Below are 55,773 nucleotides of genomic sequence, written 5' to 3'. Positions count from 1 at the left end.
GCTCCTCGTCTTCTTGGAGCTCGACCCAGCTGCCCACACGTAGGCTGTCCACTTGCAAAAGGGCTTCATCGTCCTCCGGCAACACCACTTCCGGTTCGTCCGATCGGGTCTGCCCGGGAGCCAGCAGGATGATTTCCTCAACTACTTCGACCATGGCTGAAGCGGCTTCGGCCTCCTCGGCTGGCGGCAATACCAGCAGTGGCAGCGGCTCATCGTTTTCGTCCGGCTTGGCAGCATCTTCGACCGGCGCCGCAACGGTCTCGCCTGGAGAGTGCTTGAAACGCTGAAGAGCCTGGACGTGCAGCGCTTCCAGTTTGTTGAAGAATTCGCTGGTAGAGAAGGGGTCAAAGGCGGCACTGGTCATACCCTCTCGCAGGGCCTTGAGCAGCCCCGGCACCAGCTCCAGAAGACGCAGGCGTGCTTCCGGATCTTCGTGTGGCGCCACGCTCCAGATCAGATCATCCATGGTCTGCAGAGCCGCTTGCCACTCCGGGGAGTCCATACCGTGCTTGAGGCAGGTAAGCATCAGCACCTTGCTCCAGGCGTCCTGCAGCAGGCGTACTACCACCTCCGGCAGGGTCTTGCCCAGCAGGCGCTCATTGAGGGCCTGTTCTACCTGGAGGCGGGCCAGCTCGGCCCGCGCCCTGCCTTCCTCGGCATCGCGGGTGCGCTGTTCGAGCAGCTCGCTGCGACGTCGTTCGTCACCGGTGAAGGCTATAAAGTCGGTTAGAAGCTCGGAGAAGATTGCTGGATCGTCGACAAAGTCGCTGAGTAGACGCTGCACCACCTGCTCGATCTTCTGATACAGGGAGTCGCGCTGCATATCGTCCTGGTCAACCCAGCCGAGCGCTGCCGAGGCTATCTCGTTAAGCAGGCGGCGGGCCGGATGGCTGCCACGGCTGAAGAAGGTCTTGTCCAGTACCGCGACCTTGAGCATGGGAATCTGCAGGCGCCCGATCAGGGCCTTGAGCGAGTCTGGCAGCGTGCGGTCATCGAGAATGAACTCGAACAGCATTGACACCAGGTTGATTACATCCTCGTCGACTTCGCCAACGATGCGGGCCTTGCCACTCTTGGCGCTGACCCGGGCCAGCAGTTGTTCCAGTTGTTCGCGAAGGTCAAAGTCGGCCACTTCGACCGGCTCCTGAGTGCGCTGCTGGAGATGCGACAGCAAACGCATCAGGTCATTGCTGCTGATAGGCAGTGCATCGGTTCTCTGAGCATGTCGCGGCATGAGGCTGCCACGCACCTGTGCCAGCAGTGACTGCAGCGCGCCGAACACCTCCTGCACGCTCTGTTGTGAGTCGTCGGTGAGAGTATCCTCGGCTTCGGCTGATACGGTGGAGCCATTGTTTATCGGGCGTTGAGGGCGACGTGGCGGTGTGGATTTGAGCTCAGGCAGGATGCCGGCATCGATCAGGGTTTGGTTCGCCTCGGCGTAGAGGTTGTCGCAACCGGTCAGTACGTATTTCTCGAACAGTTTGAGAATGATCAGCTTGACCCGGATTTCGACACCCAGGTTGCTGCAGGCGCAGAGGAAGTACTCGCTGAGCAGGGCCGGACCGAGTGGATTGCGCTTGTCGTCCAGCTTCTGGCTGATCAGAGCATTGAAGCGCGTGGTGAGTTGCCCCAGTGCCTTGGCATCGCGGCTCATTACTCGGGCGACCATGGCGTCCAGCGCCACGGTTACCTCCAGTTCGTCGTTCTGTACCAGCGTCAGGCTGTCGAAGGAGACCACATCCAGATCCGGCTGCCTGCCGGTATCGTATTGATTGAGGTTGGCAAAAGCCTCGAATAGCTGCTGCAGGAAGCCGCGCTCAATGCTCTTGCGCTTGAGGCGCAAGTCTCGCATCGCCTCGAAAAACGCGTTCTGCTCGGCGTTGCTGGTGGCCCGATCCGCCATCTCGAACAGCGTGTCGTCGGCGTTTTCGAAAAGCCCTTGGAAGTTCTGCTTCAGCTGCTGTGCCGCCTGGTCGCGTACCTGAGCAAGCGCCGCAGGCAGTCTGGCAGCCGGCGAAGTAGGAGATTCTAGAACGGTGGCTTTGGTTAGCGGCACCACGTTCGCATCGGTTTTCATTCCACTCTCCCGCAGACGACCCGATCCCGAGTTCTCTAGTCTGCACAGCATCAACCGAGTGTCTTCCGTAACGTCAAAGGAATGGCGTCAATAAATTTAAAGTGAAGCCATTATAGGGAGCTTGCGCGCCATACCAAGTCAATTTTTTCTTGCAGACTTGATCTGCATCACAGATGGCCTCATGCCGCTATGGGCAGCCGCATTCAGGCCGCCTTCGGCAGAGCGCTGCATTCATCCATTCCGCCCTCTATAATCCTTCCCCCGCCCAAACCGGAGCCGACCATGCCCAATCTGACTCTCGCCGAACTCGGCAGTGAAATCGAAGCCAATGTTCGCCGTGCGCTGGCCGAGGATATCGGTAGTGGGGACATTACAGCCCAGCTGATTCCTGTCGAGCGACTGGCCAGCGCTCGGGTTATCACCCGGGAAGCTGCTGTCGTTTGCGGAACTGCCTGGGTCGATGCGGTATTTCGGCAGATCGATCCGCGCGTAGCCGTGCACTGGCGGGTGCACGATGGCGAGCGAGTGCAGCCGGATCAGATTCTCTTCAGTCTGGAAGGGCCAGCACGTGCGCTGCTCAGTGGTGAACGCAGTGCATTGAACTTTTTGCAGACGCTTTCTGCTGTCGCTACGCGTTGCCGTCATTATGCGGATCTGGTCGAAGGCACCGGAGTGCGTCTGCTGGATACGCGCAAGACCCTGCCGGGGCTACGTCTGGCGCAGAAGTACGCGGTCACCTGCGGCGGCTGTCACAATCACCGTATCGGCCTTTATGACGCATTCCTGATCAAGGAGAACCATATCGCAGCCTGTGGGGGGATCGCCCAGGCTGTCGAGACGGCTCGGCGCATCGCACCTGGCAAACCGGTGGAGGTGGAGGTGGAAAGTCTGGACGAGCTACACCAGGCGCTGGCGGCAGGGGCCGATATCGTCATGCTTGACGAGCTGTCGCTGGTGGATATGCGCGAAGCCGTAAGACTTACCGCCGGCCGCGCCCTACTGGAAGCATCCGGCGGCATTGATGACAGCAGCTTGCGTGCGGTGGCCGAGACAGGAGTGGACTACATTTCCCTGGGCACGCTGACCAAGGACATCAAGGCGGTGGATCTGTCGATGCGTCTGGCGCTGTAATCAAACTGCCGTGGAGCCCGGTCTGTAGCCGGGCTCCGCTCAGTGCTGCACCGAACGTGTGGCGCTCTCGAGGATGTTGAAGAACACGGTTTCCAGAGAAACGGCCGGCTTGATCGTCAATAGATGACCGCCAACCTGATTCAGTTGCGCGATAAACGCCGGCAGATCCGCCTGCAGCACCTCACACTCGAACTCGCCCTCGCGCAGTACACGCAGCGGTTCACCAATGGGTTGTGCGGCGTGATAGCGCACCAGCATATCGTCGGCACGCTCGGCGGCCAGCTCGCGCGGCGAACGCACGGTCAGCAACTCGCCTTTATTGATAAAGCCGAAACGGTCAGCGATGCGTTCGACATCGTGCAGTACGTGGGAGGTGAAAAAGATGGCGCCGCCCTGCTGCTTGAACTCGGTGAGAATCTCCACTACGTCCTTGCGCCCGACCGGATCCAGGCCCGAGAGCGGTTCGTCGAGAATCAGCAGTTTGGGCTGAACGGCCATGGCGTGGGCCAGTGCCACCCGCTGGACATTGCCCTTGGACAGCTCGCGAATGCGCCGCTTGGCATTTATGTGAACCGAAAAACGCTCCAACCAGTGCATGCACCAGGCATCGGCGTCCGAGCGACGGATGCCGTACATGGACAGGCCCATGCGCAGGATTTCCAGCGGCGTGAACTGCTCATAAAGGGCCGGCGACTCCGGGACGTAAGCCAGCGGCTGGCGCGCCTCGGCACGATGCGCATCCACACCATAGATGCTTACTTCGCCTTGGTAGTCATTGATGATATCCAGCATCACCTTGATGGTGGTGGACTTGCCAGCGCCATTGGGGCCGACGAAGCCGAAGACCTCACCCTCCGTGAGGGTAAAACTGACATCACGCAGCGCACGGACTTCCCGGCCCTTGCTGCGGAAGGTGTGACTTACGTTTTTGAACTCCAGCACATCGCTCACTGCTGACTCTCCATGCCTTCGATCTTCAGCGTCTTCATGTCGATATGACCATCCTGCAGTTCATAGCCTAAGCCAAGAGGGTCTTCGGGGATTGCTGTCAACTCACCCGTCTCGACAAGCTGACTAATGTCGTGGAGGTTACCGTGCTTTTTCTCGTATCGGCGCTGGGCTTCTCGAAGTTGAATGAGACCGTGCAAACGAGTGACACGTCTGCTTAGCATTTCTTGAAGCAGGGGGTCGGTTGCTGAATCGCGTTGCTGGGTCAGATAGTTCAATGCCAGATGTTCATCGGAAAACTGTTCGGCCCGAAGAGTAATCGCGAGTCTACGTAGAGCGGCTGAGTTTACTGGCCACCGCTCTGCTGCCAGTTCGAATGCCTGTATGGCCTCATCTTTTTCGCGGTCAAAGAACACTTTGTTGACCCCGTAAAAGAAGGGCGCCACGCCATCCCAGAAGCGACATTGAATCGCTGACTTCAATACTTTGTTGCCCTCGGATACTGCTCCTCCCCAGGTAAGAAGCGCGTTGGCCAGATAATAGTTGTCTTCGTGGCAGGGATTGAGCTTGCTGACTTCGTGTTGAGCCCGCGTCAGATAGGCAGTGTCAGTACCAGATTCATCAATTCCCGTAGAAGCTAGGCGAATTGCCTCCAGGTTGGCAGCGAGGTAATTGTCGCCGCCGTATAGAAACAGAAGGATCGGAGCGCTTACTACTACTCGGTCCTCTTTATTTCGCAGTTCTGGCTGAGTGTCCGGAGGCTGCTTCAGTTGCGTGCTCAGGGAAAAGCACGAGAAGAAAATCAGCGCAAGAACTAGAAAACAGTGGCGAGGGAGCATGTCAGGAAAAACGTTTGTGTCTGATGGCCCAGAGAGCCAGCGCTATAAAACCGAATGCATAGCTACCGGCAGAGGTCATCAGCCACATCCAGTCATTGGGAAAAAAGTACCATTGCCCATACAGGGATAGGCCGCGTATATCCAGGCTTGCCAGGTTGGGGAGCAGATAGCCAAGCACGCCTAGACTGTCCCGATAGCTTTCGGCATTGCTGACCAGATAGGCGTTCTGGGTAAGAAGCTCCGAGACGGCAGCATACGAACGGGCGATCAGCGTGAAGCCCAGTACGCCGATCAGAACAAAGCTAGGTGTTGAAGCGATAACTGCGAGAAAACCGGCGAGAGAGGCGAGAACGAGAAAATCCATTGCAATGAAGGCAATGACGCAGAGATAACCGACCCCCAGGTTTGCAGCTGTTCCCTGGGGTTGCATGGATTCCAGGGCGGCTACAGTTCCCGCCAGAGTGATGGCCATCACGCATAGCAGTAGCAGCCCCAGAAAAATCAGGGTGAGAAATCGGTTGAGGAAGAAGCGCTCGCGTGAAACGGGGTAACTCATAGAGTTGAGGAAGTAGCGACGGTCGAACTCTCTGGACAGCAGTTCTTGCGTCATGAAGATCATGACGAGTGGAAGCAGGATTCGAATGACGGAAAGGCCGACATCTAGGCCGACAGTGGCTGATTGTCGTCCGCTGAACTGGGCTGCCAGCAGGGTTGCGGTAATCAGTATTGCCAGGGAGCCAAGCAGAAACCCGGGGTAGCGTGCACGAATGGCAAGACGAAAAGCAGAGAAGAAACCTAGCATGGTGCCGGTTATCCGATCCTGAGAGATGATCAGCGTCTGAACGCAAGGGTCAGTATCGCTGTAGCGGCCTTGGCATCGGCCTGGGCAGAGGCGTCGCTGGCACGCCCTTTGTAATCGTTGAAAAGGGGAATAGCTATTGCGGTCAGTATGCCCACAATTGCTATAACGATCATCAATTCGATGAGGGTGAAACCTTTCGCGAAAACACGTGATGCCGACTTTTTCATGACCTGAAGCTCATGGATAGACTGCAGACGGCAAAGAAGCGGGGCACAGCAGACGCCACGCCCCGCTGGTGCCGCTTAGTTGGTCACAAGGGAGTTGACCGGGGTAGCGGAGTCGCAGATTGCGGTCAGGCTGCTTGCAGCCACGCTGCCACCGGCGGTCGAGGCCAGGTAGCCCTTGCCGAGGCTGTTGGACTGGAAGGTCACGCCTTCGTAGTTGGTGGTAGGGCAGCTGTCGTCGTTCATGACGATGGTGTCGTCAGCGCCGTTCTCACCGGGGATGATGTCGACCACGGCACAGGCAATGGTCGCCTGCTTGCGGCTGCCGCCCTTGTGGCAGGTGGCAACGCGGATGGTGTTGTTGGCTACGTTGCAATTGTATGCGCCGTAGACGTTGCTCGATAGGTTGATGGTTACTGCCTCACTCAGCAGGGCACAGCCCTGGTTGCCGGGCTGAATGGGGGTGCCGGACGAAATCGGGGTAGCAAAGGCAGAAGTACTGAAGATGCCAGCTACTGCGATGAAGGAAGCTACGATTTTTTTCATGGGTTCTACTCCGGATTAGAGCTGAGAAGCGGCCAGGACGCTGACGGCATTCTTGGCGTCGGCAGTAGCTACGGTGTCGTTGGACTTGGCACGGTATTCATTGAACTGTGGCAGGGCGATGGCAGCCAGGATGCCGATGATGGCTACTACGATCATCAGCTCAATCAGGGTGAAACCCTTTTGCTTTTTCAGAGACTTCATGGATTAGCTCCTGTTGTGGTTAAGGTCGGGGACCTGGTTTCGTTCTAAGCAGGTAGCGTGCCAAGTATGTTTTTCAGGCTGTCTGATGGTCTGAGACAGTGACTCTCGTCTTGCTTATCTGGTACAGGCCACCCGTAAACATCTTGAATCTTGATAGATGGAAGCGTTTGTTGAGAGGGAGAAAGGGCCTGCAAAGTCAGCAACTGACACTTTTGGTCACCCAGTTATAACCTGCTTGGGGCAGGGCATGGCTTTGGGCTATAAGAGTGGTTCAGTCATCCGTTTGATACCTGCCACCAATGAACGACACCGTGATCGCAACGGGCCTGGCCCGTCAACTTGTCAACGCCGAACTCCTCGATGAGCGTACGGCCAGTCAGGCTCAGGCCCAGGCAGCCCGCAACAAGATTCCCCTGGTGTCGTACCTGGTACAGAACCGGCTGGTAGGTAGTCGGGCTCTGGCGGAGGTGGCGGCCGAGCAGTTCGGGATGCCCTATTTTGATCTCGGGGCCATGGACAGGGAGAGCCAGCCTCGCGAGATTCTCAGCGAGAAGATCTGTCGTCAGCACCGGGTTCTGCCGCTGTACAAGCGTGGCAACAAGCTGTTTATCGCCTTGTCCGATCCGACCAATCACCAGGCGCTGACTGACGTCCAGTTCAGTGCCGGCCTGAGCACCGAGGCATTGCTGGTTGAAGATGACAAGCTCGGCGAGGCCATCGAGCGTTTCTTCGATACTGGCAGCAGCGGCATGGAGGAGCTGGCCGATGTCGATCTGGATGGCCTGGATGTAGAGGCTGTCGGTGACGAGAAGGAGGAGGCGGCCGGCGGTGATGCAGACGATGCTCCGGTGGTGCGCTTTATCAACAAGATGCTGCTCGATGCCATCAAGGGTGGTTCCTCCGATTTGCACTTCGAGCCTTACGAAAAGATATACCGCGTGCGCTTTCGTACCGATGGCGTGTTGCACGAAGTGGCGCGTCCGCCGATTCAGCTTGCCAGCCGGTTGGCTGCTCGCCTCAAGGTAATGGCGCAGCTGGATATTTCCGAGCGCCGCAAACCACAGGATGGCCGGATCAAGATGAAGGTCTCGAAAAACAAGGCCATCGACTTCCGTGTCAACACGTTGCCCACGCTGTGGGGCGAGAAGATCGTGATGCGGATCCTCGATCCGAGCAGTGCCCAGATGGGCATTGACGCGTTGGGTTATGAAGAGGACCAGAAGGCGCTTTACATGGAGGCGCTCAAGCAGCCTCAGGGCATGATTCTGGTGACTGGGCCGACCGGTTCCGGCAAGACGGTATCGCTCTACACCGGCCTGAATATCCTTAATACCCCGGGCATCAACATCTCCACGGCGGAAGATCCGGTGGAGATCAACCTGGAGGGGATCAACCAGGTCAACGTCAATCCGAGGCATGGGATGGACTTCGCGCAGGCACTACGCGCTTTCCTGCGGCAGGATCCGGACGTAATCATGGTGGGCGAGATCCGCGACCTGGAAACCGCCGAGATCGCCGTCAAGGCAGCGCAGACCGGGCACATGGTGATGTCCACTCTGCACACCAACAGTGCCGCTGAAACCCTGACTCGCCTGCGTAACATGGGCGTGCCGGCCTTCAATATCGCAACTTCGGTCAACCTGATCATTGCCCAGCGACTGGCGCGCAAGCTCTGCAGTTGCAAGAAGGAAGTGGTGGTGCCCGCCGAGGTGCTGATCAAGGAAGGTTTTCCGGAGAACAAGCTGGGTACCTTCAAGCTTTATGGCCCCAATGGTTGTGAACACTGCAAGGGCGGTTACAAGGGAAGGGTGGGGATTTATGAAGTAGTTAAAATCACGCCGGCGATGCAACGCATTATCATGGAGGAAGGCAACTCCATCGAAATCGCTGCACAAGCGAGAGCCGACGGTTTCAACGATCTTCGTACTTCCGGGTTGATCAAGGCGATGCAGGGCATCACCAGCCTGGAGGAAGTCAACCGAGTGACCAAGGACTAATCCATGGCGGAAAAAGCACTGAAAACCAGCGTATTCGCCTGGGAAGGCACTGATCGCAAGGGAGGCAAAGTAAAGGGGGAAATCAGCGGTCAGTCTCCCGCGCTGGTCAAGGCGCAGCTACGCAAGCAGGGCATCAACCCCATCAAGGTGCGTAAAAAAGCCGTTTCGCTGTTTGGCAGCGGCAAGAAGATCAAGCCGATGGACATCGCCCTGTTCACCCGGCAGATGGCAACCATGATGAAGGCCGGGGTACCGTTGCTGCAGTCCTTTGACATCATTGCCGAGGGCTTCGACAACCCGAACATGCGCAAGCTGATCGATGAGATCAAGCAGGAAGTTGCGGCAGGCAACAGCTTCGCTTCGTCGCTGCGCAAGAAGCCGATGTACTTCGATGATCTGTATTGCAACCTGGTCGAGTCCGGCGAGCAGTCCGGTGCCCTGGAAACTCTGCTGGATCGCATCGCCACCTACAAGGAAAAGACCGAGTCGCTCAAGGCCAAGATCAGGAAAGCCATGACCTATCCGATGGCGGTTATCGTGGTGGCGGTGATTGTTACCGCAATCCTTTTGATCGAGGTGGTGCCAGAGTTTGAGAGCATTTTTCATGGGTTCGGTGCTCAATTGCCCGCTTTTACTCAGATCGTGGTGAATCTTTCCCGTGGGTTGCAGCGCTGGTGGTGGCTGATTTTGTTCGGTCTCGTCGGCGGAGTATTCATTTTTGGCCAGGCCTATAAGCGCTCGGAGAAGTTTCGAAATTTCCTTGACAGAACTCTGCTTAAGACACCGATCATTGGAGACATCCTCTACAAAGCAGTAGTGGCGCGTTTTGCCCGAACCCTGGCGACGACTTTTGCCGCAGGTGTGCCATTGATCGATGCACTGGATTCGGTGGCCGGGGCTACGGGCAACGTGGTGTTCCGCAATGCTGTCAACAAGATCAAGGTTGATGTGTCTTCCGGCGTTCAGTTGAACTTCTCAATGCGCCAGGCAGACATCTTCCCCAGTATGGCTGTGCAGATGACGGCCATCGGCGAAGAATCCGGCTCGCTGGACGAGATGCTGGACAAGACTGCCAGCTATTATGAAGAGGAAGTGGATAACGCGGTGGACAACCTGACCACGCTGATGGAACCCATGATTATGGCCGTGCTCGGCGTGTTGGTCGGTGGTCTGATTATCGCCATGTACCTGCCGATCTTCCAGATTGGTATGGTAGTCGGTTAGGGTATGCCGTTTCAGTTTCTGGCCGACAATGCGTCAGCCTTTGTTTTGCTCTGCGCGTTGCTCGGACTGCTGGTTGGCAGCTTTCTCAATGTCGTGATCTATCGCCTGCCAATCATGTTGCAGCGTGACTGGCGGGTGCAGGCGCGAGAGGTGCTCGACCTGCCCGCCGAGCCGCAGCGTGCAACCTTCAATCTGCTCTTGCCCAATTCGTCCTGCCCACACTGCGGGCATGAGATCCGGTCTTGGGAAAACATCCCGCTGATTAGCTATCTGCTCCTGCGTGGCCGCTGCGCCGGCTGCCGGGTGCCCATCAGCAAGCGCTATCCGCTGGTGGAACTGACCAGTGGTCTGCTTGCTGCTTATATCGCCTGGCATTTCGGCTTTGGCTGGCAGGCTGGGGCCATGCTGCTGTTGGTCTGGGGCTTGTTGGCCATGAGTATGATCGATGCCGATCATCAGCTCCTGCCGGACGCGCTGGTGCTGCCCTTGCTGTGGCTGGGGTTGATCGTCAACCATTTTGGCCTGTTCACCAGCCTGGATTCGGCCTTGTGGGGAGCGATCGCCGGTTACCTGAGCCTGTGGTCTGTCTACTGGCTGTTCCGCCTGATCACTGGCAAGGAAGGTATGGGGCATGGCGACTTCAAGCTGTTGGCCATGCTGGGTGCCTGGGGAGGCTGGCAGATCCTGCCGCTGACTGTCCTGCTTTCCTCGCTGGTGGGGGCGGTACTGGGAATGATCCTGCTGCGCCTGCGCGGTAGTGACACAGGTACACCCATTCCCTTCGGGCCGTATCTGGCGATAGCCGGTCTGATTGCCCTGCTCTGGGGAGATGTGATCACCGGCAGTTATCTCCGTATCGCCGGTTTCTGAGGGCGCGGGGTTCGGCCGTCAGCGCCTGCCCCTCTGTCCTGCCAATACGGTTTTCCGTTTTTTGATGAAGTGGAAAGGCGGAAGAGTCTTGGGCTTTTGTCTGTTTTCATACTCAAGCGAAGGCCATCGCCTGAATAGCCCAGCTTCTGGCATGGTGCGGGAGTATGCCAGCGATTCTTCAGTTGTCGCGCTCGGTCTCATCTGGTGGGATGAGGGAGCGCTCCAGCTCCAGCAGTCGCTGCTTGCGCTGCAAGCCCCAGCGGTAGCCGCCAGGGCCTCCGTCGCTGGCGATCACCCGGTGGCATGGTAGCAACAGGGCAATGGTATTGCTGGCGCAGGCCCGGGCGATGGCGCGTGGATGGCTATGCAGCTGTTTGGCCAGTTCTCCATAGCTCCGGGTGGTGCCATGGGGGATGCGTTGCAGCGCTTGCCAGACACGCTCCTGGAAGGCTGTGCCACGAATGTCCAGAGGCAGGTGTACAGCGCGCTCCGGTTCCCGCAGTTGGGCCAGCACTTGCGTTAGCCAGGGCTGCAGGCCCTGAGTGTCCTCGACCAGTTTGGCAGCGGCAAAACGCTGCTGCAGTTCCTCGTAGAGTGCTTCAGGCTCTTCACCCAGTAGCAGAGCGCATATTCCCTTGCTACTGGCGGCCAGCAACAGCCAGCCCAGTGTGCTGAGGCTTATGGCATAGCGCAGGCGCTCCCCGGCTCCGCGTAGACGACGGCGAGCGGGCGCCATGCCGGAGCTGTCTTCATAAATGGCGCGGGTACCGGAATAACCGGCAGCCAGTGCCGCATCGAGCACGCTGGTAGCTTGTGGCAAGTGCTGCTCCAGGCGTCGCCGGCGTTCGGCGGCAGCCCAGGCGCGGGGTGTCAGTCCAGTTCGGGCTTTGAAAGCGCGTGCCAGATGGGAAGGCGACAGACCAATGTGTGCGGCCAGTTGCGCCAGGGTTTGCTGCGGTTGCTGTCTTAGCCGTTCGCAGGCTGCGGCGATCAGTTCGTCGAGCTGTTGTGCCGGACTGCGGGTATGCGGTGAACAACGTCGGCATGGGCGGAAACCGGCGGACTCGGCACTTGCCGCATCGGCGTGAAAACTGACGTTGTCGCGACGTGGGCGTCGGGCTGGGCAACTGGGCCGACAGTAGATGCCTGTGCTCTGTACGGCAAAGACGAAGCGCCCGTCGTATCCGGCGTCGCGAGCGCAGACAGCCTGCCAGCAGTGTTCCGGATCGAGCATCGGGGGCCTCGGCAAGAGTGGTCGTCGCAGGTGATTGTCGGCTTGGATGGCCGCGCTGCCAATCCGTATCGCACTTTCAAATACCAGAGTGGGGCCGAGCGGGCAGAAGTGCCGGACAGCGTCTTTACTCTCTTCATGAAGCCCCGGGGAGAGGGGCCAGGGCCTGCTCACTGCGCGCTCGAGCGCTGTGGGGGGCGTGGACAACGGCAGCCGAGGGTGAGTGTGATGCAGGATATGCTCGACAGGCCGGAACGGGAGCTGATCCTGGTGGTGGACGAATCGCAGGAGGCACGGCAGAAGCTTGGCCTGCTGCTGATGGAACACTATCAAATCCGCCTGACGTCAGAGCGAGAGGCCTTGGCCAAGGCCCGGGAAATGCCGCTGCCTGATCTGATCCTGCTGGGACTGTATAGCGACTACTATCTCTGCCGCCTGCTCAAAAGTGATCCTCTGCTGCGCGATATACCGCTGATTCTGGTGACTGCCAGCAATGACACGGCCGACGAACAGTTGGGGTTTGACCTGGGAGCAGCCGACTACATCGTCAAGCCGGCTAGTGCTCCCATTGTGCTGGCCCGGGTTCGCGCACAGTTGCAGCTCAAGGGGGCTGCCGACTACCTGCGCGATAAGAACGAATACCTGGAGCTTGAGATCCGGCGTCGTACCCGTGACATCCAGAACCTGCAGGACGTGACCATAGAGGCCATGGCCAGCCTGGCGCTGATGCGGGACAACCCCTGTAGTCGCCGGCTACGGCGTATCGAGCGCTACATGATTCGTCTGGTGGTGGCCTTTGCCCGCCAGCAGCCAGCCCTGTCACAAGCGCTGACGGCCGAGCGCATCACCCAGCTGGGCAAGTCCGCGAAACTGTACATGATCGACCGCCTGACCCTGCCGGATCGTATTCTACTGCGCCACGCTGAGCCGGATGAGACCGACCTTCGCCTGCTCCGGGAAGGGGTATTGGCTGGTCGTGACGCCCTGGAGCGGGCTGAGCGCCGGCTTGGTGGGGCGATCGACTTTCTTTCCGATGCCCGTGACATCGTCTACGGGCAGCATGAGCGTTGGGATGGCAAGGGCTATCCGCAGGGCCTGCATGGTGAGCAGATCCCGCTGTCGGCACGGCTGATGGCGCTGGTGGCAGCGTTTGAGGATTTGACCTGCCCGCATCCGTATCTGCCACAGGTGGCGCCTGAGCAGGCGGTGAAGCAGATCTGTGCCGACAGTGGTACGCGTTTCGACCCGATGGTGGTGCTGGCTTTCGTTGAAGCAGCACCGGCCTTTATCCGCATCGCCCGTGTGCTGGCTGACGCCGCCGCCGCCATGGACTGCGAATTGCAGCGGCTGGAAGATGCGCTGGCCGAAAGCATAGATCTGGCCGGGCCGCTGCCGGACTAAACCGGAGGCGGCCCGGAGGTCAGTTGCTGTGGCGCTCGACGTGGTGGCAGGCCACCTGTCGGGCGTCGATCAGGCGCAGCTCGGGGCGCTCGCTACGACAGCGCTCGTCGGCATGCGGGCAGCGCTTGTGGAAGGCGCAGCCGGAGGGTGGATCCAGCGGGTTGGGCAATTCACCGGCGATCTTCAGGCGCGGGCGGCTTGGGTCCGGATGAATGGCGGGAGTGGCTGAGAGCAGGGCGCGGGTATAGGGATGCAGCGGCTGGCTGTAGAGCGCCTCGGCCGGGCCGATCTCGACCGAGCGGCCCAGGTACATCACCAGCACCTCGTCGGCCACGTGGCGCACGACAGCCAGGTTGTGCGAGATGAACACGTATCCGGTATCGAACTGTTCCTGCAGATCCATAAACAGATTGAGCACCTGGGCCTGTATCGACACATCCAGCGCCGAGGTCGGCTCGTCAGCCACCAGCACCTTCGGGTTGAGCATCATGGCGCGTGCCAGGGCGATGCGCTGGCGCTGCCCGCCGGAGAACATGTGCGGGTAGCGCTGGTAGTGCTCGGGGCGCAGGCCCACCTGTTGCATCATCGCCTGCACCTGCTCGCGGCGTTCGGCGCGACTGAGGTTGGTGTTGATCAGTAGCGGCTCGGCCAGCTGGTCGCCGATCTTCTGCCGCGGGTTGAGCGAGGCATAGGGGTTCTGGAACACCATCTGCACATCGCGGCGCAACTGCTGGCACTCGGCCTTGCTGGCGCCGTTTACCTCGCGGCCACCGATGCGCAGGCTGCCGGAACTGGGTTGTTCGATCAGGGTCAGGGCCCGGGCCAGGGTGGACTTGCCGCAGCCGGACTCGCCGACCACCGCCAGGGTCTTGCCGGCCTGCAGGCTGAAGGATACGCCGTTGAGCGCCTGCACCGTGGCGGCGGGCTTGAACGGCCCGCGCGAGACGCTGTAGTGACGGGTCAGTTCGCTGGCTTCGAGAACACTGCTCATCGGGCCACCTCCAGGGGAAAGAAGCAGCGCGCGGCGCCGCGGGAATGTTCATCCAGTGTCGGGCGCTGCTGGTGGCAGCGCTCTTGCGCGTAGGGGCAGCGCGGTGACAGCAGGCAGCCCTGCGGGCGGTCGTAGCGGCCGGGGACGATGCCGGGCAGGGTGGCCAGGCGGCTGGCGCCTGCACTGTGCTCGGGAATGGCCTTGAGCAGGGCTTCGGTGTAAGGGTGGGTCGGGGCGTCGAACAACGTCGGCACGCGGCCCAGCTCCACCGCCTGGCCGGCATACATCACGCAGACGCGTTGGGCGGTTTCGGCCACCACGGCCAGGTCGTGGGTGATCAGCACCAGGGCCATGCCCTGGTCGCGCTGCAGATCCAGCAGCAGATCCATGATCTGCGCCTGGATGGTTACGTCCAGCGCCGTAGTCGGCTCATCGGCGATCAGCAGTTTGGGCTCGGCGGCGATGGCCATGGCAATCGCCACGCGCTGGCTCATGCCACCGGAGAGCTGGTGCGGATAGGCCTCCAGACGGCTGGCGGCGCCCGGGATCTCCACCCGCTGCAGCAGTTCCAGCGCCCGCTTGCGGGCTTCCCGGCCTTTCAGGCCGAGGTGCTGGCGGAGCACTTCCTCGATCTGGAAACCCACGGTATAGCTGGGGTTGAGCGCGGTCATCGGATCCTGGAAGACCATGGCCAGATCCTTGCCGACAATGTGCCGACGCTGCTTGCCCTTGAGCCTGAGCATGTCGTGGCCGTCGAAGCACAGGCTGTCGGCACGGACGATGCCCGGTGCGTCGATCAGGCCCATCAGGGCCATCATGGTCACCGACTTGCCGGAACCGGATTCGCCGACAATGGCCAGTACTTCGCCCTTGTCCACGGAAAGGTCGAGGCCGTCGACCACCGGCACGGCATCCTCGCTGCCGAAGCGCACGGACAGATTGCGGATCTCCAGCAGGCTCATGAACGGCTCTCCGTGAACGAGGATGGCATCCGCGAAAGGTTTGGCGAGAAGGCGCGGTGGATCATGCCCGCTGCGCCGATCCCTCTCCCGTGCAGGGGAGAGGAGATAATTTGCATGTTCATGACGGACTCCTTAGTGCGCATTCTTCAGTTTCGGGTCGAGCGCATCGCGCAGGCCGTCGCCCATCAGGTTGATGGCCAGCACGCTGAGCAGGATGGCCAGGCCGGGCAGCGAGACCACCCACCAGGCGCGCTCGATGTAGTCGCGGGCCGAGGCCAGCATGGTGCCCCACTCAGGCGTTGGTGGTTGTACGCCGAGGCCGAGGAAGCCCAACGCGGCAGCGTCGAGAATGGCCGAGGAGAAACTCAGGGTGGCCTGCACGATCAGCGGCGCCAGGCAGTTGGGCAGCACGGTGACGAACATCAGCCGCGGTAGTCCGGCGCCGGCCAGGCGGGCGGCGGTGACGTAGTCGCGGTTCAGCTCACCCATCACCGCGGCGCGGGTCAGGCGCACGTAGGACGGCAGCGAGACGATGGCGATAGCGAAGATGGTGTTGATCAGCCCCGGGCCGAGGATGGCGACGATGGCCACCGCCAGCAGGAGCGAGGGCAGGGCCAGCATGATGTCCATCAGGCGCATGATGCCGGGACCGAGCAGGCGCGGGAAAAAACCGGCAAGCAGACCCAGCAGAATGCCCGGAATCAGCGACAGCATCACCGAGGCCAGGCCGATCAGCAGCGACAGCCGCGCACCGAAGATCAGTCGGGACAGCAGGTCGCGCCCCAGTTCATCGGTGCCGAGCAGGAACGGCCACTGTCCACCTTCCAGCCAGACCGGCGGGGTGAGCAGGAATTCGCGGTACTGCTCGCTGGGATCATGTGGCGCGATCCACGGTGCGAACAGCGCGCAGAGCACCATCAGCAGCATGAAGAGGAGGCCGCACAAGGCGCCCTTGTTGTGGCTGAAGGCTTGCCAGAATTCCTTGAATGGAGAAGGGTAGAGCAGGCTCTGGTCGAGGGTGGTGGAGGTGCTCATGGGCGCACCTCTTGTAGGGTGGAGGACGCTTCACCCGTCCACCGACGGTTTTTCACGGTGGATGAAATGAGCGTCATCCACCCTACGCAAACTATGGGGCTGTGCATGGTGCGCTCCTTATTTCTGATGGCGAATGCGTGGATTGACCAGTCCATAGAGAATGTCCACGGTGAAGTTGACCAGAATCACCAGACAGGCAATCAGCAGGATGCCGTTCTGCACCACCGGGTAGTCGCGCGCGCCGATGGCTTCGATCAGCCACTTGCCGATGCCCGGCCAGGAGAAGATGGTTTCGGTCAGCACCGCGCCGGCCAGCAGGGTGCCCACTTGCAGGCCGAACACGGTCAGCACCGGGATCAAGGCATTGCGCAGGCCATGCACGAAGACCACGCGCGTCGGCGACAGGCCCTTGGCGCGTGCGGTGCGGATGTAGTCCTCGCGCAGCACTTCGAGCATGGCCGAGCGGGTCATCCGCGCGATCACCGCCAGCGGAATGGTGCCGAGCACGATGGCCGGCAGGATCAGATGGCGCAGGGCATCGACGAAGGCACCTTGCTCTTCGGAAAGCAGGGTGTCGATGAGCATGAAGCCGGTGACCGGTGGAATGTCGTAGAGCAGGTCGATGCGTCCGGACACCGGCGTCCAGCCCAGGCCCACCGAGAAGAACATGATCAGCAGCAGGCCCCACCAGAAGATCGGCATCGAATAGCCGGTCAGTGAGATGCCCATCACCCCGTGGTCAAACAGCGAGCCGCGCTTGAGTGCAGCGATTACCCCGGCGATCACGCCCAGGGTGCCGGCGAACAGCAAGGCAGCCAGTGCCAGTTCGACGGTAGCCGGGAACAGGGTGAGAAACTCTTTCCACACGCTTTCACGCGAGCGCAGTGACTCGCCCAGGTTGCCGCTGGCGAGCTGACCGATGTAGTCCAGGTACTGGGCGTACAGCGGTTTGTTCAGCCCCAGACGCTCCATGGCCTGGGCGTGCATCTCCGGGTCTACCCGACGTTCACCCATCATCACCTCCACCGGATCGCCCGGAATCAGGCGGATCAGTGCGAAGGTCAGTAGGGTGACGCCGAAGAAGGTGGGGATCAGAAGCCCCAGTCGGCGTGCGATGAAACTGAGCATATGGGCGAATCACTCCTTGTCTTTTGTTGTGCCGGCCAGCGTCCTGGCCGCTCCCCGCAGTTTAGGCTGTGTGGGTAAAGGCAAGCGGCTCCAGGCCGGTTGCCTTGCGTCTCTGGCAGGTGGGATTGGCCTCGTCCGGTCTTGGGTGCCGGATGGAGGGGGAGAGGCCGGTTGCCCGGCCTCCTTCACTCAGCGCTCATTGGCAACGCCGTAAAAACTGTTGCGTCCGAAGGGACTGATCTGGAAGCCCTTCACGCTGGCACGCATCGGCTGGTAGACCGTGGAGTGGGCGATCGGGGTGATCGGCACCTGCTGTTGCAGGACACGCTGGGCCTGCTTGTACAGCTCGGTGCGTTGCTCCACGTCGGAGGTGGCCTTGGCGGCTTTTACCAGCTTGTCGTAATCGCTGTCACACCACTTGGAGAAGTTGTTGCCATCCACCGAGTCGCAGCCGTAGAGGGTGCCCAGCCAGTTGTCCGGATCACCGTTGTCGCCGGTCCAGCCAATCAGCATGGCGTCGTGCTCGCCGGCATGGGCACGCTTGATGTACTCGCCCCATTCATAGCTGACGATGCGTGCCTTGATGCCTACCTTGGCCCAGTCGGCCTGGAGCATTTCGGCCATCAGCTTGGCGTTGGGGTTGTAGGGGCGCTGCACCGGCATGGCCCAGAGGGTGATTTCGGTACCTTCGGCAACACCGGCGGCCTTGAGCAGTTCCCGGGACTTCTCCGGGTTGAACTCGCGATCCTTGATGGTTTCGTCGTAGGACCATTGGGTCGGCGGCATGCCGTTGACCGCCAGTTGGCCGGCACCCTGGTAGACGGCATCGATGATGGCCTGCTTGTTCACCGCCATGTCCAGTGCTTGGCGTACCTCGAGTTTGTCGAAGGGGGCGCGGGTGACGTTGTAGGCGATGTAGCCGAGGTTGAAGCCCGGCTCGCTCGGCACCTGCAGGTTCGGATCCTTTTGCAGGGTCTCGATGTCGGCGGGGCGCGGGTTGAGGGTGATATGGCACTCGCCGGCCTTGAGCTTCTGGGTGCGCACCGAGGCATCGGTGTTGATGGAAAAGATCAGGTTGTCGATCTTCACATCTTCGGGATTCCAGTAATCCTTGTTGCCGCTAAAGCGGATCTGCGCATCTTTCTGGTAGCGCTTGAGCACGAACGGGCCTGTGCCGATGGGCTTCTGGTTGATATCGGAAGCCTTACCGGACTTGAGCAACTGCTCGGCATATTCGGCGGAGTGAATCGCGGCAAAGTTCATCGACAGGTTCTGGATGAAGGCGGCATCCACTTCGTTCAGGGTGAAGGCCACGGTCAACTCGTCGAGCTTCTCCACCTTGGCGATGTTCTTGTCCAGGCCCATGTCGGTGAAGTAGGGGAATTCGGTGGGGTAGGCCTTGCGGAAGGGATGCTCCTTGTCGAGCATGCGCTGGAAGGTGAACAGCACGTCGTCGGCATTGAAGTCGCGGCTCGGCTTGAAGTAGTCGGTGCTATGGAACTTCACGCCCGGGCGCAGGTGGAACACGTAACGCTTGCCATCGTCGCTGATTTCCCAGCTGCTGGCCAGGGCCGGTTCGACCTGGGTGCTGCCGCGCTGGAACTGGGCAAGGCGATTGAACAGGGTTTCCGAGGTCGCATCGAAATCGGTACCGGTGGTGTACTGGCCCGGATCGAAGCCGGAGGGGCTGCCTTCGGAACAGAACACCAGATTGCTGGCGGCCTGGGTGAAGCCGGAGCCGAGGATGAGACCTGCGGCAACCATGGAAGTGAGCGCGGTTTTCTGACGCATGCGAACCTCGTTGTTGTTTTTCTGAGGGGGCATATCAGGTGTTGAGCCTGTGCTGTCTTGTACACCTGATCCTGCGACTTCATGGGTCACAGGTTGCCCTGTTCTTCGCGGGCCGGGGCCGGAGAGCGGAGTTCCCGGGCGGGCGATGGCGGCGAAGGGGATAAGGAGCGCTTGCGCCTTCGCCTGCTGAAGGCGAAATTAAGTGATGCTGAAATTCAGGTCAACTGAAATTCAGCATCACTTACTTCCTGGAGCCGCCGGGTCAGGGGGCGGGATGGTCGTCGAACAGGCCCATGGTGGTGATGGTCAGTACTTCGGCCACCTCCTCGCCGGAGTTGGCGAGACAGTGCGGTTTGGCTGCGTCGAAATGCACCGAGTCTCCCGGTCCCAGGGGGTAGTTGCGGCCTTCGATGGTGTAGACGATCTTCCCGGACAGTACATAGGCGAACTCGGCGCCTTCATGGGAAATGAGTTCGGACTGATAGCCCACTGGCATGCTCATCTTCACCGCGTTGATCGGGTTGCCAGGGAAGTTGCTGGACAGTCGCTCGTAGGCCAGTGGCTGACCACCAATGGTGTAGCGCACGCGCTGGCCCTGGTGGGAATCGGGCTGGGGCTGGCTGGGCTGGTCGAACAGGGCGTTGAGGGGAATCCCCAGGGATCTGGCGATGCTTGCCAGGGAGGAGATCGACACGCCGGTGAGGTTGCGTTCGGCCTGGGACAAGAAACTGGCGGTGAGGCCTGATTCGGCGGCTACCTGGTTCAGGGGCTTGTTGGCGGCGCGGCGGTAGCGGCGCAACCGTTCGCCGATCTGTTCTACGGTCATTGGCGTGGCTCTGGTTTCGAGAGCACCAGTATAACGGGCGACGCATTGCAGGAAAGGCTTGTCGTTCTGTTGAAAATTAAGTTCTGCTGAAAATTGGTGTTGACGGTATTTTAAGTCGTACTTAAATTGACGCGCCATAACAGAACCCGAGAGAAGCATCATGACGGTAGGAGTTGGCGGCAAGACGTCGGAGCAGGCGCTGTCCGGTCTGTCGAACATGGCGGTGGGCATGGAGCCCATTGGCCTTGACGAGTATCGGGCCCGTATCGCCAGGGCCCAGGAGCTGATGCGTGATCAGGGCATCGCGGCCATCTACCTGAACGCCGGCAGCAACCTGCGCTACTTCACAGGTGTGAAGTGGAGCCCGAGCGAACGCATGGTGGGCGCCGTGCTGCCTGCTGCTGGCCCACTGGTCTACATCGCTCCGGCCTTCGAGGAGGGCACCGTCCGTGATTTCCGTGAGGTGGACGGGGCTATCCACACCTGGCATGAACATCAGAACCCCTACCGTTTGCTGCTGGACATGCTGGTCGGCATGGGCATCGCTGCCGGAGCCCGCATCGGTCTCTGCCCGTCCCTGGCCTTCTTTATGTACGACGGCATCCGTCGGCTGGGTTCCAGCTTCGACTTCGTCAATGCTGCCTGCATCCTCGACTGCTGCCGCTTCCACAAATCCGTCGCCGAGTTGGCGCTGATGCAGCGTGCCAAGGACATGACCCTGGAAGTGCACAAGGCCGCCGCCAGCATCCTGCGCGAGGGTATCAGCACCACGGAAGTCGCCGAGTTCATCCAGCAGGCGCACCGCAAGGTAGGAGCGCCGGGCTCCACCTTCTGCATCGTGCTGTTCGGCGAGGCCAGTGCCTTCCCCCATGGGGTGAAGCATGCGCAGGTGCTCAAGGACGGCGACATGGTGCTGATCGATACCGGCTGCCAGCTTCACGGATATCAGTCGGATATCACCCGCAGCTATGTGTTCGGCGTGCCGAGCGAACGCCAGCGCACCCTCTGGAATCTGGAGAAGGCGGCGCAACTGGCCGCCTTCGAGGCGGCGCGGCTTGGCGTGCCTTGCAGTTCGGTCGATGCCGCTGCCCGCCGTTGCCTGGAAGCTGCTGGCCTGGGGCCGGATTACCAGTTGCCGGGCCTGCCGCACCGTACTGGTCACGGCATCGGCCTGGACATCCATGAAGGGCCTTACCTGGTGCGTGGTGACGAAACGCCGCTGGCCGAGGGCATGTGCTTCTCCAACGAGCCGATGATCTGCGTGCCGGGCGAGTTCGGCATCCGCCTGGAGGATCACTTCTACATGACCGCCAGCGGGCCGCGCTGGTTTACCCAGCCTAGCCACTCTATCGACGATCCGTTCGGCCTGCAGGCCTGAGCTCAGGCTCCCGACCTGTCTGCGTGACTGGCGTCGCTCCGATGGGACGGCGGGTCTCAGTTGCGCACGGACAAGTCGGGAGGGGATGGATGCCCCTTCCACGCAAAGCACCAGGCCGGCCTACTGTGCCAGTTTCACCCGCGCGAAGTTGTTCGAGCCCATCGGACTCAACTGGAAACCTTCCACACCCTTGTGCATGACGACGAACTGTCTGGGATGGGCCAGCGGAATCCAGGGGGCCTGTGCGTGGAAGATTGTCAGTGCCTGGCGGTACAGCGCGGCGCGCTGATCCGGCCGGGAGACGCGACGGGCCTCGCGGATCAGTTGGTCGAACTTCTCGTGGCACCAGCCGGCCTGGTTCTCGCCGCTCGCGGCGGCGGCGCAGGACAGGTTGGGGGTGAGGAAGTTGTCAGGGTCGCCATTGTCGCCGGCCCAGCCCATGAACACCAGGTCGTGCTCGCCGTTCTTGGCGCGCTTGATCAGTTCGCCCCACTCGAACACGCGAATTTCGCTGCGGATACCGATGGCAGCGAGATCGGCCTGCAGCATCTGCGCGCCGATACCGGGGTTGGGGTTGGTCGGCCCGCCACCTGGGCGGGTCCAGATCGACAAGGCGAAACCGTCGGCGTGGCCGGCCTCGGCCAGCAACTGGCGGGCTCGTTCGGGATCGTGCGGCCAGTCCTGCAGTCTCTCGTCATGCCCCCACAGCGTGGCCGGGTAGGGCGCCACGGCGGGCGTGGCATTGCCCTCGCCATACTGCGCGCGAATGTAGGCGGCCTTGTCGAACGCCAGGTTCAGTGCCTGGCGTACGCGTACGTCGTCCAGCGGCGGGTGACGGGTATTGATGCCGATATAGGCGGTCAGCAGCGAATCCAGCTCCAGCACTTGCAGTTCCGGCTCGGCCTTGAGCGCCGGGATATCCACTGGCCGCGGGTAGAGGGCGATCTGGCAGTCGCCGGCCTTGAGGCGTTGCTGGCGCACGTTGGGCTCGGGGGTGATGGCCAGCACCAGGCGTTTGATCGCGGGTGCGCCGCCCCAGTATTCCGGGTTGCCGCGAAAGCGTACCTGGGCGTCCTTGGCGTAGCGCTCGAAAACGAAGGGGCCGGTGCCGATAGGGGCGTTGTTCAGCCGTTCGGGTTTGCCGGCGGCCAGCAACTGCTCGGCGTATTCGGCCGAATAGATCGAGGCGAAGCCCATGGCCAGGTTGGCCAGGAAGGGCGCCTCCGGATGTTTGAGAACGAAACGCACACGATGCTCGTCGAGCTTTTCGATGTGCTCGATCAGCTGCGCCAGTCCCATGGCTTCTGCATAGGGAAAACCACGTAATGACAGCTTGTGCCAGGGATGCTCCGTATCCAGCTGGCGGTTAAAGCTCCACAGCACGTCATCGGCGTTGAACGCACGGCTTGGCATGAAGTCCTTGTTGGCGTGAAATTTCACGCCCTGGCGCAGGGTGAAGGTGTAGTTCAGGCCGTCGTCGCTGATGTCCCAGCTCTGCGCCAGTGAAGGAACGATCTCCGTGCTGCCGGGGGCAAAGTCCACCAGACGTTCGAACAGGGTTTCCGCGCTGGCGTCGGCGGTGGTCGCCGCGGTGTACTGGACGATATCGAAACCTTCCGGACTGGCTTCGGTGCAGACCACTAGATCGTTCGCCGCCTGCACCTGTGCGCACAGCAAGGCGATCAACAGCAGGCTGCCGCGCTTAACGGGCATGGAAGACATGGGCACTCCTATCCAGGTGGAAACGGCGCACCGCGAGGTGCGCCGTCCTTCATCACTTGCCGATGCTTACACCATAGAAGGAGTTGATGCCGAATGGGCTGATGCGGAAGTCCTGCACTTCCTTGCGCATCGGCTGGTACACGGTGGAGTGCGCCAGCGGGGTGATCGGCACCTCGCGCTTGAGGATTACCTGTGCCTGCTTGTACAGCTCGGTGCGTTCGGCCACATCGGTGGTGCGCTTGGCGGCCTTGACCAGTTTGTCGTAGTCCTCGAAGCACCACTTGGAGAAGTTGTTGCCGTCCACCGCATCGCAGCCATAGAGGGTGCCGAGCCAGTTGTCCGGGTCACCGTTGTCACCGCTCCAGCCGATCAGCATGGCATCGTGCTCGCCGGCCTTGGCGCGCTTGAGGTACTCACCCCACTCGTAGCTGACGATGCGTGCCTTGATGCCGATCTTGGCCCAGTCGGCCTGCAGCATTTCGGCGATCTGCTTGGCGTTGGGGTTGTACGGACGCTGCACCGGCATGGCCCACAGGGTGATTTCGGTGCCTTCCTTGACCCCGGCGGCGTTGAGCAGCTCCCTGGCCTTTTCCGGATCGAAGGCCGGGTCCTTGATCTCCTCGTTATAGGACCACTGGGTCGGCGGCATGCCGTTGACGGCCAGCTGACCGGCGTTCTGGTATACGGCGTCGAGAATGGCCTGCTTGTTCACCGCCATGTCCAGCGCCTGGCGCACTTCCAGCTTGTCGAACGGCGGGTGGGTGACGTTGTAGGCGATGTAGCCGACGTTGAAGCCGGCCTGCTCGGGCATCTGCAGCTTGGCGTCCTTCTGCAGCGACTCGATGTCGGCAGGGCGCGGGAACAGGGTCACGTGGCATTCACCGGCCTTGAGCTTCTGCATGCGTACCGACGAATCCGTGTTGATGGCGAAGATCAGGTTGTCGATCTTCACATCGTCCGGTTTCCAGTAGTCCTTGTTCCCCTTGTAACGGATCACCGCGTCCTTCTGGTAACGGCTGAACACGAAGGGCCCGGTACCGACGGGCTTCTGGTTGATGTCGGCAGTCTTGCCGGCCTTGAGCAACTGGTCGGCATATTCGGCGGACTGGATCGAGGCAAAGCTCATCGCCAGGTTCTGCACGAAGGCGGCGTCCACTTCGTTGAGGGTGAAGCGCACGGTATGGTCGTCCAGCTTCTCCAGCTTGGCGATGTTGCTGTCCATGCCCATGTCGGTGAAGTAGGGGAATTCGGTGGGGTACGCCTTGCGGAAGGGGTGGTTCTTGTCGAGCATGCGTTCGAAGGTGAACAGCACGTCGTCGGCGTTGAACTCGCGGCTGGGCTTGAAGTACTCGGTGGTGTGGAACTTCACCCCGGAGCGCAGTTTGAAGGTGTAGATCAGACCGTCCTCGGACACGTCCCAGCTTTCCGCCAGGCCTGGCTCGACCTTGGTGCCGCCGCGCTCGAACTGAGTCAGGCGGTTGAAGATGGTTTCCGCCGACGCATCGAAGTCGGTGCCGGTGGTATACAGGCCGGGGTCGAAACCGGCCGGACTGCCTTCGGAGCAGAACACCAGGTTGGCGGCGCTGGCGAGAGGAGCGCCGGCGATCAGCCCAGCGGTAAGCAAAGCCTGGATAATGGCGTTCTTGCGCATCTTGACCTCATCGTTGTTGTGGTTGTGATCCTTGAGGAGCCTCTTATGGAGACCACCAGCGAAACTATGCAGGCCTTGTGCCGGGTGCAAGCCCGTTTCCCCGGGAAAGCCGGCTGGCGCTACGGCGCTGTAATTCACTGTCGCATTTATGCAAATCATGCAGTCAACGGATGGCAATATGCTGCTATTTTGCAATAGCGGCACTGCTCAGTGGTGGGGCGAACTCAGGGTGTCTGCACTTCGATGACACCATCGGCGCTGACCGTTACCTGGCTGGTTCCGGCTTCGATCTCCGGGCTCGCAGCCGCTTCCATCATGGCCATGCCCTTGGCTGCGGCGTAGGCATACATGGGTGGTTGGAAGCCACCGGCGTTCAAATTCAGGCTTACCAGCTTGTAGCCAGAGCCGCCGAGAGCCTCGGTAGCAAGGCGGGCGCGGGCACGGAAGGCCTCGATGGCGTCCTTGAGCATGGCGTCTTCACGGCTCTTGCGGGTGGGTGCGGCGACGCTAAAGTCCATCGAGGCCATTTTCAGCGTCTTCAGCAGTTCGCCGGTCAGGCCCGAGAGACGGGTGAAGTCGGCGCTTTCCAGACGCAGCTCGGCACGCTCGCGCCAGGCGGTGATTTTCTGTCCCTTTTCGTCGTAGACCGGGTAGCTGTGGCGGCTGCCCAGCTTGACGGCCACGCCGTCGACCTTGCGAACCTGTTCCAGGCTCTGGTTCAGGGTGCTGGTGATTTCTGCCGCCAGCCTGGCCGGGTCATTGCTTTGTGCTTCGGTATAGAGGGTAACGTGCATCAGGTCGTGCGCCACTTCCTGACTGATTTCGGCGCGCAAGGCAATCTGGTTGTAACGGGGAGCCTCTGCTAGCACTGCGGTGCTGGCAAGGCAGGAAAGAGATAGAGCGAGGGTGGTGGCGATACGGGACAGGGTTAGCATCTTCGGTTCCTTGTGATGAGGTTGTGTGGCCGTTTCCCGAGAGTAGACGAAGCTGACTGGTGATTCGGGTTAGAGCGGATGGAATTTTTGAAGCGGATCCGCTTTTCGCTGTGCGGCCGGTTGCCGCAGCGGCGGAAGGTCACGCGGGCCTTGGTTATACTCCTGCGCAATCAATGGAGGCGCGATGCTCGAGCCGGTGCAACTACTTTCTGCCAGCCGCCAGAACCTGTGGCGGCTTATCCTGATCCGTATGCTCGTTCTGGCCGCTCAGGCCGGTTCCGTCGGGCTTGCCTATAAGTCCGGGCTGGTGCCGTTGCCATGGCTGCCGTTATCCATCACCCTGGCTGTTTCCCTGGCGCTATGTCTGGCAACCGCACTGCGACTGCGCGGCCCCTGGCCAGTAACCGAGCTGGAATATGCCGCTCAGCTGGCCTGTGATCTGGTGATTCACAGTGTGCTGCTGTATTACTCCGGCGGTTCGACCAACCCCTTCGTCTCGTACTATCTGGTACCGCTGACCATTGCAGCGGCGACCCTGCCGTGGATGTTCACCATCGTCCTCGCCGGGTTGGCCTTGGCGGGTTACACCCTGCTGTTGGTGTGGACTCATCCGTTGGAGCTGCCGGCTGCGCGCGAGAGCCTGCTGATTTACGGCATGTGGCTGAGCTTTGCCCTGGCAGCGGCGCTGATTACTTTCTTTGTCGCCAAGATGGCCGAGGAACTGCGTCGCCAGGATGAGTTGCGTGCCGAGCGCCGCGAGGAAAGTCTGCGCGACCAGCAACTGCTGGCTGTGGCTACCCAGGCGGCGGGGGCCGCTCACGAACTGGGCACGCCCCTGGGCACCATGAGCGTGCTGCTCAAGGAGTTGCGTCAGGAATACCAGGGCAAACCGGCGTTGCAGGACGATCTGGCCCTGTTGCAGGAGCAGGTGCGGTTGTGCAAGTTCACACTGCAACAGTTGGTTCGTGCGGCCGAGAATGATCGCCGCCAGGCGGTGGTGGAACAGTCCTGCGTAGAATGGCTGGAGGCAACTCTCAATCGCTGGCATTTGATGCGCCCGGAGGCCAGCTATCGCTATCGCTGCCTGGGCCGTGGCACACCGCCGAAACTGATGCCGCCAGCCGACCTCACCCAGGCACTGCTCAACCTGCTCAATAACGCCGCCGATGCCTGTCCGGACAAGCTTGATATCTGCCTGGACTGGGATCACCAGTGGCTGCGTCTGAGCATTCGTGACCACGGCCCGGGCGTGCCGCTGGCGATTGCCGAGCAACTGGGCCGGCCGTTTTTCACCACCAAGGGCAAGGGATTCGGCCTGGGCCTGTTCCTCAGCCAGGCCAGTGTGACGCGCGCCGGTGGTACGGTTAAGTTGTATAACCACGAGGAAGGCGGCACCCTCACCGAACTAAAGTTGCCGCGTGCCTACGGCGTGGCCTGACAGGAAACCCAGCATGAGCGAAGAATCTTTGTTCGAAGGCGAAGAGCAGCCCCACCTGTTGCTGGTGGATGACGATCCCACCTTTACCCGGGTCATGGCTCGAGCCATGAGTCGCCGTGGCTTGCGTGTGTCCACCGCCTCCAGTGCCGACGAGGGGTTGGCGCTGGCCCGCGAGGATCTGCCGGATTATGCGGTTGTCGACCTGAAGATGGAGGGTGACTCCGGCCTGGTATTGCTACCCAAACTGCTGGAGCTGGATGCCGAGATGCGCGTGGTCATCCTTACCGGCTACTCCAGCATCGCCACGGCGGTAGAGGCCATTAAGCGTGGCGCCACCAACTACCTGTGCAAGCCGGCCGATGCTGACGATGTGCTGACTGCGCTGCTTTCCGAGCATGCCGATCTGGAGAACCTGGTACCGGAGAACCCGATGTCGGTGGATCGCCTGCAGTGGGAGCACATCCAGCGTGTGCTGGCCGAGCACGAGGGCAATATTTCCGCAACTGCGCGGGCTCTGGGCATGCACCGGCGCACCCTGCAGCGCAAGTTGCAAAAACGTCCGGTACGCCGCTAAGGCCGCCCTGGCGTTGTTTCGTGACGGGCTGATGCTTAGCCAGCTAACATGTGCCGACCGCCTCTTGCCTGGTCGCCGTCATGTTCGTCGTTGCTGCGCAAACCCTTGCCATCACTGCTCCTGTCTTTGCCATGCTGTTTCTCGGTGTGGCGCTCAGGCGTCTGCACTGGATAGATCAGTCCTTCATTGATACCGCTTCGAGCCTGGTATTTCGCGGCACCATGCCGACGCTTATGTTTCTTGGCGTGGTCAAGGCGGATCTGGATGCGGCGATGAAGCCGGAGCTGTTCGTCTACTTCTTTCTCGCCACTGTGGTCTGCTTTTTTCTGGCCTGGGGTTGGGCTGTGTGGCGGGTGCCGTTCGCCGACCGCGGGGTCTACACTCAGGGCGCCTTTCGTGGCAACAACGGTATCGTCGGGCTGGCCCTGGCTACCAGCCTGTATGGTGATTACGGTCTGTCGCTAGGCTCGTTGCTCGCGGCGCTGGTGATCCTCTGCTACAACGCCTTGTCGGCCGTGGTGCTGGCGTTGCATAGCCCAGGTGCCAAAACCGGCGTGCGGGCGATTGTCCGCAGCATTGCCGGCAATCCGCTGATCATCGGCGTGCTGGCAGCCATTCCCTTTGCCTACTGGCGGATTGACCTGCCGGCCTGGCTGATGACCTCCGCCGAGTATTTTGCGCAGATGACCCTGCCGCTCGCGCTGATCTGCATTGGTGGCACCTTGAGTCTGAGTGCCCTGCGTCGCAGCAGTGAGATGGCCATCAGCTCAAGCCTGATGAAGATGCTCTGGTTGCCGCTGCTCGCCACCCTGGGTGCCTGGCTGTGGGGCTTTCGCGATGCCGATCTGGCAATCCTTTTCCTCTACTTCGCCAGTCCCACGGCGGCGGCCAGCTTCGTTATGGCCCGGGCAGTGGGGGCCAATCACGAGTTGGCGGCATCGATCATTGTCATCACCACCCTGGCAGCGGTGGTCAGCATCAACCTCGGTCTGCTGCTGCTACAGTGGGGGGGCTGGATCTAGTCGGCGTTGCTCGCTGGTAGTCCTCGATCACTTCCTGAGCGGCACGGAAGGCGTCGATACAGGCTGGCACGCCGGCGTAGACCGCGCAGTGCAGCAGGGTCTCGCGGATTTCCTCCACCGTGCAGCCGTTGTTCAGTGCGCCACGCACGTGGCCCTTAAGTTCCTGCGGGCATTTCAGAGCGGTGAGTGCCGCCAGGGTGATCAGGCTGCGGGTTGCGCGCGGCAGGCCACTGCGTGTCCATACACCGCCCCAGGCGTGCTCGTTGACGAAGTCCTGGAGCGGCTGGGTGAACTCGGTAGCGTTGCCCAGTGCCCGGTCGACGAATGCGTCGCCCATCACCTCGCGCCGTACCTGCAGGCCGCGATCGTGGTTCTCGCTCATCGTCACACCGGCTCGCCACGCTGTTTGCGCCAGGCGCGTGCGGCAATGACCACCAGGGTGACGGCGGTCAATGGCAGCACGTAACCCAGCATGGCCTCGCCCATCACGTCAGCGAAGGGGCGCCCCGTGGAAGACAGAATCAGGTAGAGGGTGTAGGCCACGTAATACGCCAGAAACAGCAGACCTTCCCAACGGTTGATGCGGTAACCGGCGAAGAAGATCGGCAGGCATGCAACGGCGACGGCAATCATGACCGGGAAATCGAACGCCAGGGCATTGGGCGACACCGAAATGGCGGCCGGCGAGACCAGCGAGGCCAGGCCCAGTACGCAGAGCAGGTTGAAGATGTTGCTGCCGACGATATTGCCCACGGCGATGTCGCGCTCGCCCTTGATGGCGGCGAGAATCGAGGTGGCCAACTCCGGCAACGAGGTGCCGACCGCAACAACGGTCAAACCGATGACTAGCTCGGAAATGCCCAGTGCCCGTGCCAGTGTCACGGCGCCTTCGACCAGGAAGTTCGAGCCCACCACCAGCAGCACCAGGCCGGCGATGACCAGGCCCAGATTGATGGCCCAGGCGTAGGGCTTGGGTGCCTCGTCGAGGCCGAATTCCTTGGCGAACTCATCATCCTCACCGCCCTTGTCCTTGCGCGCGTTATAGATCAGGAAGGCGGTATAGGCGAGGATGCCTGCGAACAGCAAGGCGCCGTCGAGGCGGCTCAGCGAGCCATCCCAGGCCAGACCGAAGGTGAGCAGGCTGGCGCCGATCATGATCGGCACATCGAGGCGAATCAGCTGACGCGATACGATCAGCGGGGCGATCAGAGCTGTCAGGCCAAGGATCAGCAGGACGTTGGCGATATTGCTGCCAACGACATTGCCAATGGCTAGATCGCCACTGCCATCCAGAGCCGCCTGCACGCTCACGGCGGTTTCCGGGGCACTGGTGCCGAATGCCACCACCGTCAGGCCAATGATCAGTGGCGGGATGCCGAATTGCGCGGCCAGTTTGGCTGCACCGCGTACCAGCACTTCGGCGCCAGCGACCAGCAGCACCAGGCCTGCGATCAGGTAAACGAAGGTCATCAGAGTCATTGCAGGGTAGCTCCAGAAAAAGTGCGGCTAGTGTAGCGATGGCATTGTTGGCCGCTAGAGGCTGCAGAAAGATTTTGTTGCCAATTGTTGGTCAGTCCAGTCTTTCGACCCGTACCGGCACCACGCCGGCGCGTAGCATGTCCAGGCGTACCGCTGCAGCACGGGAAACGTCGATGATGCGCCCGCGCACGAAGGGGCCACGGTCGTTGATGCGCAGCACCACGCTGCGCTCGTTGTTCAGGTTGGTCACCCGTACCCGCGTGCCGAAGGGCAGGCTGCGATGCGCGGCGGTCAGCGCGTGCTGATCGAAACGCTCGCCGCTGGCGGTGCGCTGGCCGTGGTGACGATCACCGTAGTAGGAGGCCTTGCCGGTTTCGCTGCTGCCCGAGCCGCCGCCGAAGGTGGAGCAGCCGCCAAGCAGGGCGAGCGCGCCTAACAGAGCAAACGCCGGTAGCCCGGATGCAGTCCGGGGTGTTGTCGATTCCCGGATTGCATCCGGGCTACGGATCATCATCGTGTTTTCTCCAGATAAAAAGACGCCGGGCAAGCCCGGCGTCTTTCGCGTGGTGACGAATCAGCCTTCGAGTTTTTTCTTCAGCAGTTCGTTCACCTGGCCAGGGTTGGCCTTGCCCTTGGAGGCCTTCATCGCCTGACCGACGAAGAAGCCGAACATCTTCGCACGCTTGGCCTCGTCGCTGGCGCGGTACTGATCGACCTGGGCGGCGTTGGCAGCCAGCACCTCGTCCAGCATGGCCTCGATGGCGCCGCTGTCGGTGACCTGCTTGAGGCCCTTGCTCTCGATGATCGCGTCGGCGCTGCCTTCACCGGCGGCCATGGCCTCGAACACCATCTTGGCGATCTTGCCGCTGATGGTGTTGTCCTTGATGCGCAGGATCATGCCGCCCAGGTGCTCGGCGGAAACCGGCGACTGATCGATCTCCAGGCCTTCCTTGTTGAGCAGGCTGGACAGCTCGCCCATCACCCAGTTGGCTGCCAGCTTGGCGTCGCCGCAGACCTTGGCCACTTCCTCGAAGTATTCGGCCATCTCGCGGCTGGCGCTCAAAACGCTGGCATCATAGCTTGACAGGCCGTACTGGCTCTGGAAACGCTCGCGCTTCTGTGGGGGCAGCTCCGGCAGGCTGGCACGCAGTTCTTCCAGGAAGCTGCGCTCGATGACCACCGGCAGCAGATCCGGGCAGGGGAAGTAACGGTAGTCGTTGGCTTCCTCCTTGCCGCGCATGGAGCGGGTTTCGTCCTTGTTCGGGTCGTACAGGCGGGTTTCCTGAATAACCTTGCCGCCGTCCTCGATCAGGTCGATCTGACGCTGGATTTCGTAGTTGATGGCCTTCTCGATGAAGCGGAAGGAGTTGACGTTCTTGATCTCGGCGCGGGTGCCGAACTCGGTCTGGCCCTTTGGGCGTACAGAAACGTTGCAGTCGCAGCGCAGCGAACCTTCGGCCATGTTGCCGTCGCAGATACCGAGGTAACGCACCAGCGCGTGGATGGCTTTCACATAAGCCACCGCTTCCTTGGCACTGCGGATATCCGGCTCGGAGACAATTTCCAGCAGCGGCGTACCCGCGCGGTTGAGATCGATGCCGCTCATGCCCTGGAAGTCTTCGTGCAGGCTCTTGCCGGCATCCTCTTCCAAATGCGCACGGGTGATGCCGATACGCTTGGTGCTGCCGTCTTCCAGGGTGATGTCCAGATAGCCCTTGCCGACAATAGGGTGATCCATCTGGCTGGTCTGGTAGCCCTTGGGTAGATCCGGGTAGAAGTAGTTCTTGCGCGCGAAGACGTTACGCTCGGCGATCTCGGCGTTGATCGCCAGGCCAAACTGGCAGGCCATGCGCACGGCTTCGGCATTGAGCACCGGCAGGGTGCCGGGCATGCCAAGGTCGATCAGGCTGGCCTGGGTGTTGGGCTCGGCGCCAAAGGTGGTGGCGCTGCCGGAGAAGATCTTCGATTGAGTGCTGAGCTGAGCGTGAATCTCGAGCCCGATGACGGTTTCCCATTGCATGCTGTGGTTCCTCAGAATCCGCTCGGTGCTTGTTTGTGCCAGTCGCTGATCTGCTGATACTGGTGCGCGACGTTGAGCAGACGACCTTCCTGGAAGTAGTTGCCGAGCAGCTGCACGCCCACCGGCAGACCATCGACAAAGCCGGCCGGCATTGACAGGCCGGGGATACCGGCGAGGTTGGCGGTAATGGTGTAGATGTCTTCCAGATAGGCGGAAACCGGGTCGGCGTTCTTCTCGCCCAGCTTCCAGGCCAGGTTTGGCGTGGTCGGGCCGAGAATCACATCGACTTCCTCGAAGGCTTTGACGAAGTCGTTCTTGATCAGTCGGCGGATCTGCTGGGCCTTGATGTAGTAGGCGTCGTAGTAACCGGCCGACAGGGCATAGGTGCCGACCATGATGCGGCGCTTGACCTCGGCGCCGAAGCCTTCGCCACGGCTGCGCTTGTACAGATCTTCAAGGTTTTGCGGATTCTCGCAGCGGTAGCCGAAGCGCACGCCGTCGAAACGCGACAGGTTGGAGCTGGCTTCGGCCGGGGCGATCACGTAGTAGGCGGGAATCGCGTGCTGCATGTTCGGCAGCGAGATGTCCTTGATCGTGGCGCCGAGTTTTTTCAGCTCTTCGACCACGGCTATTACCTTCTCGCCAATACGGGCGTCCAGGCCGGTGCCGAAGTATTCTTTCGGCAGGCCGATGCGCAGGCCGGTCAGCGGCTGATTGAGGGCGGCGAGGTAATCATCGACCGGCTGATCCACGCTGGTGGAATCCTTGGCATCGAATCCTGCCATGGCGCTGAGCAGCAGGGCGCAGTCGAAGGCGTCGCGGGCCAGCGGGCCGCCCTGATCAAGACTGGAGGCGTAGGCGATCATGCCCCAGCGGGAGACTCGACCGTAGGTCGGCTTGATCCCGGTGAGGTTGGTCAGCGCTGCCGGTTGGCGGATCGAGCCGCCAGTGTCGGTACCGGTGGCTGCCGGCAGCAGGCGGGCGGCCACGGCAGCTGCCGAACCGCCGGAGGAACCGCCGGGAACGCGGCTGGTATCCCAGGGGTTCTTGACCGGGCCATAGTGGCTGGATTCGTTGGCCGAGCCCATGGCGAATTCGTCCATGTTCAGCTTGCCGAGCGTGACAGTACCGGCCGCAGCCAGTCTTTCCACCACGGTGGCGTCGTAGGGCGCATTGAAACCGGTGAGGATCTTCGAAGCACAGGAGGTCAGAACGCCCTTGGTGCAGAACAGATCCTTGTGGCCGATGGGGGCGCCGAGCAGGGCGCCGTTTTCGCCAGCGGCGCGGCGGGCATCGGCTGCCTTGGCTTGTGCGATTGCCAGCTCTTCGGTGACAGTGATGAAACTGTTGAGCTGCGGATCGAGCTGATGGATGCGTTCCAGCAGGCTGCGGGTCAGCTCTTCGGCGGAGAACTGCTTGGCTTCAAGGCCTTTGGCAATCTCTGCGAGGGTCAGTTGGTGCATGGGAACCCTTTTCCTTTTATTCGATGACTTTCGGCACGAGGTACAGGCCGCCTTCCACGGCCGGCGCGATGGCCTGGAAGGCGTCGCGCTGGTTGCTTTCGCTAACCACGTCGGCGCGCAGGCGCTGGGTGGCCTCCAGCGGGTGGGCCAGCGGCTCGATGCCTTGGGTGTCGACGGCCTGCATCTGGTCGATCAGGCCGAGGATGTTGTTCAGTGTGTCGGTAGTCTGCGGAATGTCGCCTTCGTTCAGACCCAGGCGGGCCAGATGGGCGATTTTTTCCACCTCGGAGCGTTCAAGCGCCATCGGGGATCTCCAATATAAGAGTGGAAGGTGGAGCTGGCCGGTCGTTGCCAGTGCGCCGGCTCAGGCGCAGTTGGGTGACGAGCGGCTTGAAATAGGTGCGTTTCCCCGGCATGCCGCGCCCGATTCGGTCGGCCTCAGCGGCCGCCAGTGGCTGCTGGCGGGGCGGGGAACGATTGCCGCAAGCTCGCAGTCAAAGGCCGCGAAGTGCGCCTGCAAGGCCCGTAAAGACAGGCAATCTACCATATTGCCGCCTTGCTCAAAATCCCTGCCGTTGTTAGAGTTTGCCGCACTTTTTCCTGCGCGTTCTTTTCCGCGCCTGGCCTAAACCCACGCGTTGCCTAGGGTCCCTCCGAATGTTCAAGAAACTGCGCGGCATGTTCTCCAGCGATTTGTCGATCGATCTGGGCACTGCCAATACTCTTATCTATGTGCGCGATCGCAGTATCGTCCTGAATGAGCCGTCGGTAGTGGCCATCCGCACCCACGGCAACCAGAAGAGCGTCGTTGCTGTCGGCACCGAAGCCAAACGCATGCTCGGCCGTACTCCCGGCAATATTTCCGCTATCCGGCCGATGAAGGATGGCGTGATTGCCGACTTCAGCGTCTGCGAGAAGATGCTGCAGTACTTCATCAACAAGGTTCACGAAAACAGTTTCCTGCAGCCCAGCCCGCGTGTGCTGATCTGTGTGCCATGCAAGTCGACCCAGGTTGAGCGTCGCGCCATTCGTGAATCGGCTCTGGGCGCTGGTGCCCGCGAGGTGTTCCTGATCGAGGAACCTATGGCCGCTGCCATTGGTGCCGGCCTGCCGGTCGAAGAGGCACGAGGCTCGATGGTCGTCGATATCGGCGGCGGCACCACCGAAATTGCCCTGATTTCCCTGAACGGCGTGGTGTATGCCGAGTCTGTACGCGTCGGTGGCGACCGCTTCGACGAAGCCATCATCACTTACGTGCGCCGCAACTACGGCTCGCTGATTGGTGAGGGCACCGCCGAGCGCATCAAGCAGGAAATCGGTACTGCCTATCCGGGCGGCGAAATCCGTGAAGTGGATGTACGCGGTCGCAACCTGGCCGAGGGTGTGCCACGCAGCTTCACCCTGAATTCCAACGAAGTGCTCGAAGCATTGCAGGAATCCCTGGCGACAATCGTCCAGGCGGTCAAGAGTGCCCTGGAGCAATCGCCGCCCGAGCTGGCCTCGGATATCGCCGAGCGTGGCCTGGTGTTGACTGGCGGTGGCGCGCTGCTGCGCGATCTGGACAAGCTTCTGGCTCAGGAAACCGGCCTGCCGGTAATCGTTGCCGAGGACCCGCTGACCTGTGTTGCCCGGGGTGGCGGCAAGGCTCTGGAAATGATGGATCGCCATGCGATGGATCTGCTCTCCACTGAGTAGGTCATCCCGCCGTGTCCTGTCGCGTGCCGCCTTCGGGCGGCACGCGCATCTTCGCGCGTTGCAGTAAACTCGCCCCACCAACTGCCGAGCCATTTGCTTTCTTGCATGACATCGCGCGCTTTCCTCCCATGTAGCGTACAAGGAGCCGGCCATTAAACCGCTCTTCGCCAAAGGACCCTCGCTGGGCATCCGCCTGCTGGTGCTGGCCGTGCTTTCGGCCGTGCTGATGGTCGTGGACGCGCGTTTTGAAGGGCTCAAGCCGGTACGCAGCCAGATGGGCCTGGTGCTGACACCGTTCTATTGGCTGGCCGATCTGCCCGTGCGTTTGTGGGAAGGGGCGACCCAGCAGATTTCCACGCGCAGCGAGCTGATGGCCGAGAATGAGAAGCTCAAGGCCGAAGCCCTGTTGCTGCAGCGTCGCTTGCAGAAACTGGCGGCACTGACCGAACAGAACGTGCGCTTGCGCGAATTGCTCAATTCGGCCGCGCTGGTTGACGAGGAGGTACTGGTCAGCGAGTTGATCGGCGTCGATCCCAATCCCTATACCCATCGCATTCTGATCGACAAGGGCGAGCGCGACGGCGTATTCGTTGGCCAGCCGGTGCTTGATGCCCGTGGTCTGATGGGGCAGGTGGTAGAAACCATGCCCTATACCTCGCGGGTGCTGTTGCTGACCGATACCACTCACAGCATTCCGGTGCAGGTCAATCGCAACGGTCTGCGTACTATCGCTGTCGGCACCGGCAATCCTGAGCGCCTTGAACTGCGCTATGTGGCCGATACGGCCGACATTAAGGAGGGCGACCTGCTGGTCAGTTCTGGTCTGGGACAGCGTTTCCCGGCTGGCTATCCGGTAGCTACGGTCAGTGAGGTGATTCACGATTCCGGCCAGCCTTTCGCCATTGTCCGGGCGGTTCCCACTGCTGCACTCAATCGCAGTCGCTATCTGCTGCTGGTGTTTTCGGATCGGCGTACTCCCGAACAGCGCGCCAACGACTCGGCTGAAGCGCAGGAGGCCGCGGATCGTCAGGCCAGCCAGCAGGCGACACCATCGGCTGCCGCCGAAAACCTAACGCCGGCCGCTGGGGAGGGGACTGATGAGCGCTAGCGGAACCCGCAATGGCTGGGTGATCTGGTTGAGCCTGGTACTTGGCCTGCTGCTCAGCGTTTCGCCGCTGCCTGAGTTCATGCAAATCGGCCGCCCGCTGTGGGTGGCGCTGATTTTGACCTACTGGCTGCTGGAACTGCCACATCGGGTTGGCATGACTACGGCCTGGGTGCTTGGGCTGGCTCAGGATGTACTGTTCGGCACGCTGCTCGGACAGCATGCTTTGATCTTGACCCTGGTGGCTTTTCTGGTGTTGAGCCTGCATCAGCGCCTGCGCATGTTCCCGCTGTGGCAGCAGAGCATGGTGCTGATGGTGGTGCTGGGGTTGGCTCAGTTGGTGCAGCTGTGGCTCAATGCTCTGACTGGCAGTCGCCCGCCGACTCTGGCGTTCATCCTGCCGGCCGTGGTCAGTGCGTTGCTGTGGCCCTGGCTGTGCGGCTTCCTGCGCGGCGTGCACCGTCGTCTCAACGTCAACTAGGTCTGGCTGGTGCTTTGCACCTGCTAAGCCCCTCCGATAGGGAGAGTACTCTTGGCCATGCTTTTTTTGGCCTCAGCTTCGCCCCGTCGCCGTGAGCTGCTGGCCCAGATTGCCGTACCCTGCGTGGTTCGGGGTGCTTCCATCGATGAAAGTCCCTTGCCGGACGAACCGGCTGCCGACTACGTAGTGCGTCTGGCGCGGGAGAAAGCGCGCAGCGCTCTGGAAACCCTGGCCGATCAGTCGGACGCGGTGGTGCTGGGTGCCGATACGGCGGTGGTGCTGGACGGACGAATTCTTGGTAAGCCGCAGGACTTCGACGACTTTCGCAGTACCTTGAGGTGTCTTGCCGGTCGCACCCATCAGGTGATGACGGCCGTTGCGCTGGCCTCCCGTCATGGCGAGGCTGCCCGGCTGGTCTGCAGCGAGGTCACATTCCGCCCGCTGAGCGAAGAGGAGATTGCCGCCTACTGGGCTAGCGGGGAGCCCCGCGACAAGGCCGGGGGATATGGCATTCAGGGACTGGCGGCGGTGTTCGTCAGTCGCATCGAGGGCAGCTATTCGGCAGTGGTCGGTCTGCCTTTGTGTGAAACCGCCCAGTTGTTGCGCGAGTTCGGCATCGCCTGCTGGCAGCCGGGCTGCGGGGAGTCAATCTAGGCCATGGCTCGGGGCGGGCGGCCAATCCATCAGGACGGATACATGAGTGAAGAGATTCTGATCAATATCACGCCGATGGAGTCGCGTGTGGCGGTGGTGGAGAACGGCGTGCTGCAGGAAGTGCATGTCGAGCGCACGCAAAAGCGCGGCATTGTCGGCAACATATACAAAGGCAAGGTGGTACGGGTATTGCCAGGGATGCAGGCGGCGTTCGTCGACATCGGTCTGGAGCGTGCGGCCTTCATCCATGCCTCGGAAATTTCCACTCGCGAAGGGGCGGCAGTGGAGCCGATCAGCGCCTTGGTGCACGAGGGACAGAGCCTGGTCGTGCAGGTGACCAAGGATCCCATCGGCAGCAAAGGTGCGCGTCTTACCACTCAGCTGTCGATCCCCTCGCGCTACCTGGTGTATATGCCGCGCACCAGTCATGTTGGTATATCCCTGAAAATTGAGGATGAGAGCGAGCGCGAGCGTCTAAAGCAGGTGGTGGCCGATTGCGTCGCCGCCGAAGGGATTGAGGAGGCAGGTGGCTTTATCCTGCGTACCGCTGCCGAAGGCGCCGGAGCCGATGAAATTCTCATCGACATCCGTTACTTGCGCCGGCTCTGGGATCAGATTGCCGCGCAGATCCAGAATGCAAAGGCGCCGACAGTGATCTACGAGGATCTGTCGCTGGCTTTGCGTACCCTGCGCGACCTGGTCAGTTTGCGCACCGAGAAGATTCGTGTGGACTCGCGGGAGACCTTTCAGAAGATCACCCAGTTTGTCGCCGAGTTGATGCCGGAAATTGCCGATCGCCTGGAGCACTATCCGGGTGAGCGGCCGATCTTCGATCTGTACGGCGTCGAGGACGAAATCCAGCGGGCGCTGGAACGCAAGGTGCCGCTGAAGTCCGGTGGCTACCTGATAGTCGATCAGGCCGAGGCGATGACTACCATCGACGTAAACACCGGTGCCTTCGTCGGTCACCGCACGCTCGAGGAAACCATCTTCAAGACCAACCTTGAGGCGGCTACCGCCATTGCCCGCCAGCTGCGTCTGCGCAACCTGGGCGGAATCATCATCATCGACTTCATCGACATGGAGGACGAGGAGCACCAGCGCCAGGTGTTGCGCACCCTGGAGAAGCAGCTGGAGCGTGACCATGCCAAGACCAACATCATAGGCATTACCGAGCTTGGCCTGGTGCAGATGACCCGCAAGCGTACCCGTGAGAGTCTCGAGCAGATTCTCTGCGAGCCGTGCAGTGCGTGTCAGGGGCGTGGCAGGCTGAAGACGGCGGAAACCATCTGCTATGAGATTTTCCGCGAGATCCTGCGTGAGGCGCGGGCCTACCAGGCCGAAAGCTACCGCGTGCTGGCCAATCAGAAGGTGGTCGATCGTCTGCTCGATGAGGAGTCGGGTAACGTCGCCGATCTTGAGGCTTTCATCGGGCGTACCATCAAGTTCCAGGTGGAAACCATGTATTCCCAGGAGCAATACGATGTGGTGCTGCTCTGAGCTCAGGATTGGCTGAGGTGCAAGCCGGCCGCCTGCTTCTGGTCCTGTTGCGTGCAGGCCTGGGACTTTGCGCCGCGCTGCTGGTGCTGGCGGCACTCTACGTCAGTCTGGGGCGCGAGTTGGTGCCGCTGGTGGCCGAATATCGCCTGGAGCTGGAGCGGCGTGCCAGCGACGAGCTGGGCTTGCCGGTGCGCATTGGCCGGCTGGAGGGGCGCTGGCAGGGGTTCGCTCCCCTGCTGGAGGCTCACGATGTGGTGATCGGCAGCGCGGAGGACGGGCTGAGTCTGCAGCGCGTACAGTTGAAGCCGGACATGCTCGGCAGCCTGCTGCAGCGCCAGCCGATCATTGCCCATCTGCAGTTCAACGGTTTACTGCTCGGTCTGCAGCAGGACGAGGATGGTCGCTGGCAATTGCAGGGTGTGCCGCAGCGCTCAGGTGGAAGTCCGGATGTGGCCCGGCTGCTGGAGCAGGCCACTGCTGTGCGGAAGATCAGTCTGCTGGACAGCCAGGTTGTGCTGCAGCCCCATGGGCAGGAGCCGCTGCTGTTCAGTTATGTCAATTTGAGTCTGGATTATGGCGTCGGCCGGCAGCGTCTGGATGGCCGCCTGTTGTTGCCCGATGGCCAGCCAGTGTCGCTCAGTCTGCAGACCCGAATGCAGCCGCAGCACTGGCGTGAGACCAAGGCCCAGCTATATCTGAGTTTGCCTCAAAGCGACTGGGCGGCATGGCTGCCTGCCGGGTTGACTGGCGACTGGCAGACCGAGCGCCTGCAGGCTGGCGGCGAATTGTGGCTAGAGGGCGTTGGTCTTTCGCTGCGCAAGGGCGCGTTGCGTCTGCACGGCAGCGAGCTGGTGCTGGGACTGTCCGGGCAGGCCCCGGCCAGCATTCGCGACCTGGCTTTTACTGCCCACTTCCAGAACGGTTCTTCCGGCTTGCAGGCTCAGGTCGATTCACTGGCGTTGAGTCATGACGACAGGCGTATTGGCGAACTGCACATTGGTCTGGTGCAAACTGCGGTCGGGCAGGCCGGGGAGCACTGGGCGCTGTCGGCCGACCGTGTCGACCTGGGAGCCTGGGCTCCTCTGGTACAGGCACTGGCACCATTGCCGGGCGGTGCTCGTGAGGTGCTTGCAGCACTGGCGCCTCAGGGCATGATGAGCAATCTGCTGCTGGACTACTATCCACATAGTCAAGGCGCTGAACAACTGGCATTTGCTGCCAACCTGGCCGGCGTAGGCTTTCAGGCCTATCACGGCGCCCCGGCAGCGGAGAATGTCAGTGGCAGCGTGGTCGGCAATTTGTTCGAGGGTGAGCTGCGTCTTGACAGCGAGGACTTCGCCCTGCACCTCGACCAGTTATTTCCGGCACCCTGGCGCTATCACCATGCACGGGCCAGGCTCGGTTGGCGCTGGGACGAGGAGGGGCTGGCCCTGTTCAGTCCGTACATGCGCCTGGATGGTGACGAAGGGCAGATTGCAGGGGACATGCTGATTCGCCTGCGCCGCGATCCGGCAGCCGAGGACTACATGGATCTGCGCGTCGGCCTGCGCGATGGCGATGCCAGTCATACCGGCAAGTATCTGCCAACCCGCTCTTCGGGCATGAACCCGGCGCTTAGCGACTGGCTGCTGGAGGCTATCCGAGGCGGACATGTGGAGCAGGGCTATTTCCAGTATCAGGGATCGCTGAACAAGGAGGCGATTGCGCAGGCGCGTAGCCTGAGTCTGTTTTTTCGCGTGCGAGATGCCGAGCTGGCCTTCCAGCCGGGCTGGCCGTCGCTGCGCGAGGGCAGTGCCGATGTACTGATCGAGGACGATGCCGTACGCGTCAGGCTGAAGCACGGTCGGCTGCTCGACAGCCAGGTAAGCGATGTGATGGCAGACATCCCGCTGCACAATGGCCGACCGCCACGCTTGAACCTTGTTGGCGACGTGCACAGTAGTCTGCCGGATGCGCTGAGGCTGCTGCAGGAAGCACCACTGGGTACGGCTGAGCTGTTCGCCGGCTGGCAGGGCGAAGGTGAACTGGCCGGTCGATTGCAGCTGGATATTCCTCTGCACAGTGGCGGTACGCCGGGCGTGGTCGTGGATTTTGTCACCGAGCAGGCCAGCCTTGACCTGCCCAGCCCGAAATTGCAGCTGCAGCAGATCAGCGGCGCGTTTCGCTACGACAGCGCTGCCGGGCTGAGCGCACCGCAAGTCAGCGCGCAGGTGTTCGGACGGCCTCTTCGTGGGCTGATCAGCGCCAGTGGGGCGAAGGGGAGTCCCTCCTCCACGTTCGATTTGCGTGGCCAGGTGCAGGTCGACACCCTGAGCCAGTGGCTGGGCGTTACCCAGGCGCTGCCGATCAAGGGCTTGCTGCCCTACCGACTGCGGTTGATCCTCGATGGCAATGACAGCCAACTGCGGGTAGATTCGAACCTGACCGGGGTCGCCATCGACCTGCCGGCGCCTTTCGGCAAGCGGGCCGCTGAAGAGCGCTATGCAGACTGGCGCATGACCTTGGCCGGCAGCGAGCGCCGTTATTGGGCAAGTTACGGCCAGCTGGCCCAGCTGAATCTGGCAGCCCCGCCGGATGCGTTGAGTCAGGGGCGTGGTGAACTGGTACTCGGTGGGGCCTCCGCCGGACTGCCGCCAGTGCCTGGACTGCGCCTGCGCGGCTGGCTGGATGAGCTGGATCTGGATGCCTGGCGCCAGCTTGGCGAACGCTACAAGGTCGCGCTGGATGTCGGCAACCAGCGCCTGCTGCGTAGCGCCCAACTGAGAATCGGGCGTTTCCGCGGCCTGGGCCAGCAGATTGACGACCTCAGTGTTGAACTGAGTCGAGAGGATGCTACCTGGAAACTGCAGGTTGATAGCCATCCGCTGGCCGGACAGGCGGTGCTGGCTGATGCCGAGGGTGTGCCAATCCGCCTCGAGCTTCAGCACCTGCGTATGCCGGCCCCGGAGCCACAGGTCGAGAATCAGCCTGATGCGCCGGATCCGCTGGCTGACTTCGATCCTCGGCAACTGCCGGCTCTGGATGTTCGTATCGCCAGCGTCGAGCGCGGCGAGCAGCGCTTGGGAGCTTGGGCTCTGAAGGTACGTCCGCAGCCACAGGGGGTCAGGTTCGAAGAGCTGGATCTGCAACTGCAGGGGTTGAGGATTGGCGGCAGCGCCGGCTGGACGGGCGAGCCCGGGAGCACTCGCAGTTGGTACAAAGGACGTCTGCAGGGCACTGACCTGGGCCAGGTACTCCAGGCCTGGGGCTACGCACCCAGCGTGACCAGTGAGCGTTTTCGCCTGGATGCCGACGGAAGCTGGTCTGGCTCTCCGGCCTGGTTCTCACTCAAGCGCTTTAGCGGCACTCTGGAGCCTTCACTGCGCAATGGCCAGTTCGTTGAGGTGCAGGGTTCGGCCCAGGCGTTAAGGGTATTTGGCTTGCTCAACTTCCACTCTATCGGCCGGCGGCTGCGCTTGGATTTTTCGGATCTATTGGGTAAGGGGCTGAGTTACGACCGGGTAAAGGGGCGCCTGCAGGCTGTCGACGGCTTGCTCGTAACCCGGGAACCGCTCACCATGACCGGGCCGTCTAGCAATCTTGAGCTTAACGGCTCGCTGGACATGGTCAGCGAGTGGGTCGACGCCAAGCTGCTGGTCACTTTGCCGGTGACCAATAACCTGCCACTGGCTGCACTGATTGTCGGTGCGCCGGCCATTGGTGGCGCGCTATTCATCGCCGACAAGCTGCTCGGTGACAAGGTGGCGCGCTTTGCCAGCGTACAGTACCTGGTCAAGGGGCCAATGCAGGATCCGCAGATCAGTTTCGACAAGCCGTTCGAGAAGCCGCGATGAATTCCTGGCTGGAGGTACCGATGAATCTTGCCGTGATCCAGATGGTCAGCCAGGACGACGTCTTGGCCAATCTAGCGTGCGCGCGCCGGCTGCTGGAGCAGGCTGCCGAACAGGGCTGCCGGCTGGCCGTACTGCCGGAGAACTTTGCCGCCATGGGCCGTCGCGATCTGGCTGCGATCGGCCGCGCCGAGGCTTTGGGGCAGGGGCCGATCCTGCCCTGGCTGTACAGCTGTGCGCGCGAACTTGACCTGTGGATAGTCGCCGGTACCCTGCCGCTGCCGCCGGATGATCGACCCGAAGAACGGCCACGGGCCTGTTCACTGCTGATCGATGCCGAGGGACAACGGGTTGCCCGCTACGACAAGCTGCACCTGTTTGATGTCGATGTGCACGACAATCGCGGCAGTTATCGTGAGTCCGACGACTTTGTCCATGGTGAGCGTATCGTGGTGGCGGATACCCCCGTCGGTCGTCTGGGTCTGACGGTCTGCTACGATCTGCGCTTCCCGGAACTTTACGTTGCACTGCGTGACGCCGGGGCCGAGCTGATCAGCGCGCCGTCAGCCTTCACTGCAGTGACCGGCGCGGCGCACTGGCAGGTATTGATCCGCTCGCGTGCCATTGAGACCCAGTGCTATCTGCTGGCCGCCGGACAGGGTGGCGAGCACCCGGGCCCGCGACGAACCTTCGGTCATTCGGCCATTGTCGATCCCTGGGGGCAGGTGCTGGCCGAGCGACAAGAAGACGGTGAGTCCGTACTTGTCGCTGCGCGCGATAGCGCTGAGCAGGCGGCAGTCCGCCAACGCATGCCGGTGCAGCAGCACCGCCGATTGTCTGTATCGGACGCATCGCGTCCGGTGGTTGTGGAGAAAGCATGAATACGCTGTTGCAATCCGTCAGTGAGCAGTTGCTCGCCCCTGGAGAACTGACCCTCGACAGCCTCGGGGCCGTGCTGGCTGAAGTGGCCGGACCGGGCATCGATGCCGCCGATCTGTATTTCCAGAGTCAGGTATCGGAAACCTGGGTGCTGGAGGATGGCATCGTCAAGGAAGGCAGTTTCAATCTCGATCAGGGCGTGGGTGTACGTGCCCAATCCGGGGAGAAAACCGGCTTTGCCTACAGCAATGCCATCTCCCTCGATGCCTTGCGCCAGGCTGCCCGTGCGGCCCGCTCGATTTCCCGTGCCGGTCAGCAGGGACAGGTGCAGGCATTTTCCGCTGCCCGGGTTGCCGCGCTGTATAGCGGCGAGAATCCTCTTGACGTACTCAGCCGCGCCGAAAAGGTCGAGTTGCTGCAGCGCGTCGACCGTGCCACGCGTGCGCTGGATCCGCGCATCCGCCAGGTAACGGTCAGTCTCGCCGGGGTCTGGGATCGGGTACTGGTGGCGGCTCACGACGGTAGTCTGGCGGCTGACATCCGTCCGCTGGTGCGTTTCAACGTCAGCGTTATTGTCGAGCAGAATGGCCGGCGCGAGCGTGGCGGCCATGGCGGTGGCGGGCGTGTCGATTACCGCTACTTCCTGGCTGAGGATCGGGCCATGAGTTATGCCCGTGAGGCGCTGCGCCAGGCGCTGGTCAATCTGGAGGCGGTGCCTGCGCCGGCTGGCACCTTGCCGGTGGTGATGGGTTCCGGTTGGTCCGGAGTGCTGCTGCATGAGGCGGTCGGCCACGGCCTGGAGGGTGACTTCAATCGCAAGGGCAGTTCCGCCTACAGCGGCAGAGTGGGCGAGAGGGTTGCCTCCAGCCTGTGCACCATCGTTGACGATGGCACCCTGACCGAGCGTCGTGGTTCACTCAGTGTCGATGACGAGGGCACGCCGACGCAGTGCACCACTCTGATCGAGAAGGGTGTGCTCAAGGGATACATGCAGGACAAGCTCAATGCCCGCCTGATGGGCGTGGCTGCGACCGGCAACGGCCGGCGCGAGTCCTATGCGCACCTGCCGATGCCGCGCATGACCAACACCTACATGCTGGCCGGTGAGAGCGATCCCGAGGAAATCATCCGTTCAGTAAAGAAGGGGCTGTACTGCGCCAACCTCGGCGGAGGCCAGGTGGACATCACCAGCGGCAAGTTCGTTTTCTCCACCAGCGAGGCCTACCTGATCGAGGATGGCAGGATTACCGCACCGGTAAAAGGTGCCACGCTGATCGGCAATGGCCCGGAGGCCATGAGCCGGGTATCCATGGTGGGCAACGATCTGACCCTGGACAGCGGTGTCGGCACCTGCGGCAAGGACGGACAATCGGTGCCGGTGGGCGTTGGTCAGCCGACACTGAAGATCGATGCCATTACTGTCGGCGGCACCGGTGGCTGAGATTTCGTTTCGCGGCCTGGCCTTAGCGTAGGCCGCGCTGGACTTCGTCGAGTTCGCGGAGGTACTTGAACAGCTTGCGTGCGGCAGCCGGCGGCTTGTTGTGGGCGGCTTCGTGCTGAGCATGGCGGATCAGCCCGCGCAGGTGCTGACGGTCGGTGTCTGGGTAGGTCTCGATGAAATTCTCCAGAGCACCATCGCCTTCACCGATCAGGCGGTCGCGCCAGCGCTCCAGAGCATGAAAGCGCTCGTTGTACTCGCGGGTGGAGCTGTCCACTTGGTCAATCACGGCGAGAATCGCCTCGACATCCTGATCGCGCATCAGCTTGCCGAGGAACTGGATGTGGCGTTTGCGCGCGGCGTTGGCCGTGTGCTTGGGCGCCTCGGCCAGAGCGCGTCGCAGGGCATCGGTCAGCGGCATGCGCGCCAGCAGATCCGGTTTGAGCGTGGTCAGGCGTTCGCCGAGTGCCTGCAGGGCGTGCAGCTCGCGCTTGATCTGGGATTTGCTCTTCTCTTCGGAGAAGTCATTGATAGTTTCAGGCATGGGGCAGATCCAGAGGAAAACGCCGCCATGATAGCAGTAAGCGGAACCGTCGGCCTGTGGCAGGCGGTGCGACTGCGGCTGTTGGAGGCCGCGCGTAAAAGCATTGGGAGTGGTTATGAGTGATGTTGAGTTGATCGGGCCCGAGGCCCTGCCGGTGCTGCAGGAGCAGGTTGAAGCGATTCTTGTCGAGGCGGCGCGTCAGGGGGCCACGGCCTGCGAGGTGGCTGTTTCCGCCGGTCAGGGGCTGTCTACCACAGTGCGTCAGGGAGAGGTGGAGACTGTCGAGTTCAATCGCGATCAGGGCTTTGGCATCACCCTGTACCTGGGCCAGCGCAAGGGCTCGGCCAGTACCTCGGCCACTGGCGAAGCAGCTATCCGAGAAACCGTAGCGGCAGCTCTGGCCATCGCTCGGCATGCCAGCGAGGACGAATGTGCCGGCCTGGCCGATGCATCCCTGATGGCGCGTGAACTGCCGGAGCTGGATCTTTATCACCCCTGGACGATTGGTCCCGAAGAGGCGGTGGAACTGGCGCTGAGCTGCGAGGCTGCGGCCTTTGCTGCGGATAAGCGCATCCGCAATGCTGATGGCACCACTCTCAATACTCATCAGGGTTGTCGCGTGTATGGCAACAGTCACGGCTTCATCGGCGGTTATGCCAGCACTCGACATAGTCTGAGCTGCGTGATGATTGCGGAAAGCGAAGGCCAGATGCAGCGTGACTACTGGTATGACGTCAACCGTCAGGGCGAGTGTCTGATGGCTGCTGCCGAGATCGGCCGGCAGGCAGCAGAGCGTTCGGTTCGGCGCCTTGGCGCCCGGCCGGTGGCGACTTGTGAGGTGCCGGTGCTGTTTGCTGCCGAGCTGGCCGGTGGACTGTTTGCCCATCTGTTGGCTGCGATTTCCGGGGGCAATCTATATCGTCATAGCTCCTTTCTCGAAGGGGCGCTGGGGCAGCAGTTGTTCCCGCAGTGGCTGAGCCTCGAAGAACGTCCACATCTGCCCCGTGCGTTGGGCAGCGCGGCATTCGATGGCGACGGACTGGCTACCTATGGCAAGTCCTTCGTCGAGCGGGGGGAGTTGGTGTCCTACGTGCTGGGCACCTACTCCGGGCGCAAACTGGGCATGCCCAGCACGGCCAATGCCGGCGGCGTGCACAATCTGTTCGTCAGTCATGGCAGCGAAGATCAGCAGGCGCTGATCCGGCGAATGGGGCGCGGTTTGCTGGTTACCGAATTGATGGGGCAGGGGCTGAACCTGGTCACAGGGGACTATTCCCGAGGGGCGGCCGGCTTCTGGGTGGAAAACGGCGAGATCCAGTTCCCGGTGCAGGAGGTGACCATCGCCGGTAATCTGCGTGACATGTTCCGTCAGATCGCCGCAGTGGGATGTGATCTGGAGCGGCGGGGCAATATCTGTACAGGTTCGGTTTTGATCGAGAAGATGACTGTGGCCGGTAGCTGAAGGCGGTGCCCGGGCCGTTGTCCTGCGGCCCGGGCAGGTTATTCACCTTCGTCGAAGTAGTTTTCCACCAGCGCCACGAGGGCGGTCATCGCTTCCTTCTCCTGGTCGCCCTCGGTGCTCAGGTGCAGTGTGGTGCCCTGGCCAGCTGCGAGCATCATCACGGCCATGATGCTCTTGCCATCAACCTGGTTCTCTACTGTGCGGCCGATGCGTACCTGGCAGGAGTGCAGGCTCGCGACTCCGACGAACTTGGCGGCTGCGCGGGCGTGCAGGCCAAGCTTGTTGATGATGGTGATCTCGCGGGTTTGCATTGCGGTTGGAATTCCTTACACGAGGTCGCGATGGCGAACCTGAACGTTCTTAAAGGACTGTTTCAGGGCAGTGCTCAGGCGGGAGGTCAGGTAGACCGAGCGGTGGTGTCCGCCAGTGCAGCCGATTGCGATGGTTACATAGGCGCGGTTGCTCGAGGCAAAGCGTGGCAGCCATTTGTTCAGGTAGGCAAGGATGTCCTGATACATCTCCTGTGCCTCGGGCTGGGCATCAAGGTATTCGATGACTGGCTGATCCAGCCCGGAAAAGTCACGCAGCTCGGGTTTCCAGTATGGGTTGGGCAGGCAGCGTGCATCGAATACCAGATCGGCATCGGTGGGCATCCCGCGTTTGAAGCCGAAGGACTGGATGAGGAACGAGGTACCGCTTTGCGACTGTCCCAGCAGACGCAGTTTCAGGGTGTCGCGCAACTGGTAGAGGTTCAGGCGTGTGGTGTCGATCCTCAGGTCTGCGCGATCAATGATCGGTGAAAGTAGCTGGCTTTCGTAGGCAATGGCTTCAGCCAGTGAGCGGTTCTCGTTGGTCAGCGGGTGTCGCCGCCGGGTTTCCGAGAAGCGCTTGAGCAGCGTGTCGTCCTCCGCGTCGAGGTAGAGTACATCGCACTGAATATTGCGCTGACGTACCTCATCAAGCAGCTCGGGGAAGCGGCGCAGCTGGCTGAGCAGGTTGCGGGCATCGATGGAAACGGCCACCTGTGGTAACAACATGTCGCTGTGAGGCAGAAAGCGTTCAGCCAGGTCGGTCAGTAGACCAGCCGGTAAGTTGTCGATGCAGTAGAAGCCATTGTCCTCGAGAACGTCCAGTGCGGTGCTCTTGCCGGAGCCGGAGCGGCCACTGACGATAACCAAACGCATGGCTATTGACCGTTCTGAATGTCGACGATGATCTGGTAGAGCTTCTCTCCCGTACTAGCCTGGCGCAACTGTGCGCAGACCTGCGGATTCTCCAGCAGACTGGCGATCTGGCGCAGGAGTTCGAGGTGGGCATCGGTAGCCGCTTGCGGTACCAGCAGGACGAACAGAAGATCGACCGGAGCACCATCGATTGCGTCGAAATCTACCGGTGTTTCCAGGCGCAGCACGGCGCCGATTGGGGCTTCGCAGCCGGGCAGGCGACAGTGGGGAATGGCAATGCCGCTGCCGAATCCGGTCGAACCAAGCTTCTCGCGAGCGACAAGGCTTTCGAATATGTCCTGGGCGTTGAGTTCGGGAATGTCTTGTGCGATTACGCTGGCGATTTGCTCTAGCGCACGCTTCTTACTGCCTCCCGGCACGTTCACCAGGGAACGGCCGGGAGTCAGGATATTTTCAAGTCGGATCATGGATGGGGAATGCCGGCTCTACGCGGTGCCTTGCAGGCGAGCGAGTTGTTTTTCTTTGTATTTGATGAGTTGACGATCGAGTTTGTCGGTCAGCAGATCAATGGCTGCGTACATGTCCTCATGTTCGGCATTGGCAACGATCTCGCCACCGGCAATGCGCAGGGTTGCCTCAATTTTTTGCTTGAGTTTCTCGACCTGCATGATCACCTGCACGTTGGTGATCTTGTCGAAGTGGCGTTCCAATCGCGAGAATTTCTCGCTGACATAATCACGCAGGGCGTCGGTCACAACCAGCTGATGTCCACTGATGTTGACTTGCATACCACTTTCTCCTTGTTGCCATGGATAAGAGGGGGTCATACGGCGACCCTCCATCGGAACAACTTGGCCTGTTCGCATACGCGATCAGTCGATCTTGCTTACATCAGACGCTTGCGTTCGCTGGACGGCGCGATCCCGAGGGATTCGCGGTACTTGGCCACCGTCCGGCGAGCGACCTGAATGCCTTGTGCCTCCAGTAAACCAGCGATCTTGCTGTCACTCAATGGCTTTTTGGCGTTTTCCGCTGCCACCAGTTTCTTGATGATGGCACGAATGGCAGTGGAAGAGCACTCTCCACCCTCGGAGGTACTGACGTGGCTGGAGAAAAAGTACTTCAGCTCGTAGATTCCACGTGGGGTATGCATGTATTTCTGGGTAGTAACGCGAGAGATGGTCGACTCGTGCATGCCCACTGCCTCGGCGATGTCATGCAGCACCAGTGGCTTCATGGCTTCTTCGCCGTAATCGAGGAAGCCGCGCTGATGTTCGACGATCTGCGTGGCGACCTTCATCAGCGTCTCATTGCGGCTTTGCAGGCTCTTGATGAACCAGCGTGCTTCCTGCAACTGATTGCGCATGAAGGTGTTGTCGGCGCTGGAATCGGCGCGTTTGACGAAGCTGGCGTACTGCGGATTGACACGCAGGCGCGGCATGGCCTCCTGATTCAGCTCAACCAGCCAGCGGTCGTTATGCTTGCGCACGATGACATCGGGCACCACGTACTCCGGTTCGCTGGACTCGATCTGCGAGCCGGGACGCGGGTTGAGTCGCTGGATCAGCTCGATGATCTGTTTGAGCTCGTCTTCCTTGAGTTTCAGACGCCGCAGCAACTGAGGGTAGTCGCGGCTGCCAAGGACCTCGAGATAGTCGGCGACCACGCGCTGGGCTTCGCTTAGCCAGGGGGTATTGGTCGGCAACTGACGCAGTTGCAACAGCAGGCACTCGCGCAGGTCGCGGGCGCCGATGCCGGCTGGTTCAAACTGCTGGATGCGGTGCAGCACCATTTCCACTTCGTCGAGTTCGATGTCCAGTTCGGGATCGAAGGATTCGGTGACCTCCTCGAGCGTTTCCTCAAGATAGCCATCGTTGTTGATGCAGTCGATCAGGGTGGTGGCGATCAGCCGATCCTTGTCCGACATGGGGGCCAGGTTGAGCTGCCAGAGCAGGTGACTCTGCAGGCTCTCGCCGGTGGAGGTGCGGGTGGTGAAGTCCCATTCCTCGTCGTCGCTGCTTGGCAGACTGCTGGCGCTGGTCTGGTAGATGTCTTCCCAGGCAGTGTCTACCGGTAATTCGTTGGGGATGCGCTCGCCCCAGTTGCCTTCCTCCAGGTTGTCTACCGTCGGTGTGTCCTGGGTGTGGCTGTCTTCCGCGATCTGGGGCTGCGGCGCGGCGCTTTCGGCGCCATCGGCCATTGGGTCGCTGTTGTCGAAGTCGTCGCCATCTTCCTGGCGCTCGAGCATGGGATTGGATTCCAATGCCTCCTGGATTTCCTGCTGCAGATCCAGGGTAGACAGTTGAAGGAGGCGGATAGCCTGTTGCAGCTGCGGAGTCATCGTCAGCTGCTGGCCCATCTTGAGGACTAGCGATGGTTTCATTGCAGACCTTAATTCACCGGCGAGTAATGCCTTCCACATCAGGGCGCCGAAGCGCCGCCAGGAAGCAAATTATATGCCTGATAGTCGTGTTCTTGCCTAGGGGCAGCCGTGAGCCTGGGATGAAACTGTCGAATGGTCTAGAGCTGGAACTCGTGCCCCAGGTAAACCTCCTTCACCGTCTGGTTGGCCAGGATGGTCTCGGCGTCGCCTTCGGCAATCAACTGTCCGTCGTTGACTATGTAGGCGGTCTCGCAGATATCCAGGGTCTCACGGACATTGTGATCGGTGATCAGGATGCCGATGCCCTTGGTCTTCAGGTGATGGATGATCTGCTTGATGTCGCCTACAGAGATCGGGTCGACGCCGGCGAAGGGTTCGTCGAGCAGGATGAATTTCGGGTTGGTCGCCAGAGCGCGAGCAATTTCCACGCGCCGCCGCTCGCCGCCAGACAGACTCATGCCAAGATTGTCGGCGATGTGGTGAATGTGAAACTCCTGCAACAGGTTCTCCAGCGCCTGCTGGCGTCCGGCACGGTCAAGATCCTTGCGGGTCTCGAGGATAGCCATGATGTTGTCGGCTACCGTGAGCTTGCGGAAGATCGAGGCCTCCTGCGGCAGGTAGCCGATTCCGGCGCGGGCGCGGCCATGCATGGGCTGATGGCTGACATCGAGATCATCGATCAGTACGCGGCCCTGATCGGCGCGAACCAGGCCTACGATCATGTAGAAGCAGGTGGTCTTGCCGGCTCCGTTGGGGCCGAGCAGGCCGACGATCTGCCCGCTTTCGATGCTTAGGCTGACGTCACGCACGACCTGGCGACTTTTGTAACTCTTGGCCAGGTGTTGGGCTTTGAGTAGGGCCATTATTGCTGCTGACCTGGTTTGTTCTTCGGTTGAATGACCATGTCGATGCGCGGACGGGGCGCGCTGACATTGGTGCCCGTGGCACGGCCGGCATTGACGATCTGGCGACGGGTATCGTAGACGATCTTCTCACCTTCGAAGGTGTTGCCTTCCTGAACTACCTTGGCGCGGTCGATCAGAACGATGCGTTCGTTGCTGGAGAAGTACTGGATAGTCCGGCCATAGGCCTTGACGATCGACTTGTCCACAGCGGGTTTCTGTTCGTAATAGGCCAGATTGCCTTGGGAGGTGAAAACATCAATGTCGCCGTTCTGATTCCGCGTGATGGTTACGGTATCGCCGGTAATTTTCAGGGTGCCCTGAGTGATGACCACGTCGCCGCGGTAAACCGCTACGCCCTGCTTGTCATCCAGTTCGGCACTGTCAGCCTGGATGCGGATGGGTTTCTCGCGATCCGATGGCAGGGCCCAGGCAGCAGCGCTTCCTAGCGCGACGCCGAGGCTGAAAATCAGGGGGAGGGTATTAACGAACCTCATGCTGGCCTCTTACATTGGACGGCAGGATCATCCTGCCGTCATTCAAGTACGCTTTCATTCCATGTGCCGTGGTCACCCCGTTGGCGGCCTCGATTCTAACGGCTTGATTGGTCTGCGCATATTCTTTGTCGGGGATCACCGTCATACGCGTACTGGTTACTACGGTGCTGCGCCCCTTCTCGTCGGTGCGGGCGATGCGTACGTCGGCGATCAGTTCAATTTCTTTGCCGTCGGGCGAGACTTCGGCGCGCTGGCTGGTGATCTTCCAGGGCTGTTTGCTCCCACGGTAGATGTCCATCTTCGGGGTGTCGAGCAGGCTGATGTCGGTGCTGCGGATGTGTTCGAGTCGTTCTGCGCTGAGGCTGTAGTGCAGTGTGCCGTCCTCCTGGAATTGCACGGTGTGGGTACCAAGGACATAGAAATCCACGGCGCTGTCGGCAGAGGCTTGCAGGCTCTGGCGGGAGCTGGGTGCCAGGTTCCAGTAGCCAAGCGCCGCGACGGCGACGGCGATCACTGCAAAGATCAGGATGTTGACGGCTTTGCGTAGCATAGAGTGCTCTACAGGTATGCGGCCTGGGCCGCGTCCAGCGTGCCCTGGGCACGCATGATCAGTTCGCAGAATTCGCGTGCGGCCCCTTCGCCGCCACGTGCCTGGGTAACACCGTGGGCATGTTGGCGGACGAAGCTGTCGGCGCTGGCGACGGCCATGCCCAATCCGACCCGGCGGATCACCGGAAGATCCGGCAGGTCGTCACCCAGGTAGGCCACCTGTTCATAGCCTAGACCGAGTTCGGCAAGCAGGCCGTCAAGTACTACCAGCTTATCCTCGCGTCCCTGGAACAGATACTGGATGCCGAGGTTGCGGGCGCGCCGCTCGACCACTGGGGTCTTGCGGCCGCTGATGATGGCGGTGCTTACGCCTGAGGCGATCAGCATCTTGATGCCGTGGCCGTCAAGGGTATTGAAAGTCTTGAATTCGCTACCGTCTTCAAGGAAATACAGACGACCGTCAGTCAGTACGCCGTCGACGTCGAAGATCGCCAGCCTGACGGCTCGGGCACGTTGCAGCAGGTCGTTCATCACATTACTCCGGCGCGCAGCAGGTCATGCATGTTCAGGGCGCCGACCGGCCGTTCCTGCTCGTCGACCACTACCAGGGAGTTGATCTTGTGATCTTCCATGATCTTCAGTGCCTCGGCGGCAAGCATCTCAGCTCGGGCGGTTTTGCCGCCCGGGGTCATTACTTGGTCGATCAGTGCCTGGCGTACGTCGATGCCGCGATCGAGGGCGCGGCGCAGGTCTCCGTCGGTGAAGATGCCGGCCAGACTGCCGTCAGCCTTGCTAACCACGGTCATGCCGAGGCCTTTTTGGGTCATTTCCAGCAGAGCGTCGCGCAGGCTGGTGCCAAGGGCTACACGTGGCAGAGCGTCGCCTTGGTGCATCACGTTTTCCACCTTCAGCAGCAGTCGGCGGCCCAGTGCACCGCCCGGGTGGGAGAAGGCAAAGTCTTCGGCGGTGAAACCGCGAGCCTCGAGAAGTGCAATGGCCAGGGCATCACCCAGTACCAGACTGGCGGTAGTGGAGGAGGTAGGCGCGAGATTCAGTGGGCAGGCTTCCTGCGAAACCCGGGCATCAAGGTTGACCTCGGCGGCCTTGGCCAGCGGCGATTCCGGGTTGCCGGTCATGCTGATCAGGCGGATGCCCAGGCGCTTGATCAGTGGCAGCAGGGTGATGATCTCGGCAGTGCTGCCGGAGTTGGACAGGGCCAGTACCACATCGTCGCGAGTGATCATGCCCATGTCGCCATGGCTGGCCTCGGCCGGGTGTACGAAAAAGGCGGCGGTACCGGTGCTGGCCAGGGTGGCAGCGATCTTGTTGCCGATATGTCCGGACTTGCCCATGCCTACCACCACGACGCGACCCTTGCAGGCAAGGATCAGTTCGCAGGCCTTGACGAAATTGGCGTCGATGCGAGGCAGAAGGGCCTGCACCGCTTCGACTTCGAGACGAATGGTGCGCTGGGCGGAATCGATCAGGTCGCGGGTCTGGTTCATGCTGGGCGAGGGGGCAGACGAAAAAGATGACGATTATAGCGGTAAAAGCGAGTTGCGCTCATCATTTGCCCGTCGACTCTCAGAGCCGAATCTGTCGCAAGTCTGAATATAGGCCAGTAGTGCTATTGGGTGGCCTGGGTAGCGAATGCTATAGTCCGCGCCCGTTTAGGCCGTGCGCTGACTGTCTTCGATCATGGTTGATCTGTATCGGCAGGTGTCAGTGTTGTTGCGTGCGGACATGAGCGGCCTTTTGTCGCAAGGCTAAGCTAATTCGGACGATCCGGCATGCCGACGCATCTTGTGCTGCAGCCTGCCTGGGGCGATTGCGCGTGTCCTCGCGAGTAGGGACAGAGTCAGCCAAGAGCCTGTTTTTTCAAGGAGTTCAGATGAGCGCCGAGCACGAATATGCGGTGGAGTTGCAGGGTGTCAGCTTTCGCCGCGGTACGCGGACGATCTTCGATCAGGTCGATATCCGTATCCCGCGGGGCAAGGTCACCGGCATCATGGGGCCGTCGGGCTGTGGCAAGACCACGTTGCTGCGATTGATTGCCGCCGAGCTGCGACCAGCGCAGGGCAAGGTGCTGGTCAATGGCGTCAACCTGCCGAAACTGTCCCGCGATGCTCTGTTCGACATGCGCAAGCAGATGGGTGTTCTGTTTCAGAGCGGTGCGCTGTTTACCGATCTGGATGTGTTCGAGAACGTGGCTTTTCCGCTGCGGGTACACACCCGGCTGCCGGAGGAAATGATCCGCGACATCGTGCTGATGAAACTGCAGGCGGTCGGCTTGCGTGGTGCTCTTGAGTTGATGCCGGACGAGCTTTCCGGCGGCATGAAGCGACGGGTCGCGCTGGCCCGGGCAATTGCGCTCGATCCGCAGATCCTACTCTATGACGAGCCTTTCGTTGGACAGGACCCTATCGCCATGGGCGTTCTGGTACGACTGATTCGTTTGCTCAACGATGCCTTGGGGATCACCAGTGTGGTGGTTTCCCATGACCTGGCGGAAACCGCCAGCATCGCCGACTACCTTTATGTGGTGGGTGATACCCAGGTGTTGGGTCAGGGCACGCCGGAGGAGCTGATGGCCTCCGACAATCCACGTATCCGTCAGTTTATGAAGGGTGTGCCGGATGGTCCGGTGCCGTTCCACTATCCGGCGCCGGACTTTCGCGAAGATCTGTTGGGGAGAGCCTGATGCGCAGAATTTCACCGCTCGAGCGGCTGCAGCTGTTCGGTCGTGCGGGTATTGACGTGGTGG

At 61.3% G+C, this 55,773-nt stretch carries 54 protein-coding genes (2 of these 54 running past the window's edge); 20 read left to right on the top strand and 34 right to left on the bottom strand.

Annotated elements, in window-relative coordinates; all coding sequences use genetic code 11:
- On the bottom strand, positions 1-2,077 hold the 5' portion of the coding sequence (locus tag NCCP436_RS05370) for a DUF1631 domain-containing protein (protein ID WP_220802765.1). It extends 212 nt beyond the left edge of the window; the window shows 2,077 of its 2,289 coding nt (coding positions 1-2,077); the start codon lies at positions 2,075-2,077; its stop codon lies off the left edge, out of view.
- 282 nt (positions 2,078-2,359) lie between these two features.
- Between NCCP436_RS05370 and nadC the strand changes: the two genes are divergently transcribed.
- Positions 2,360-3,208 (top strand): carboxylating nicotinate-nucleotide diphosphorylase, encoded by an 849-nt coding sequence (nadC, locus tag NCCP436_RS05365; RefSeq protein WP_220802764.1) that lies wholly within the window; start codon positions 2,360-2,362, stop codon positions 3,206-3,208.
- Positions 3,209-3,247: 39 nt separating this feature from the next.
- Here the strand turns inward: nadC and NCCP436_RS05360 are convergent, their stop codons facing one another.
- The 6 genes from NCCP436_RS05360 to NCCP436_RS17730 all read right to left on the bottom strand — a co-directional run bounded on the left by NCCP436_RS05360 (position 3,248) and on the right by NCCP436_RS17730 (position 6,768).
- Positions 3,248-4,159, bottom strand: coding sequence for an ABC transporter ATP-binding protein (locus tag NCCP436_RS05360; RefSeq protein ID WP_220802763.1), 912 nt, complete (start codon positions 4,157-4,159; stop codon positions 3,248-3,250).
- Positions 4,156-4,995 carry a hypothetical protein gene (locus tag NCCP436_RS05355; protein ID WP_259651442.1) on the bottom strand — a complete coding sequence of 280 codons (840 nt, stop codon included), beginning with the start codon at positions 4,993-4,995 and terminating at the stop codon, positions 4,156-4,158. Before NCCP436_RS05355 ends, NCCP436_RS05360 begins: the two co-directional genes overlap by 4 nt.
- 1 nt (position 4,996) lies before the next feature.
- On the bottom strand, positions 4,997-5,797 hold the full coding sequence (locus NCCP436_RS05350) for a hypothetical protein (protein WP_259651441.1): 801 nt from the start codon (positions 5,795-5,797) through the stop codon (positions 4,997-4,999).
- Positions 5,798-5,826: 29 nt separating this feature from the next.
- Positions 5,827-6,024, bottom strand: coding sequence for a prepilin-type N-terminal cleavage/methylation domain-containing protein (locus NCCP436_RS05345; protein WP_220802762.1), 198 nt, complete (start codon positions 6,022-6,024; stop codon positions 5,827-5,829).
- A gap of 75 nt (positions 6,025-6,099) precedes the next feature.
- A complete protein-coding gene (locus tag NCCP436_RS05340; protein ID WP_220802761.1) occupies positions 6,100-6,567 on the bottom strand; it encodes a hypothetical protein in 468 nt (155 codons plus the stop codon).
- Between the two features lie 15 nt (positions 6,568-6,582).
- Positions 6,583-6,768 (bottom strand): prepilin-type N-terminal cleavage/methylation domain-containing protein, encoded by a 186-nt coding sequence (locus NCCP436_RS17730; protein WP_220802760.1) that lies wholly within the window; start codon positions 6,766-6,768, stop codon positions 6,583-6,585.
- A 299-nt stretch (positions 6,769-7,067) separates the two neighbouring features.
- Here NCCP436_RS17730 and pilB point away from each other — a divergent pair, with 299 nt between their 5' ends.
- From pilB to NCCP436_RS05320, 3 genes are read left to right on the top strand one after another with little or no spacing between them, the layout of a single operon-like run.
- Positions 7,068-8,765: a type IV-A pilus assembly ATPase PilB gene (gene pilB / locus NCCP436_RS05330; protein ID WP_220802759.1), complete on the top strand. Its 1,698-nt coding sequence runs from the start codon at positions 7,068-7,070 to the stop codon at positions 8,763-8,765.
- Between the two features lie 3 nt (positions 8,766-8,768).
- Entirely contained in the window at positions 8,769-9,989 is a 1,221-nt protein-coding gene (locus NCCP436_RS05325) for a type II secretion system F family protein (RefSeq protein WP_220802758.1), read from the top strand.
- Between the two features lie 3 nt (positions 9,990-9,992).
- A complete protein-coding gene (locus NCCP436_RS05320) occupies positions 9,993-10,859 on the top strand; it encodes an A24 family peptidase (protein WP_220802757.1) in 867 nt (288 codons plus the stop codon).
- A 178-nt stretch (positions 10,860-11,037) separates the two neighbouring features.
- On the opposite strand, the gene ada is transcribed toward NCCP436_RS05320, so the two are convergent.
- A complete protein-coding gene (ada, locus tag NCCP436_RS05315) occupies positions 11,038-12,093 on the bottom strand; it encodes a bifunctional DNA-binding transcriptional regulator/O6-methylguanine-DNA methyltransferase Ada (protein ID WP_220802756.1) in 1,056 nt (351 codons plus the stop codon).
- Between the two features lie 225 nt (positions 12,094-12,318).
- Here ada and NCCP436_RS05310 point away from each other — a divergent pair, with 225 nt between their 5' ends.
- Positions 12,319-13,491, top strand: coding sequence for an HD-GYP domain-containing protein (locus tag NCCP436_RS05310; protein WP_220802755.1), 1,173 nt, complete (start codon positions 12,319-12,321; stop codon positions 13,489-13,491).
- 19 nt (positions 13,492-13,510) lie between these two features.
- On the opposite strand, the gene NCCP436_RS05305 is transcribed toward NCCP436_RS05310, so the two are convergent.
- From NCCP436_RS05305 to NCCP436_RS05280, 6 genes are all read right to left on the bottom strand, one after another.
- The gene (locus tag NCCP436_RS05305; protein WP_220802754.1) at positions 13,511-14,482 is read right to left on the bottom strand and encodes a peptide ABC transporter ATP-binding protein; all 972 of its coding nucleotides are present in this window, start codon (positions 14,480-14,482) and stop codon (positions 13,511-13,513) included.
- Positions 14,479-15,444: an ABC transporter ATP-binding protein gene (locus tag NCCP436_RS05300; RefSeq protein WP_220802753.1), complete on the bottom strand. Its 966-nt coding sequence runs from the start codon at positions 15,442-15,444 to the stop codon at positions 14,479-14,481. Before NCCP436_RS05300 ends, NCCP436_RS05305 begins: the two co-directional genes overlap by 4 nt.
- 132 nt (positions 15,445-15,576) lie before the next feature.
- Entirely contained in the window at positions 15,577-16,479 is a 903-nt protein-coding gene (locus NCCP436_RS05295; protein ID WP_220802752.1) for an ABC transporter permease subunit, read from the bottom strand.
- Positions 16,480-16,596: 117 nt separating this feature from the next.
- Positions 16,597-17,607 (bottom strand): ABC transporter permease subunit, encoded by a 1,011-nt coding sequence (locus NCCP436_RS05290; RefSeq protein ID WP_220802751.1) that lies wholly within the window; start codon positions 17,605-17,607, stop codon positions 16,597-16,599.
- 189 nt (positions 17,608-17,796) lie between these two features.
- Positions 17,797-19,371 carry an ABC transporter substrate-binding protein gene (locus tag NCCP436_RS05285; RefSeq protein ID WP_375709472.1) on the bottom strand — a complete coding sequence of 525 codons (1,575 nt, stop codon included), beginning with the start codon at positions 19,369-19,371 and terminating at the stop codon, positions 17,797-17,799.
- Between the two features lie 289 nt (positions 19,372-19,660).
- On the bottom strand, positions 19,661-20,224 hold the full coding sequence (locus NCCP436_RS05280; RefSeq protein WP_220802749.1) for a cupin domain-containing protein: 564 nt from the start codon (positions 20,222-20,224) through the stop codon (positions 19,661-19,663).
- 160 nt (positions 20,225-20,384) lie between these two features.
- Here NCCP436_RS05280 and NCCP436_RS05275 point away from each other — a divergent pair, with 160 nt between their 5' ends.
- Complete coding sequence (locus tag NCCP436_RS05275) at positions 20,385-21,602, top strand: Xaa-Pro peptidase family protein (RefSeq protein WP_220802748.1); 1,218 nt, start codon at positions 20,385-20,387, stop codon at positions 21,600-21,602.
- A 120-nt stretch (positions 21,603-21,722) separates the two neighbouring features.
- Here NCCP436_RS05275 and NCCP436_RS05270 read toward each other — a convergent pair whose 3' ends face one another.
- From NCCP436_RS05270 to NCCP436_RS05260, 3 genes are all read right to left on the bottom strand, one after another.
- Complete coding sequence (locus NCCP436_RS05270) at positions 21,723-23,324, bottom strand: ABC transporter substrate-binding protein (protein ID WP_220802747.1); 1,602 nt, start codon at positions 23,322-23,324, stop codon at positions 21,723-21,725.
- A 52-nt stretch (positions 23,325-23,376) separates the two neighbouring features.
- On the bottom strand, positions 23,377-24,975 hold the full coding sequence (locus NCCP436_RS05265; protein WP_220802746.1) for an ABC transporter substrate-binding protein: 1,599 nt from the start codon (positions 24,973-24,975) through the stop codon (positions 23,377-23,379).
- Between the two features lie 224 nt (positions 24,976-25,199).
- Positions 25,200-25,910, bottom strand: a complete 711-nt coding sequence (locus NCCP436_RS05260; protein WP_220802745.1) for an SIMPL domain-containing protein — start codon at positions 25,908-25,910, stop codon at positions 25,200-25,202.
- Between the two features lie 184 nt (positions 25,911-26,094).
- Here NCCP436_RS05260 and NCCP436_RS05255 point away from each other — a divergent pair, with 184 nt between their 5' ends.
- The 3 genes from NCCP436_RS05255 (at position 26,095) to NCCP436_RS05245 (ending at position 28,944) form a co-directional block, all read left to right on the top strand.
- Positions 26,095-27,348 carry an ATP-binding protein gene (locus tag NCCP436_RS05255; protein ID WP_220802744.1) on the top strand — a complete coding sequence of 418 codons (1,254 nt, stop codon included), beginning with the start codon at positions 26,095-26,097 and terminating at the stop codon, positions 27,346-27,348.
- Between the two features lie 13 nt (positions 27,349-27,361).
- Entirely contained in the window at positions 27,362-27,922 is a 561-nt protein-coding gene (locus tag NCCP436_RS05250; RefSeq protein ID WP_220802743.1) for a response regulator transcription factor, read from the top strand.
- Between the two features lie 80 nt (positions 27,923-28,002).
- A complete protein-coding gene (locus tag NCCP436_RS05245; protein ID WP_220802742.1) occupies positions 28,003-28,944 on the top strand; it encodes an AEC family transporter in 942 nt (313 codons plus the stop codon).
- Here NCCP436_RS05245 and NCCP436_RS05240 read toward each other — a convergent pair.
- From NCCP436_RS05240 to gatC, 6 genes are all read right to left on the bottom strand, one after another.
- Positions 28,901-29,326, bottom strand: a complete 426-nt coding sequence (locus tag NCCP436_RS05240; RefSeq protein WP_220802741.1) for a carboxymuconolactone decarboxylase family protein — start codon at positions 29,324-29,326, stop codon at positions 28,901-28,903. The genes NCCP436_RS05245 and NCCP436_RS05240 overlap by 44 nt on opposite strands.
- Positions 29,327-29,328: 2 nt before the next feature.
- The gene (locus tag NCCP436_RS05235; RefSeq protein WP_220802740.1) at positions 29,329-30,423 is read right to left on the bottom strand and encodes a calcium/sodium antiporter; all 1,095 of its coding nucleotides are present in this window, start codon (positions 30,421-30,423) and stop codon (positions 29,329-29,331) included.
- Positions 30,424-30,514: 91 nt separating this feature from the next.
- Entirely contained in the window at positions 30,515-30,937 is a 423-nt protein-coding gene (locus NCCP436_RS05230) for a septal ring lytic transglycosylase RlpA family protein (RefSeq protein ID WP_220802739.1), read from the bottom strand.
- Between the two features lie 60 nt (positions 30,938-30,997).
- Positions 30,998-32,443 (bottom strand): Asp-tRNA(Asn)/Glu-tRNA(Gln) amidotransferase subunit GatB, encoded by a 1,446-nt coding sequence (gatB, locus tag NCCP436_RS05225; protein WP_220802738.1) that lies wholly within the window; start codon positions 32,441-32,443, stop codon positions 30,998-31,000.
- 11 nt (positions 32,444-32,454) lie between these two features.
- Positions 32,455-33,906, bottom strand: a complete 1,452-nt coding sequence (gene gatA / locus NCCP436_RS05220) for an Asp-tRNA(Asn)/Glu-tRNA(Gln) amidotransferase subunit GatA (RefSeq protein WP_220802737.1) — start codon at positions 33,904-33,906, stop codon at positions 32,455-32,457.
- 16 nt (positions 33,907-33,922) lie between these two features.
- A complete protein-coding gene (gatC, locus tag NCCP436_RS05215) occupies positions 33,923-34,210 on the bottom strand; it encodes an Asp-tRNA(Asn)/Glu-tRNA(Gln) amidotransferase subunit GatC (RefSeq protein ID WP_220802736.1) in 288 nt (95 codons plus the stop codon).
- Between the two features lie 353 nt (positions 34,211-34,563).
- Here gatC and mreB point away from each other — a divergent pair, with 353 nt between their 5' ends.
- From mreB to tldD, 8 genes are all read left to right on the top strand, one after another.
- The gene (mreB, locus tag NCCP436_RS05210; protein WP_220802735.1) at positions 34,564-35,601 is read left to right on the top strand and encodes a rod shape-determining protein MreB; all 1,038 of its coding nucleotides are present in this window, start codon (positions 34,564-34,566) and stop codon (positions 35,599-35,601) included.
- A gap of 151 nt (positions 35,602-35,752) precedes the next feature.
- Positions 35,753-36,709 carry a rod shape-determining protein MreC gene (gene mreC / locus NCCP436_RS05205; protein WP_259651449.1) on the top strand — a complete coding sequence of 319 codons (957 nt, stop codon included), beginning with the start codon at positions 35,753-35,755 and terminating at the stop codon, positions 36,707-36,709.
- Positions 36,699-37,187 carry a rod shape-determining protein MreD gene (gene mreD, locus NCCP436_RS05200; RefSeq protein WP_220802734.1) on the top strand — a complete coding sequence of 163 codons (489 nt, stop codon included), beginning with the start codon at positions 36,699-36,701 and terminating at the stop codon, positions 37,185-37,187. Before mreC ends, mreD begins: the two co-directional genes overlap by 11 nt.
- A 51-nt stretch (positions 37,188-37,238) precedes the next feature.
- Positions 37,239-37,841: a nucleoside triphosphate pyrophosphatase gene (locus NCCP436_RS05195; RefSeq protein ID WP_220802733.1), complete on the top strand. Its 603-nt coding sequence runs from the start codon at positions 37,239-37,241 to the stop codon at positions 37,839-37,841.
- Between the two features lie 42 nt (positions 37,842-37,883).
- Positions 37,884-39,341 carry a ribonuclease G gene (gene rng, locus NCCP436_RS05190; protein WP_220802732.1) on the top strand — a complete coding sequence of 486 codons (1,458 nt, stop codon included), beginning with the start codon at positions 37,884-37,886 and terminating at the stop codon, positions 39,339-39,341.
- 17 nt (positions 39,342-39,358) lie between these two features.
- Positions 39,359-43,174, top strand: coding sequence for a YhdP family protein (locus tag NCCP436_RS05185; RefSeq protein WP_220802731.1), 3,816 nt, complete (start codon positions 39,359-39,361; stop codon positions 43,172-43,174).
- 20 nt (positions 43,175-43,194) lie between these two features.
- The gene (locus tag NCCP436_RS05180; RefSeq protein WP_220802921.1) at positions 43,195-44,052 is read left to right on the top strand and encodes a carbon-nitrogen hydrolase family protein; all 858 of its coding nucleotides are present in this window, start codon (positions 43,195-43,197) and stop codon (positions 44,050-44,052) included.
- The gene (tldD, locus tag NCCP436_RS05175; RefSeq protein WP_220802730.1) at positions 44,049-45,491 is read left to right on the top strand and encodes a metalloprotease TldD; all 1,443 of its coding nucleotides are present in this window, start codon (positions 44,049-44,051) and stop codon (positions 45,489-45,491) included. The genes NCCP436_RS05180 and tldD overlap by 4 nt, the downstream gene beginning before the upstream one ends.
- Positions 45,492-45,513: 22 nt before the next feature.
- Here the strand turns inward: tldD and yjgA are convergent, their stop codons facing one another.
- Positions 45,514-46,032, bottom strand: coding sequence for a ribosome biogenesis factor YjgA (yjgA, locus tag NCCP436_RS05170; RefSeq protein WP_220802729.1), 519 nt, complete (start codon positions 46,030-46,032; stop codon positions 45,514-45,516).
- A gap of 115 nt (positions 46,033-46,147) precedes the next feature.
- Between yjgA and pmbA the strand changes: the two genes are divergently transcribed.
- Entirely contained in the window at positions 46,148-47,494 is a 1,347-nt protein-coding gene (pmbA, locus tag NCCP436_RS05165; RefSeq protein WP_220802728.1) for a metalloprotease PmbA, read from the top strand.
- Positions 47,495-47,532: 38 nt separating this feature from the next.
- On the opposite strand, the gene NCCP436_RS05160 is transcribed toward pmbA, so the two are convergent.
- The 10 genes from NCCP436_RS05160 to NCCP436_RS05115 form a co-directional block, all read right to left on the bottom strand.
- A complete protein-coding gene (locus tag NCCP436_RS05160) occupies positions 47,533-47,805 on the bottom strand; it encodes an HPr family phosphocarrier protein (RefSeq protein ID WP_220802727.1) in 273 nt (90 codons plus the stop codon).
- Between the two features lie 15 nt (positions 47,806-47,820).
- Positions 47,821-48,678 (bottom strand): RNase adapter RapZ, encoded by an 858-nt coding sequence (gene rapZ / locus NCCP436_RS05155; RefSeq protein WP_220802726.1) that lies wholly within the window; start codon positions 48,676-48,678, stop codon positions 47,821-47,823.
- 2 nt (positions 48,679-48,680) lie between these two features.
- Entirely contained in the window at positions 48,681-49,145 is a 465-nt protein-coding gene (gene ptsN, locus NCCP436_RS05150) for a PTS IIA-like nitrogen regulatory protein PtsN (RefSeq protein WP_220802725.1), read from the bottom strand.
- A gap of 18 nt (positions 49,146-49,163) precedes the next feature.
- Positions 49,164-49,466, bottom strand: coding sequence for a ribosome hibernation-promoting factor, HPF/YfiA family (gene hpf, locus NCCP436_RS05145; RefSeq protein ID WP_220802724.1), 303 nt, complete (start codon positions 49,464-49,466; stop codon positions 49,164-49,166).
- A gap of 98 nt (positions 49,467-49,564) precedes the next feature.
- The gene (locus NCCP436_RS05140; protein WP_220802723.1) at positions 49,565-51,061 is read right to left on the bottom strand and encodes an RNA polymerase factor sigma-54; all 1,497 of its coding nucleotides are present in this window, start codon (positions 51,059-51,061) and stop codon (positions 49,565-49,567) included.
- 137 nt (positions 51,062-51,198) lie between these two features.
- Positions 51,199-51,924, bottom strand: a complete 726-nt coding sequence (lptB, locus tag NCCP436_RS05135; protein WP_220802722.1) for an LPS export ABC transporter ATP-binding protein — start codon at positions 51,922-51,924, stop codon at positions 51,199-51,201.
- Positions 51,924-52,460 (bottom strand): lipopolysaccharide transport periplasmic protein LptA, encoded by a 537-nt coding sequence (gene lptA / locus NCCP436_RS05130; RefSeq protein WP_220802721.1) that lies wholly within the window; start codon positions 52,458-52,460, stop codon positions 51,924-51,926. Before lptA ends, lptB begins: the two co-directional genes overlap by 1 nt.
- Positions 52,447-53,010, bottom strand: coding sequence for an LPS export ABC transporter periplasmic protein LptC (gene lptC / locus NCCP436_RS05125; protein ID WP_220802720.1), 564 nt, complete (start codon positions 53,008-53,010; stop codon positions 52,447-52,449). The genes lptA and lptC overlap by 14 nt, the downstream gene beginning before the upstream one ends.
- An 8-nt stretch (positions 53,011-53,018) precedes the next feature.
- A complete protein-coding gene (locus tag NCCP436_RS05120) occupies positions 53,019-53,540 on the bottom strand; it encodes an HAD family hydrolase (protein ID WP_220802719.1) in 522 nt (173 codons plus the stop codon).
- Positions 53,540-54,514: a KpsF/GutQ family sugar-phosphate isomerase gene (locus NCCP436_RS05115; RefSeq protein WP_220802718.1), complete on the bottom strand. Its 975-nt coding sequence runs from the start codon at positions 54,512-54,514 to the stop codon at positions 53,540-53,542. Before NCCP436_RS05115 ends, NCCP436_RS05120 begins: the two co-directional genes overlap by 1 nt.
- 386 nt (positions 54,515-54,900) lie before the next feature.
- Between NCCP436_RS05115 and NCCP436_RS05110 the strand changes: the two genes are divergently transcribed.
- Positions 54,901-55,710 (top strand): ATP-binding cassette domain-containing protein, encoded by an 810-nt coding sequence (locus tag NCCP436_RS05110; protein WP_220802717.1) that lies wholly within the window; start codon positions 54,901-54,903, stop codon positions 55,708-55,710.
- A protein-coding gene (gene mlaE / locus NCCP436_RS05105) for a lipid asymmetry maintenance ABC transporter permease subunit MlaE (RefSeq protein ID WP_220802716.1) crosses the window boundary here: on the top strand, positions 55,710-55,773 show its 5' portion. 734 nt of this gene lie beyond the right edge of the window; 64 of the gene's 798 nt are visible here — the first part of the coding sequence; the start codon lies at positions 55,710-55,712; its stop codon lies beyond the right edge, outside the window. The genes NCCP436_RS05110 and mlaE overlap by 1 nt, the downstream gene beginning before the upstream one ends.

The organism is Pseudomonas sp. NCCP-436 (genome assembly GCF_019656335.1).
In the GTDB taxonomy this organism is placed as follows: domain Bacteria; phylum Pseudomonadota; class Gammaproteobacteria; order Pseudomonadales; family Pseudomonadaceae; genus Aquipseudomonas.
This window is presented reverse-complemented; position numbering and strand designations above follow the sequence as displayed.

Excerpts from the sequence above, each read along its gene's own strand:
- nadC (WP_220802764.1), top strand. The coding sequence starts at position 2,360 with ATGCCCAATCTGACTCTCGCCGAACTCGGCAGTGAAATCGAAGCCAAT.
- NCCP436_RS05355 (WP_259651442.1), bottom strand. The coding sequence starts at position 4,995 with ATGCTCCCTCGCCACTGTTTTCTAGTTCTTGCGCTGATTTTCTTCTCG.
- NCCP436_RS05350 (WP_259651441.1), bottom strand. The coding sequence starts at position 5,797 with ATGCTAGGTTTCTTCTCTGCTTTTCGTCTTGCCATTCGTGCACGCTAC.
- NCCP436_RS05345 (WP_220802762.1), bottom strand. The coding sequence starts at position 6,024 with ATGAAAAAGTCGGCATCACGTGTTTTCGCGAAAGGTTTCACCCTCATC.
- NCCP436_RS05340 (WP_220802761.1), bottom strand. The coding sequence starts at position 6,567 with ATGAAAAAAATCGTAGCTTCCTTCATCGCAGTAGCTGGCATCTTCAGT.
- NCCP436_RS17730 (WP_220802760.1), bottom strand. The coding sequence starts at position 6,768 with ATGAAGTCTCTGAAAAAGCAAAAGGGTTTCACCCTGATTGAGCTGATG.
- pilB (WP_220802759.1), top strand. The coding sequence starts at position 7,068 with ATGAACGACACCGTGATCGCAACGGGCCTGGCCCGTCAACTTGTCAAC.
- NCCP436_RS05325 (WP_220802758.1), top strand. The coding sequence starts at position 8,769 with ATGGCGGAAAAAGCACTGAAAACCAGCGTATTCGCCTGGGAAGGCACT.
- NCCP436_RS05320 (WP_220802757.1), top strand. The coding sequence starts at position 9,993 with ATGCCGTTTCAGTTTCTGGCCGACAATGCGTCAGCCTTTGTTTTGCTC.
- ada (WP_220802756.1), bottom strand. The coding sequence starts at position 12,093 with ATGCTCGATCCGGAACACTGCTGGCAGGCTGTCTGCGCTCGCGACGCC.
- NCCP436_RS05310 (WP_220802755.1), top strand. The coding sequence starts at position 12,319 with ATGCAGGATATGCTCGACAGGCCGGAACGGGAGCTGATCCTGGTGGTG.
- NCCP436_RS05305 (WP_220802754.1), bottom strand. The coding sequence starts at position 14,482 with ATGAGCAGTGTTCTCGAAGCCAGCGAACTGACCCGTCACTACAGCGTC.
- NCCP436_RS05300 (WP_220802753.1), bottom strand. The coding sequence starts at position 15,444 with ATGAGCCTGCTGGAGATCCGCAATCTGTCCGTGCGCTTCGGCAGCGAG.
- NCCP436_RS05295 (WP_220802752.1), bottom strand. The coding sequence starts at position 16,479 with ATGAGCACCTCCACCACCCTCGACCAGAGCCTGCTCTACCCTTCTCCA.
- NCCP436_RS05290 (WP_220802751.1), bottom strand. The coding sequence starts at position 17,607 with ATGCTCAGTTTCATCGCACGCCGACTGGGGCTTCTGATCCCCACCTTC.
- NCCP436_RS05285 (WP_375709472.1), bottom strand. The coding sequence starts at position 19,371 with ATGGTTGCCGCAGGTCTCATCCTCGGCTCCGGCTTCACCCAGGCCGCC.
- NCCP436_RS05280 (WP_220802749.1), bottom strand. The coding sequence starts at position 20,224 with ATGACCGTAGAACAGATCGGCGAACGGTTGCGCCGCTACCGCCGCGCC.
- NCCP436_RS05275 (WP_220802748.1), top strand. The coding sequence starts at position 20,385 with ATGACGGTAGGAGTTGGCGGCAAGACGTCGGAGCAGGCGCTGTCCGGT.
- NCCP436_RS05270 (WP_220802747.1), bottom strand. The coding sequence starts at position 23,324 with ATGTCTTCCATGCCCGTTAAGCGCGGCAGCCTGCTGTTGATCGCCTTG.
- NCCP436_RS05265 (WP_220802746.1), bottom strand. The coding sequence starts at position 24,975 with ATGCGCAAGAACGCCATTATCCAGGCTTTGCTTACCGCTGGGCTGATC.
- NCCP436_RS05260 (WP_220802745.1), bottom strand. The coding sequence starts at position 25,910 with ATGCTAACCCTGTCCCGTATCGCCACCACCCTCGCTCTATCTCTTTCC.
- NCCP436_RS05255 (WP_220802744.1), top strand. The coding sequence starts at position 26,095 with ATGCTCGAGCCGGTGCAACTACTTTCTGCCAGCCGCCAGAACCTGTGG.
- NCCP436_RS05250 (WP_220802743.1), top strand. The coding sequence starts at position 27,362 with ATGAGCGAAGAATCTTTGTTCGAAGGCGAAGAGCAGCCCCACCTGTTG.
- NCCP436_RS05245 (WP_220802742.1), top strand. The coding sequence starts at position 28,003 with ATGTTCGTCGTTGCTGCGCAAACCCTTGCCATCACTGCTCCTGTCTTT.
- NCCP436_RS05240 (WP_220802741.1), bottom strand. The coding sequence starts at position 29,326 with ATGAGCGAGAACCACGATCGCGGCCTGCAGGTACGGCGCGAGGTGATG.
- NCCP436_RS05235 (WP_220802740.1), bottom strand. The coding sequence starts at position 30,423 with ATGACTCTGATGACCTTCGTTTACCTGATCGCAGGCCTGGTGCTGCTG.
- NCCP436_RS05230 (WP_220802739.1), bottom strand. The coding sequence starts at position 30,937 with ATGATGATCCGTAGCCCGGATGCAATCCGGGAATCGACAACACCCCGG.
- gatB (WP_220802738.1), bottom strand. The coding sequence starts at position 32,443 with ATGCAATGGGAAACCGTCATCGGGCTCGAGATTCACGCTCAGCTCAGC.
- gatA (WP_220802737.1), bottom strand. The coding sequence starts at position 33,906 with ATGCACCAACTGACCCTCGCAGAGATTGCCAAAGGCCTTGAAGCCAAG.
- gatC (WP_220802736.1), bottom strand. The coding sequence starts at position 34,210 with ATGGCGCTTGAACGCTCCGAGGTGGAAAAAATCGCCCATCTGGCCCGC.
- mreB (WP_220802735.1), top strand. The coding sequence starts at position 34,564 with ATGTTCAAGAAACTGCGCGGCATGTTCTCCAGCGATTTGTCGATCGAT.
- mreD (WP_220802734.1), top strand. The coding sequence starts at position 36,699 with ATGAGCGCTAGCGGAACCCGCAATGGCTGGGTGATCTGGTTGAGCCTG.
- rng (WP_220802732.1), top strand. The coding sequence starts at position 37,884 with ATGAGTGAAGAGATTCTGATCAATATCACGCCGATGGAGTCGCGTGTG.
- NCCP436_RS05180 (WP_220802921.1), top strand. The coding sequence starts at position 43,195 with ATGAATCTTGCCGTGATCCAGATGGTCAGCCAGGACGACGTCTTGGCC.
- tldD (WP_220802730.1), top strand. The coding sequence starts at position 44,049 with ATGAATACGCTGTTGCAATCCGTCAGTGAGCAGTTGCTCGCCCCTGGA.
- yjgA (WP_220802729.1), bottom strand. The coding sequence starts at position 46,032 with ATGCCTGAAACTATCAATGACTTCTCCGAAGAGAAGAGCAAATCCCAG.
- pmbA (WP_220802728.1), top strand. The coding sequence starts at position 46,148 with ATGAGTGATGTTGAGTTGATCGGGCCCGAGGCCCTGCCGGTGCTGCAG.
- NCCP436_RS05160 (WP_220802727.1), bottom strand. The coding sequence starts at position 47,805 with ATGCAAACCCGCGAGATCACCATCATCAACAAGCTTGGCCTGCACGCC.
- rapZ (WP_220802726.1), bottom strand. The coding sequence starts at position 48,678 with ATGCGTTTGGTTATCGTCAGTGGCCGCTCCGGCTCCGGCAAGAGCACC.
- ptsN (WP_220802725.1), bottom strand. The coding sequence starts at position 49,145 with ATGATCCGACTTGAAAATATCCTGACTCCCGGCCGTTCCCTGGTGAAC.
- hpf (WP_220802724.1), bottom strand. The coding sequence starts at position 49,466 with ATGCAAGTCAACATCAGTGGACATCAGCTGGTTGTGACCGACGCCCTG.
- NCCP436_RS05140 (WP_220802723.1), bottom strand. The coding sequence starts at position 51,061 with ATGAAACCATCGCTAGTCCTCAAGATGGGCCAGCAGCTGACGATGACT.
- lptB (WP_220802722.1), bottom strand. The coding sequence starts at position 51,924 with ATGGCCCTACTCAAAGCCCAACACCTGGCCAAGAGTTACAAAAGTCGC.
- lptA (WP_220802721.1), bottom strand. The coding sequence starts at position 52,460 with ATGAGGTTCGTTAATACCCTCCCCCTGATTTTCAGCCTCGGCGTCGCG.
- lptC (WP_220802720.1), bottom strand. The coding sequence starts at position 53,010 with ATGCTACGCAAAGCCGTCAACATCCTGATCTTTGCAGTGATCGCCGTC.
- NCCP436_RS05120 (WP_220802719.1), bottom strand. The coding sequence starts at position 53,540 with ATGAACGACCTGCTGCAACGTGCCCGAGCCGTCAGGCTGGCGATCTTC.
- NCCP436_RS05115 (WP_220802718.1), bottom strand. The coding sequence starts at position 54,514 with ATGAACCAGACCCGCGACCTGATCGATTCCGCCCAGCGCACCATTCGT.
- NCCP436_RS05110 (WP_220802717.1), top strand. The coding sequence starts at position 54,901 with ATGAGCGCCGAGCACGAATATGCGGTGGAGTTGCAGGGTGTCAGCTTT.